Source organism: Amycolatopsis sp. NPDC043889 (assembly GCF_056435645.1).
In genome coordinates, this window is record NZ_JBWKEC010000029.1 from 56,716 (window position 1) to 104,252 (window position 47,537).

Consider the following 47,537-nt stretch of genomic DNA (forward strand, 5'->3'; position numbering starts at 1 on the left):
GCCGGCGAAGGCGGGCGGCCCGGCGTCGAGGTCACCGTGCGGTCCGACGCCGAGGGGCTGCTGCTGCGGGTCGCCGACACCGGCCCCGGCGTGGAAGACGTCGAGGACGTCTTCCGGCGCGGCTGGTCCACCAAACCGGAGGACGGCCACGGGCTCGGACTGGCACTGGTGGGTCAGGCGGTGCGACGGCACAGTGGGACGATCGACGTCGGCCGCGACGAGGGCGCGGTGTTCACCGTGTGTTTGCCGCTGAAGGAGCCGACACGATGATCAAGGTGCTGGTCGTCGAGGACGAACCGGTGGCCGCCGACGCGCACCGCGTGTACGTCGAGCGGATGCCCGGCTTCACCGTGTCCGGCGTCGTCCACTCCGGCGGAGACGCCCTGCGGTTCTGCGAACGCGAACCGGTCGATCTGGTGCTGCTGGACTTCTATCTCCCGGACACGCACGGTCTCGCCGTCTGCCGGTCGCTGCGCGCGGCCGGGCTCCCGATCGACGTCATCGCGGTGACCTCGGCGCGGGATCTGGCGCTGGTGAAGGCCGCCGTGTCGGTCGGCGTGGTGCAGTACCTGCTGAAACCGTTCACTTTCGCCTCGCTGCGGGAGAAACTCGAGCGCTACGCCGAGTTCCACGGCGCATCGGGTGAGGTGACCGGGCAGGCCGAGATCGACCGCGCGCTCGGCACCCTGCGCACCACCGAGCGGCAAGTCCTGCCGAAGGGGATGAGCGCGCAGACCCTGGAGGCGATCACCGAAGTCCTCGCCTCGGCCGCGGACGGCCTCTCCGCCGGAGCGGCCGCGACCGCGATCGGCGCCTCCCGCGTCACCGCACGCCGTTACCTCGAATACCTCGCCGACAACGGCCTCGCCCAGCGTGAGCCCCGCTACGGCCAGGTCGGCCGCCCCGAGGTCTGGTACAAACCGAAAACCGTATAACGTCCTATACGTCGACTCGCGGGCTGCCTTGGGCATCGTGAAGATCGGCGAACTCGCGCGGAAGACCGGGGTCAGCGTCCGGGCGCTGCGCTATTACGAGGAAGAGGGCTTGATCAGCCCAGGCGGGAAGGCAACGGCTACCGCGACTTCTGCGAAGGCTCGGTCGAGGCGGTCCTGCAGATCCGCGAAGTCCTCCCGTACCTCGACGGACGAGGGGAAGTCCGGCCGAAGGAGCCGTGCGAGTACATGATCGGCGAGGTCGCGCGGCAGTGGGAAGTGCTCGATCGCCGGATCGCGCTCATGACCAGCAATCGCGACGCCCTCGACGCGTACCTCCGCGACTTGACCCTCACGCAAATGTGAGGGATTTAGCGTGCGGACATGACTTCGATGCGCGCGCTGCGACAGAGCTCCTCGAACGGTCCCGAAGACCTTCACTTGATCACCGACGCACCCGTTCCGGCGAGATCCTGCTGAAGGTCACCGCCGCGGGGGAGGGGGTGACCGCGCCTGTCATCGGCGACCACGTCGTCGGGACCGGTGTCGGGGCCTTCGCCGAGTACATGGTCATGTCCGCGGCCGGCGCGGTCCCGGTACGCGAAGGCTGGTCGGACGACCAGGCGATCGGGCTGATCCTGAACTGGGTCACGGCGCTCGCCGCGCTCAAGCCGCTGGGCAGGCTGGCCGCCGGTGAGACCGTGCGGGTGGACGCGGCGGCAGGCGGGGTCGGTCAGGCCGCGGTCCGGCTGGCCAAGCATTACGGGGCGACCGTCATCGGTGCCGCGTCGCCGGACAAGCACGACTCGGTCCGGGCGCTGGGCGCCGACCGCGTGGTCGGTTACGGCGAGGAGACGGGGGAGGTGGATCTCGTGCTCGAATCGGTCGGCGGACCACGTTCGCCGCCGGTCTCGCCGCCGCCAAGCGGGTCACCGGACGCGTCGTGGTCTACGGCGTCGCCGGGGACGAGGTCGCGATCACGAACCGGGACTTGAACTTCCGGCATCAGATCCACGTGATCGGACTGCATCTCGGCGTCCTGATCGAGCACGCGCTCGCGAACCTCGAAGCGCGAGCGACTTCGGGCAAGCTCGTGCTGCGGCCCTGAACGAGGGTGACCGAACATAGTCGTATGCGAACACGTGCATGTCAATAGAGCGAAAGTGTTGGTAAATCACCAGCTGGTAGAAGCGACGAAAGTTGGTGCCAAGCCTCGGCCGGGACTCCTAAATTCACGAACCATTCCGTTGTCCTCACAAGGAGTGGGTCCATGGCAAGGAAGTTCTTCGTCTCCGCGTCGGTGAGCTTGGCGCTGCTGGCCGTCCCGGTCACCGCCGGTCAGGCCACGGCGGCGGTTCAGCCTGCTCAGCAGACCGCGGCGGCGACCACGGTCTACTACGACGCCTCGGGAGCGCCCAGCTTCCGCGCCGCCATCCAGGCGGGCGTGGCGAACTGGAACAACTCGGTGTCGAACGTGAAGCTGCAGGAGAGCTCGTCGGGCGCCACCCTGCGCTACACCGAAGGCAACGACCCCTCGGGTTCGTACGCCGAGACCGACGGCCACGGCCGCGGCACGATCTTCATCGACTACACGCAGGCGCGGGAGTACGACCAGACGCGGATCGCCGCGCACGAGACCGGCCACGCGCTCGGCCTGCCGGACAACTACCAGGGTCCGTGCTCCGAGCTGATGTCCGGCGGCGGCCCCGGCCCGTCCTGCACCAACGCGAAGCCGAACGCCCAGGAGGTCTCGCGGGTGAACTCGCTGTGGGCCAACGGGCTCGTCGCGGCGGGCGCCATGCAGCGCATCTACAACTGACGCTCGTAAGTCCGTGAAGGCCTCCTTCCCTACGCTCAAGGTAGGGAAGGAGGCCTTCACGGACGTCCCTTGAACTCGTAGGCGCCCGCATCGACCCGCGCGCCGGCGAAGACCGGGTTGCCGTCGACGTCGTCGTTGCCGCCCGGCGTCACGACGGTCATGTGGTCGTTGTCGACGAGGTCGTTCTGCGTGACCTCGGTGCCCTCGGCCGACGGCGCGATGTACACGCCCGCGCCGGCACCCGTGATCAGGTTCGACAGCACCTTGTTGCGGTCACCGGACACCTTCACTCCGGCCCAGGAGCAGCGTCCCGCGTCGGCCGCGACGCCGATCTGCAGGTCCTTCACCACGGTGTCGTTCCCGGGAAGATCGACACACGCCTCGGCGTTGCCCTTGACGACCGGCCGCGCCCCGGTGCCATACGCGCCGATCGTGACACCCGAACTCTTGACGGTGAGGCCGCCGGACCAGGCACCTCCGCGACGCAACAGAACGGTGTCGCCCGCCGCGAACGTGGTGGCGGAGACCTTCGCCAGTGACTTCCACGGGGTCTGCTGCGAAGTGCCGCTCGCGGTGTCACTACCGGAGACCTGGTCGACGTAGTAGGTCTTCGAGGCGGCTTCGGCCGTCGTGAACCCGGTGCACGCGACGGCGGCGAGCACGGCCACGGAAAGCAGTTTCCAGGACATCCCGCGGACGGTAATCACCTGGCGCACAAGGGTCGTACAAAATCCTCGGCGCCTCTAGCATGATCCGATGCGCCGGGCGTCGAGGATTCTCGTACCGGCCGCGTTGCTGTTCAGCGCCGTGGTGGCGAGCAGCGGGATCGCGTCCGCGCCGCCGCCGGTGGCTCCCGTCGCCGGTCTGAACGAGCTCTGGAACGACTACGGCGACCAGGGCGGCCACTGGACCGGCGGGGATCGCACGGTGTCGGTGCCGCTGCCCGACGGCCGTACCGCGTGGCTGTTCTCGGACACGTTCCTCGGCACGGTGAACCCCGACCACAGCCGCCCCCGGGACAGCCCGATCGCCCGCAACACCCTGGTCGTCCAGCGTCCGGACGGCACGCTGGGGGAGACGCTGCACGGCGGAACCGCGGACGAGCCGGAGGCATTGATCGGGCTCGCGGGTTCGGGTGAGCACTACTGGGTCGGCGACGGAGTCGTCGAGGACGATGTCCTGCGGGTGCTCTACAACCGGTACGAGACAACGGGGCCAGGCGGCCTCGATTTCCGGAGCACCGGGACGTCGCTGGCCACGTTCCGGTTGCCCGCGCTGACGCCGTCCGAGCTGCTGGTGATCCCGGTGAGCGAGAAGGTCGCGTGGGGATCGGAGCTGCTCGAAGACGGCGGGTACACCTACCTCTACGGTGCCGAACAAGGCCATCTCCGGCTCGCCAGGGTGCCTGTCGGGAGCCTTCGCGGACCTTGGCAGTTCTGGACCGGCGCCGGTTGGTCGTCCCACGAGGAGCACTCGGTCCGGATGCTGTCCGGGATCGGGACGGCGTTCTCAGTGACCCGTGTCGGCGGCGAGTACGTGCTGATCACCATGGACACCAGCCCCGGCTTCAGCCCGGTGATGCTCGCCTACACCGCGAGTTCGCCGACTGGCCCGTTCCGCGATCCCGTCGTTCTCCACCGGGCACCCGAAGCCGGCGACCGGCGCATCGTCTACGACGCGACAGCGCATCCGCAGCTGAGCCGTCCCGGGAAGCTCACGGTGTCGTACAACGTGAACAGCCTCGACCACGGCGACAACTTCGAGGACGCGCGGATCTACCGGCCGCGGTTCGTCGAGGTCGCCTGGCCGCCGGTACTACGCTTCATCGGGTGATCGAGATACTCGACGATCTGGACGTCCTCACCCGGCCGGATGTCGATCCGCGCGGCCTGAGCCTCGCCGGTGTCCGTTATGGGGCGAAGGCCGCCGATACCGTCGCCCGCGACAGCGTCATCGAGGTCACGCTCTCGCCGATCGTCCACCGCGTGATCGCCGGAAGCGGCCGGGCCACGGAGTACTACGGCGCGGAGGGGGAGCCCCTCTCGCGTGAAGAGGTGGTCGAGAGCGTCGTCGAAACCGAGGGAATCGTTCACTTTTCCGGCAAGTTCAGCTGCCGGATCGTCGACGGGATGGTCTCCGGGTTCGCGTTGTACGGTGCCGGGCGTGGTCTCCTCGCCCACTTCGGGTACCTGCGCTCCCGTGACGAGTTCCTCGAAGTGTTCGGCACGCCCGATCTCGCCGAGGAGAGCTTTGATTGTGGCGAGCTGATGGGATACCGGCATCGCTACCGGGCTGCCGAGAAGCAGGTCTTCTGGGACAGCTGGGACGAGCACGTGGGCTGGTTGAACATCGGCGACTTCGATTCTCGCTGATCACTCGAGCGCGCGGCCTCCCGGCGCTTCGATGGTCAGGGGAACCGACGTGTCACCGGTGAGCTGGTTCAGCCGGGTCATGGTCCGGTCCAGTTGCTCCGCCAGCCGCGGGATCGTGCTCGACGGGAGATAGGCCTCCGCGCCGGCGTCGAGAAGACGGCGCACCGGGCCCTCATACTTGACCCCGAGCTCAGCGTCTTCGATCTCCGTGATCACGATCCGCGCCTTCGGGTACAGCGCACGGAAGTTGCCGATCAACTGCGGGCTGCCCGGCGGGACCAGCAGGACGTCGACGCTCGGGGGAGCCGAGCGCAAGTCCAGGACGAGGTAGCCGGGGCCGAGCCGCTCGGACAGCGAATCCCTGGCCGCCGCCGACAGCTTCATAGCGGTTGCCACGACCGTGATGCCGTCGGAGTCCGCCGAACGCACCGGTTCTTCGCGGACAGCGCCGGAAATCGTTCCGATCGTCTCGCCGTTCCGCGTGATGAGCACGTCCTCGCCAGGGCGGAGGATGTCGATGAGTGCTACGAGTTCTTCAGGAAGCTGGGTGGCGTCGACCCACCGTGCGGACTGATCACTCATCACCCCATGATGGCCCGCTTCCCTGCACCTGCCGCAAGGAAGGGGACCCTCATACACTTCGGGTGCGCGGACCGTGTGGATTTCGGGACGTCAGATGCCCCGAAATCCACACGGTCACCGAGAGGACCGGCGTGCCCCGACCGGAATGCCGCGGCCGTGAGTGGCGATCCGGGGCCAGGGCCAAGAGCGCCTCAAATACCTACTGGATTTGGCTGGGCTTATCGTTGGGTCAGGTGCACCAGCGACCACAGCAGGCACAGCGGCCGCGCGTGAAGGCCCCTTCCCTCGGCTGAGCCGAGGGGAGGGGCCTTCGCGCTTAATGCGGGCGCCGAGCCCACGTGCTTACCGCTGCCGCGGCCGCCCGGGAACTCCAGGCCGCGTCTGCCAGGGATGCGGCCCGTCGAGCGGCCGGTACTCGACGCCCAGCGCGTCCAGTCGCGGCAGGTGGTGGTCCCGCAAACGCGGCAGGAACTCCGTGTAGTCCCGCCCGTCCGGATCGCTCCACGCCACCTCCGCGAAGGCGCACAGGCGCGGGAAGGTGACGTAATCCACCCGCCGCGCGGTGTCGAGATGCTCCGACCACACCTGCGCCTGCGCGCCGAGGATCGACTTCCCCTCGGGAAAATCGGCGGGCACCGGCTCGTAGCCGTAGAAGCTCTCCAGCGTGCTCAGGTACCCGACGGGGATCGGTTCATCGGGGTGGTCGGACTGCCGGTGGTCCAGGTACACGTGCTCCTCGGGGCACATGACGACGTCGTGGCCCGCGGCCGCCGCGCGGGCACCGGCCGCCTCGCTCTGCCACGAGCCGATGACCATCGGCGGCAGGTCGCCCGCTTCGAGCACCTCGTCCCAGCCGAGCGGACGACGCCCCCGATCGACCAGGTGCTGCGCGATCTCACGGACGAACCGGCCGTGTTCCTCGGTCGCGCCGGGTACTTCGTCACCGCCGAGCGCGATGACCTCGGACGGGAAGATCTCCAGCACGTGGTCGAAGACCCGCTTGAAGAAGTCCACAGTGGACTTCTCCGTGTTCAGCAGCGACGTGCTGATACCCCAGCTCGTCCACACCTCCCACGGCTCGCCGGTTTCCGGGCCGAGCTCGGGGTACGCGGTGATCGCGGCCCTGGCGTGGCCGGGGATGTCGACCTCCGGGACCACGGTCACCGAACGCGCCGCGGCGTACGCGACGATCTCGCGGAGATCGTCGGCCGAGTAGAACCCGCCGTGCGGACGCCCGTCCCGTTCCGGACCGTCGTGCCGCCCGACCATGGACGACTTCCGCCAGCCGCCGACCTCGGTCAGCCTGGGGAACTCGGGGATCTCGATCCGCCAACCCTGATCGTCGGTCAGGTGCAGGTTGAGCACGTTGAGCTTGTGCGCGGCGATCAGGTCGATGAACCGCAGCACCTCGGCCTTGGTCCGGAAGTGCCTTGCCACGTCCAGTAAACAGCCGCGCCAGCCGAACCGCGGGTGGTCGGTGACCACGCCGCACGGGATCGTCTGCTGTCCACTGTGGATCGGCGCGGCCCGGAACGCGTCCGGCCCGATCAGCTGCCGGAGCGTCTGGCGGCCGTAGAACTCGCCTGCCGCGTCGGCCGCGTGCAGTGTCACGCCGGACGGATCGATCTCCAGCCGATAGCCCTCGGCGGGCAGCAGATCGGCACGGCGCACGTCCACTTCGGACGGTACTGGGCAGTGTCCCGGCAAGGGTTCCACCGAGACGGGACGGGGGAGCAAGGTTTCGAAGCCAGGCATGTCAGCCCTTCACCGCGCCGCCCATGACGGACACGAGTCGTCGTTGCACGAGTATGAAGAACACCAGCACCGGGATGGTCATCAACGTCGAACCCGCCATCACCGCGCCCCAGTCGGTGTCCTCCGGTTTGAAGAACACCAGGATCGCCAGCGGGAGCGTCTGGTTCTCGGTGTTGGAGATGATGAACGTCTTCGCGAACAGGAAGTCGTTCCAGGCGTGGATGAACGCCAGTACGCTGATCGCCACCAGGCCGGGCGCCACCAGCGGGAAGAGGATCTGCCAGGTGAACCGCATCCGGCTCGCTCCGTCGATCTTCGACGCTTCTTCCAGCTCCTGCGGCACCGCGGCGACGAAGCCGCGCAGCATCCAGATCGCGAACGGCAGGCTGAACGCCAGGTGCACCAGGATCAGCGAGCCGAGGTGGTTGGTGCCGAACGCCGGCGCGACGTCGCCGACCGACCGCATCAGGAAGAACAGCGGGATGGTCAGCGCCTCCACCGGCACCATCTGCGCTACCAGCACCATCACCAGCAGCACGGTCCTGCCCTTGAAGTTGAACCGCGTCAGCGCGACCGCCGAGAGGAACGAGAGCAGCAGCGACAACGCCACCACCACGACGGCCACGATCACGCTGTTCAGGAAGAACATCGCGAAACCCTCGCCGCTGAGCACCCGTTCGAAATGCTCCAGGGTCGGCGTGAGCGTCCAGGGCCGGGGGTTCTCCGCCTGGATCTGCCCGGTGGGCTTGAACGCCGAAAGCACCATCCAGTACACCGGGAACGCGACCATCCCGGCGATCACCACGCAGACGATCTCGGCGATCAGCCTGCCGGGCCTGCGCACCCGGCGGCCCGTCGTCACACCCATCCCGCGCTCCGGCGTTGCGACCGGACGTACAACCCGGTGATGGACAGCAGCAGCAAGGTCATCACGACTCCGAGCGCCGCGCCGAGACCGTATTCCTGTCCGGCGAAGGCCTGTTGATAGGCGAAGACGTTGAGCACGAGGTTGCGCCCGGCCACGCCGCCGCCGTTGGTCATCACGTAGATCTGGGTGAAGATCTTGAAGTCCCAGATGATCGACTGGATGGTGGCGATGGTCAGCAGCGGCCGCACCATCGGCAGCGTGATCGACCACGTGGTGCGCCAGGTCGACGCGCCGTCGAGGTACGCGGCCTCGATGACCTCCTCCGGCACCCCCTTGAGCCCCGCGTACATCGTCACCATGACGAACGGGAACGAGCACCAGATGACCTCGGCCGCCACCAGCCCGAACGTGCTGTAGGTGTCGAACGTCCAGGAGTGGTTCGCCATCCCGGTGAACCCGATGCCCGAGAGCACCTCGTTCACCAGGCCGAAGTCCGCGTCGAACAGGAACAGCCAGACGTACGAGCCCGCCATCGCCGGCGTCGCCCACGCGGCGAGCGCCGCCAGGAACAGCGGGACACGCGCCCACGCGCGGACCCGGGTCGCCAGCACGGCGAGTCCCGTCCCGAGCGCGAGGCTGCCGACGACGCAGACCGCCGTGAAGCCGAGGGTCTTGGCCAGCACCTCCCAGAACTGGAGGTTCTCCAGCAATTCGACGTAGTTGCCGAAGCCGAGGAACACCAGCGGGGCATTGCCGACCGCCTGCGGCTGGCCGTAGTCGTAGAACGAGATCAGGACGAGCTGGTAGATCGGGTACACCAGCATCGCCAGCAGCAAGATGCCACCGGGCGCCAGGTAGAGCAGGGCCGCCCGCCCGTCCCGGCGACGGCGGGGTGACCGCCGTGCCGGGACGGCCGGAGCCGTGGTGCGGGGGATTTCTTTCGTGACCACTTAGCCGAACGCCTTGTTCATCTCGGCGGCCGCGGCGGTGAGCGCCGCCGCGGGGTCCTTGCCACCGGTCGCGATCTGCTGGATCGCGGTGGGCAGGACGTTCTGCGCGTCGATCTTCGACCACGCCGCGGTGGCGGGGACGAACTTCGTGCCCGCGGTGAGCGTGTCGACGAACGGCTTGACCGACGGGTCGCTCGCGGCGACCTTCTGCTGGACGCTGCCGAGCGTGGGCAGGTTGCCCATGGCGACGTACATCTTCTCCTGGTACTTCGCGCCACCGAGGAGCTGGGTGAATTCGACCGCGAGGCTCTTGCGCTTGGTCGCGTTGAACACGCCCAGCAGGTTGCCGCCCGCGAACGCCGGGGCGATCTTGCCCGCCTCGGTACCCGGGATCGGGATGATCGCGTACTTGCCCTTCACCTGGCCGGCCTCGACGGCCTTGCGGTTGAAGTCACCACCGATGGACATCCCGGCCTTGCCACCGGCGAACGCCGTGATGCTCTGCGTGCCGGTGAGGTTGGCGCACTGCTCGGGCGGGCAGATGTCCGCCTTCAGCAGGTTCGCGTACGCCGCGACCCCGGCCTTGGCCTGCTCGGAGTCCACCGTGGACTTCCACTTGCCGCCGTCCTGCTTGGCGATCTCGCCACCGTGTGCCCACAGGAACGGCAGCATCGCGTAGGTGTACTTGCCGCCGACGGAGATGCCGTACAGCTCCGGCTTCCTGGCGCGGATCGTCTTCGCGGTCTCGGTCAGCTCCGCCAGCGTCGCCGGCGGCTTGAGGCCGAGTTCGGCGAAGAGGTCCGTGCGGTAGTACAACGCGCGGATACCGGTGAACCACGGAAGGCCGTAGGTCTTGCCGCCGGACTTCGCGGTCTCCAGGACCGCGGGCAGGATGTCGGCCCCTTCCTTCCACGACGAGAGATCGCCGGTCAGGTCGGCCAGCGCGCCGGTGGCGGCGTAGCTGGACACGTCGGTGTTGCCGAACTCGGCGACGTCCGGCGCGCTCGCCGGATCGTTGAAGGCGCCCGAGAACTTGTCCGCACGGCCCTCCACCGGAATCCACTGGACGTCGACCTCGACGCCCGAATGCGCCGCCTTGAACTCGGTGATCGCCTCCTTGACCGCCGCCTCCTTGGGCGCGCGGTTGGCCTCGTCGAACAGCCAGACGCGGATCGTGCCGGTCTTCTCGTCACCGCCGCTCGCGGCGGGGGTGTTCTGGGCCGGCGCGCAGCCCGCCACGAGGCCGACGGTCGCGAGGCCCGCGATGAGGACGCGAGTTCTCATGGGTTCTTCTCCTTAGGCGAATAAGACGGAATTGACCTGGGGGAGCGCCAGTTTCCCGGCGACGGCCCCCGGAAGACCGGTACCGGGATCGCGCGGCAGCCAGCTGAGCGTGCCGGACTTGTCGCTCGAGACGTAGAACCAGCGCTCGGTCGGGTCGAGCGTGATGTGGCGCGGGTAGACACCGCCGACGGGTGCGTTGTTCAGCAGCCTCAAGGACTTCCCGTCCTCACTGACGCCGAACGACGCGATCGTGTCGGAACCGCGCACGGAGGCGTAGACGAACTTCCCGTCCTTGGACGTGGTGATCTCGCCCGGGTACTGCTCGCCGGGGGTGCCCGCCGGAACGGCCGGGACGACCTGTCCGGCGGTGAGTTTCCCGGTGACCGGGTTCCACGCCGCGACGGTCACCTCGGCACGGAGCTCGCCGAGGATGTACGCGTACTTGCCGTTCGGGTGGAATGCCAGATGCCGGGGCCCGGCACCGGACGGGAGCTTCAGCTGCTGGTTCAGCCTGAGTTTCCCGGTCGTGGTGTCGAGTTTGTAGACGTAGACCGAATCCGCGCCGAGATCGACCGCGAGCACCCACTTGCCGGTGGGGTCGTTGACGACCTGGTGCGCGTGCGCCTGGCGCTCGGCGCCCTTGTGCTGGGCCAGATCGACGACGTCGCCGAGCTTCCCGCCCGCGAGGATCGGGAGGACGACGACGCTGCCGCTGCTGTAGTTCGCGGCCAGCACGTACTTCTGGCTCGAGTGGACGCTCAGATGGGTCGGGTGCTGGCCCTTGGCCGACTTCTTGTTGAGCAGCTTGGGCTTCGCCGGATCGGCCAGGCTGAACGAGGAGATCTGGCCGTTCTCGTCCTCGTTGGTCACGTAGAGAGTCTTGCGGTCGGCGCTGATGTCGAACCAGGAAGCGTTGCTGACTCCCGGAATCGTCCGGTCGATGACGAGCGCGTTGCTCGCCGCGTCCCGGTGAGCGACATCGAGCCCGTGCCCGGAACTGGTGTAGCTGCTGACGTAGATGGCCCCGGTTCCCTTCGGTCCGCAGGATTGTTCGGAGGCGTTCGCGAGGTGGGAACCGAGAACGGTGGTGAGTCCAGCCGCTCCGACGGCGCCGAGGAAGGTGCGTCGATCCAGTCCGGTCATCGTGATCTCTCCCAGTCGTCAGGTGGTTTAAACCACTGCCATGAGCAATGCTGCCACGCCGAAACCGGAAACGGAAAGGACGGTTTCCAGGACGGTCCAGGTTTTCAGGGTCTCTGGCACGGTCATGTTGAAGTACCGCGAGATGATCCAGAAACCGCCGTCGTTCACGTGCGAGGCGATGATCGAACCCGCCGAAATCGCGACGACCAGCAGCGCGAGCTGTATCTGCGAATAGCCCAGCGTCGCCACCGTCGGTGCGACGATGCCGCTCGTGGTCACGATCGCGACCGTCGCCGAACCCTGCGCGATGCGCATTCCGCAACTGATCACGTACGCCGCCAGGATGACCGGGAGACCGGCGTTGTCGAGGGAACCCGCGACGGCCTTGCCGATCCCCGTCGCGGCCAGCACGGCGCCGAAGAACGCGCCCGCGCCGACCACGAGCAGGATCATCGCGACCGGGCGCAGCGACTTCGCCGAAAGCTCGCTCAAATCCTTGCCCGTCAAGCCTCGGCGCAGGCCCAGCAGCCACGACGCCAGCAGTACCGAAATCGTCAGCGCGACCGCCGGGGTGCCGACGAACGCGGCGACACCGGCGGGCGCGGAGTTCTTGGGAAGCCAGATGCTGCCGAACGTCCCGGCGAGGATCAGGACCAGCGGGACGGCGATGATCGCCAGCACCAGTCCCAGCGACGGCGGATTCGCTTCCTTCTCGCCTTCTTCCTCGGCGACCAGGAATTCCGCGGGAACCCGCACGTCGACGCGCTTGCCGATCCACGTCGAATACAGCACACCACCGACCAGGAACGCGGGGATACCGCACACCAGGCCCATCAGGATGATCCAGCCGAGTTCCACGTGCAGCAGACCGGCCGCGGCCACCGGGCCGGGGTGCGGCGGGAGGAACGCGTGCGTGATCGAAAGTCCGGCGAGCAACGGCAGTGCGTACAGCACGAGCGAGCGGCCGCCCTGTTTGGCGGCGACGTAGACCAGCGGCGCCAGCACGAAGATGCCGATGTCGAAGAAGACCGGGATACCGAAGACGAAGCCCGCGAGACCCATCGCCAGCGGGGCCCGCTTCTCACCGATGGCCCGCAGCAGCGCGCCGGTGAGCACCTTCGCCCCGCCCGATCGCTCCAAAATGGACCCGAGGATGGTGCCGAGTCCGATGATCGCGGCGATATGGCCGAGGATCCCGCCGAAACCCTTTTCCAGCAGGGAATCCGACGCCTTCTGCGCGGAGCCGACGATCTGGACGACCGGCAGGCCCGCGGCCAGCGCGGTCAGCAGGCCGACCACGATCAGCGCGATGAAGGGCTCGAGTTTGACTTTGATGATGAGGAACAACAACACCGCGATGGAGACGGCGGCGAGGGTCAGGAGACCTCCCGTCGTGTGTTGGAGCCAGTCGATCATCGGGCACTCCCGGGGTTCCGCAGTGAATGGCCGGCGAGGGCGCCGGTCGGTTGACCATCGTCGATGGCGGCGACACCGTTGACGAAGACATAGGGGATACCGGCGGCCTGCTGCCGCGGCTCGTCGAACGTGGCGGTGTCGGCGACGGTTTCCGGGTCGAACAGCACGAGGTCCGCGGCGTAGCCGGCGCGGACGAGACCCCGGTCGGTCAGCCGCAGGCGGTCCGCCGCGCGGCCGGTGAGGTGGGCGACGCATTCGGCGAGGTCGAGGACGCCGAGTTCGCGGACGTAGCGCGCGAGGTAACGCGGGAACGTGCCCCAGGCGCGGGGATGCGGCCGCGCGCCGACGAGCAGCCCGTCGCTGCCGCCGGTGTGCGTGCGGTGGCGCATGATCGCCTGGACGTTCTCCTCGTGCCCGACGTGCATCAGGCAGGACGTTCCGAGCTTCTCCGAGATCAGGACGTCGAAGTACAGCTCCGCGGCCGGCCTGCCTGCTCGCTGCGCCGACGCGGCGACGGAATGCCCGACGAGGTGGGCGTTCTCGTCCCGGCGGACACCGTTGATCTCGATGGCCTCCCAGTCGATCGGCACCCCGTGGGCGCCGTCGGATCCGGTCTCCTCGATCTCGGCGCGGATCCGCTCGCGGGTGTCCACATCGGACAGCCGGGCCAGCGTGGCGTCGAGCCCGCCTTCGGTGGCCCAGCTCGGCAACAGCGCGGAAAGGTACGTGGCGCCGGGAAGGTAGGGATAGGTGTCGAGGGTGATGTCGCAGCCGTCGTCGAGCGCCCGGTCGAGCAGCTCCAGCAGATCCGGCGCCTTGCCCTTGTTCACGGAGAAGTTCATCGTGGCGTGCGCGAGGTGCAGCGGGCAGCCCGAACGGCGGGAGACGTCGACCATCTCGCCGAACGCCTCGAGCGCGCCCTTGCCGTAGCTGCGATGGTGCGGGCTGTAGAAGCCACCGCGCTCGCCGACGACCTGGCACAGCTCGACGAGTTCTTCGGTGGTCGCGTACATGCCCGGCGTGTAGGTGAGCCCGGACGACATGCCCATCGCGCCCTCGGCCAGCCCGGTCGCGATGAGTTCCTTCATCGCGTTCATCTCGGCTTCGGACGCGGGCCGGTCCTCCCAGCCGACGGTGAGCATGCGGACGGTGCCCTGCGGCACGAGGTACGCCGCGTTGACCGCGACCCCCGCGTCGAGGCGGTCGAGGTACTCGCCGACGGAACGCCAGTTCCAGTTGAAGCCCGCCGGATCGTCGTTCCAGCCGGCGAGCTGCTGGCGCAGCGCCGCGAGGACGTCGTCGTTCACCGGCGCGTAGGAGAGCCCGTCCTGCCCGAGCACCTCGGTCGTGACGCCCTGGGAGAGCTTCGCGAGGTGATCCGGATTGGCGAGCAGCTGAAGGTCGGAATGCGAATGCATGTCGATGAACCCGGGCGCGAGCACGAGTCCTTCGGCGTCGATGGTGCGGCGGCCCGCGAGCGAGCCGGGTTCGGCGACACTGGCGATCCGGCCGTCGGTGATGCCCACGTCGTGCCTGGTGAGCGGATCCCCGGTGCCGTCGGCGACCAGTGCGGAGCGGACAACGATGTCCATGGCGATTCTTCCTCTGCGGCGGTGGAGGACGGATCAGAAATTGTTGGCGTAGCTGAAGATCGACCTGTATAGGTGACCGAACGTGTGAACCCGCTGTGTCGCTTCACGCGCGGGTTCACCAGCGGACACTCAGAAATGGGTGCGGACGAAATCGAGCACGGTCTCGCCGTCGGGGCCGACGACCGGGATCAGGGGCCATTTGTCGAAAACGGTGCACGGATGCGACAGGCCGAGGGCGATCCAGTCGCCGACCTCGACCGGCGACGACGCGGGCAGGGTGAGAAAGGCGTGCTGGTCGTTCATCTTCTGGATGGAGTGACCTTCGAGTGCGGACGTCTGCCCGTCGCCCTTGCGGATCAGGCGCGGCTCGGGCATGCCCTCGTCGAACGAGGCGTCCCGTTTGCCGATGGTCAGCAGCGCGAGTTCGTCCGTCGGCTTCGACGTGACCTGCGCCCAGGCGCGCAGCGCGGGACGGAACGAGGCGACGCCGTCGATGCGCGGCTGCTCGCCCAATGGCGAGATCACCCGGTAGAAGCCGTCGTCGTGGGTCACATAGGCGCCGCTGCGCAGGATCGGCAGGACGTCCAGGCCGCCCCAGTCCTTGGTGAGCTCGTCGGCGACGCGGTCGAAGTACGCGCTGCCGCCGCCGGTGACGATGATCCGGCCGGCCTCGTCGAGCAGGCCCTTGGCGTGGAAGGCGAAGACGAGTTCCCGCAGACCATCCACATAGGAGCTGATCAGCTGGAGCGACTTTTCGTCGGTGTGGTGGGAAAGCGCGCCTTCGTAGCCGCCGGATCCGCGCAACCGCAGAGCCGGGCTCGCGTGCGCGGCTTCGGCGACGGCGAGAGCGGTCTCGGTGTCGCGGACACCCGTGCGGCCGCCCTCGGCGCCGAGTTCGACCAGGACGTCCACCTTGCGGCGAGCGCCGCGCAGGGCTTCGGTCATCAGCTCGACACCGCGGACCGAGTCGACCCAGCAGACGAACTCGAAGTCGTCGTCGGCGTCGAGTTCGGCGGCGAGCCACTTCAGGCCCGAGGGGTCGAGCAGCTGGTTCGCCAGCAGGATCCGGGAAACGCCGAATGCGCGGTAGATCCTGAGGTGGCCGGCGTTCGCGCAGGTGATGCCCCACGAGCCGTGCTTCAGCTGCCGCTCGAACAGTTGCGGCGCCATCGTCGTCTTGCCGTGCGGGGCCAGCGCGACCCCACGTTCGGCGCACCAGCCCGCCATCGTGCGGAGGTTGTGTTCGACGGCCTCTTCGTCGAGAACGACGAACGGGCCGAGAAAGCCGTCGTCGAACAGCTTGGCGCCGCGGGCGGCGGCCTCGCCGATCGTGAGACCGGACAGCGAGGGCGCGACCGAGCGGAAGCGCCAGTCGACGCGCTCCTCCCGGACGGCCGCGACCGCGGCGGAATCGATGGTGCCGGCTTCGAACATGAGGTTCACCTCGGTTGCGTATGTTGCAACGGACGTTGCGCATATTGCGTGGGATAGGTGTAGCATCCGGTCCGCTAGAGGTCAACGGGGTGACGACGAGGAGACGCGGAAGTGACAGGTGAGCCTTGGCCGCCCGGGAATCTTTTGATCTTTCGGGGTCGCGCCTTGTCGGCCGGAGGCCCCGCTATCGCGATGGCGGGGCGCTTTTCGGTCGCGAGGCGGCATGATTCCGCGAGGCGCGCCCTGGCAGCGGGATGGCGGTCGGCGCGATGAAGAGCACTGACGTGTTGTGCATCGGGGAGTCGATGGCCTTGTTCGTGCCGGCCGAACCCGGGCCGCCCGACGAGGTACGTAAGTGGGTGCGAAGCATCGGAGGCGCCGAATCGAACGTCGCCTGCCACCTCCCGGCGCTGGGTTTCACCAGCGCGTGGGTGAGCGCCGTCGGCGACGATCCGTTCGGCCGCGCGCTGGTGCGTGAGATCGGCGAAGCGGGGGTGGACGTCAGCGGGGTCGTGGTCGACCGGACACGCCCGACCGGGCTCTACATCAAGGAAAGCGGTGCTGACGGCAGCCCCGTGCGCTATTACCGCAAGGGCTCGGCCGCGTCCGGAATGGACGCCGGATTGCTGGGGAAACTCGATCTCGACCGGGTGCGCGTGATCCACCTGTCCGGGATCACGCCCGCCCTGTCGGACGGTTGTCTCGATCTGGTGCGGGCGCTGATGGAACGACCGCGGGGCGACACGCTGGCGTCGTTCGACGTGAACTTCCGGCCCGCGCTGTGGACCGGACGCGACCCGTCGGTGCTGGCCGGACTGGCCGCGCGCGCCGACATCGTGCTGGCCGGCGAGGACGAGGCCGAGCGGGTGTGGGGGACCGGCGACCCGGCGCGGCTGCGCGCCGCCGTGCCCGGACCGAAGACGCTGGTCGTCAAGCATGGGGCACGCGGCGTGACCTTGATCGACGGCGACGAAGCACCGCTGTTCTCGCCCGCGCTCCAGGTCGACGTCGTGGAGCCGGTCGGCGCCGGTGACGCCTTCGCGGCCGGTTTCCTCGCCGCGACCCTGCGCGGCGACGACCCCGCGACCCGGCTGCGACGCGGTCATCTGCAGGCCGCGGCCACCCTGCTGACCCACGACGACGTGGGCCGGCCGCTGCCCGCGTCCGTCGTCGAAACGCTCCTCGGGGCGGATGAGGCAGCATGGGCGGCGGCCAAGCTGACGGACAAGGGAGTGGTGGGCGGATGAGCCAGAGCCTGGACAGGGCGCTCACGCTGCTGAGCGGGCTCGCCCGTGAGCCGAAGACACTGGACCAGCTCGCCGAGGAGATCGGCGTGCACAAGTCGACCGTGCTGCGCCTGCTGCGCACCCTGGAGGCGCACCACTTCGTGCGCCGGGAGGGGCAGCGGTACTACCGGCTGGGCAGTGCGCTCTTCGACCTCGCACAACAGGCGCTGGAGGATCGCGACGTCCGCCGCACCGCGCAATCCGCGCTCGCCGGGCTCAACGCGCGCACCGGGCACACCGTGCACCTCGCGTCCTATGAGGACGGAGAGGTCGTCTACATCGACAAGTTCGAGGGCAGGCATTCGGTGCGGATGTACTCCCGCATCGGGAAACGCGCGCCCCTGCACTGCACCGCCGTCGGCAAGGTGCTCGTCGCGGCGATGACGCCGGAGAAGCAGGCGGACGTGGTGTCGAGGATCGACTTCTTCGTCCGGACACCGAACACGATCACCACCCCTGAGGCCTACATGAAGGAACTCGCGCTCGTCGCCGACCGCGGCTACGCGGTGGACAACGCCGAGCACGAGGACTTCATCCACTGCGTCGCCGCGCCGGTCCGCGGTCCGGGCGGCGTGGTGCTCGCCGCCGCGTCCGTGTCGGTGCCGAAGGTACTGCTGGACTACGACGGCCTGATGGGGCTCGTGCCCGAGCTGATCGCCGCCGCCGAAGAAGCTTCCGTCCACAGTGGATGGACGGGGAACCGAAAGGGGAAGTTGGAATGAGCAAGACCGCGATCAGCACTGAGAACGCGCCGAAGCCGGTGGCCGCGTTCTCGCAGGCGGTCCGCAAGGGCAACATCCTGCAGGTGGCCGGCCAGGTCGCCTTCGACCCGGCCACCGGCGCCATCGTCGGCGAGACCGTCGGTGAGCAGACCGAGCAGACCTTCAAGAACATCGAGGCGGTGCTCGAGGCCGCCGGTTCGAGCCTGGCCGACGCGATGATGGTGCGCGTGTACCTGACCGACGTCGACCACTTCGGCGCGTTCAACGAGGTCTACAACAAGCTGATCGGCGAAGCGCCGCACCCGGCCCGCACCACCGTGTACGTCGGCCTGCCCGCCGGGCTGCTGGTGGAGATCGACGTCCTGGCCGTGACGGACTGACCCCGCGCCTCGTGAGTGGTAAGGACGGTTCTAACCGTCCTTGCCACTCACGAGGGGACCTGGGCCAGCCTTAACGTGCCGTTGCCGGCGTTCTGGGGTCCGTGAAGGCCTCCTTCCTTACCTTGAGCGTAGGGAAGGAGGCCTTCACGGACCCGCGATCGACCGGCAGTCACCTCCGGTAGGTACGCAAGACACCGTTGGCTCTAACCGTCCTTACCACTCACGAGGTCACAGGACGCTCGTGTAGCCGTTCAGCGCGGGCTGCCCGCCCAGATGCGCGAAGAGCACATTCGACTCCCGCGCGATCTCCCCGCGCGAGACGAGATCGATCAGCCCCGCCATGGACTTGCCCTCGTACACCGGATCCGTGAGCACTCCCTCCAACCGGGCCAGCGTCCGGATCGCGTCCAGTGTGGACTCGTCCGGGAGGCCGTAGATCCCGGCGTGGTAGCGCTCGTCCAGCTCGACCTCCTCGATCTCGCCGGCACCGATCAGTTCCGCGGTCGCCCTGGCGATGCGAGTGATCTGATCGCGTGTCTCGGCCGGTTTCGCCGACCCGTCGATGCCGAGGATCCGGCGCGGCTTACCGGAAAGCGCGGCCCCGGCGACCATCCCGGCCTGCGTGCTGCCGGTCACCGAGCAGACGATCACCGTGTCGAAGAAGACGCCGAGTTCCGCCTCCTGCGCTTCGAGTTCGACGATCCACTTCGCGAAACCGAGCCCGCCGAGACGGTGGTCCGAGCCGCCGGCCGGGATCGCGTACGGCTTCCCGCCGCCGGCTTCGATTTCCTTGACCGCGTTCTCCCAGCTCTCCTTGAAGCCGACGCCGAACCCGGCCTCGACCATCCGGATGTCCGCGCCGAGGATGCGCGAGAGCTGGATGTTGCCGACTTTGTCGTACATCGGGTCGTTCCAGTCGACCCAGCTCTCCTGCACCAGTACGGCCTTGAGCCCGGCCCGCGCGGCGGCCGCGGCGACCTGGCGGGTGTGGTTCGACTGCACGCCGCCGATCGAGATCAGCGTGTCCGCGCCCGAGGCCAGCGCGTCGGCGACCAGGTATTCGAGCTTCCGGGTCTTGTTGCCGCCGAACGCGATCCCGGAGTTGACGTCCTCGCGTTTCGCCCAGACCTTCGCCCCGCCGAGATGAGCGGTGAGCCGCTCCAGCGGATGGACGGGGGAGGGGCCGAACAGCAGTGGGTAGCGCGGGAAATCGGCGAGGGTCATGGCGTCTCCAGAAGGTCTTCGAGTTCGGTCCAGATGGTGGCGGTGATCGCGCAGGCCGCGTCGACGTCGCCCGCTTCGATGGCGTCGGCCAGTTCCGCGTGGCGCTGGACCGACCGGTGGGCGGGCAGGGAACCGAAGCGGGCGTACTCGAGACGGCGCAGCAGGGGTGTGTAGCGAGCCAGCGTCGCGGCGATCGCCCGGTTGCGCGCGGCGGCCACCGGGACGTCGTGGAGTTCGTCGTCGGCGGCGATCGCGGCCGCGATGTCCCCGGCGGCGATCGCGTCGGCGAACCGGGCGTTGGCCACGCGCATCGCCGCGACCTCCACCGGTCCCATCCGGGGTGCACCCGCCCGGACGGCGAACTCGTGCAGCGCCCGGACGAGCTCCAGTGCGTCACGGACGTCGTCGGGAACGAACCTCGCGACGCGCGTGTAGCTCTGTGGCTTCGACTCGACGAGACCGTCCTCGACGAGCCGCAGCAGCGCTTGGCGCACCGGGGCCCGGGAAAGCCCCAGCTGATCGGCGAGGTCGCCGTCGCGCAGGTTCGTCCCCGGCGGCAGCGTCCCGTCGATGATCGCCCGCCGGATGCTCTCGTAGGCCTCGTCCCGGAGGAGGGACCTCGGTACTTTCGCCAACCCACTCACATCTGAAATGTTAGTTGGCATCGGCCGGTTCGGAAAAGGGGCCGATGCCATGAAAGGTCCTTTCCTTGCGAAATTTGCAAGGAAAGGACCTTTCATGGCACGCCAGAGGGGGCGGGAAGACCTAGTAGACCGGCCCCGTGTACTTCTCGCCCGGTCCCTGACCGGGAGCGTCGGGCACGGCCGAAGCTTCGCGGAACGCCTTCTGCAGCGACTGCAGGCCGTCGCGCAACGGGCCCGCGTGCAGGCCGAGGTACTCTGCCGAAGCGGTGACCAGCCCGGCGAGGGCGGTGATCAGGCGGCGGGCCTCGTCGAGGTCGCGGTGCGGTGAGCTGGCCGGGTCCTCGTCCGCGAGGCCGAGGCGTTCGGCGCCGGCGGAGAGCAGCATGACGGCCGCCCTGCTGATCACCTCGACGCTCGGGATGTCCTCCAGGTCGCGGACGTCCGGGGAATACGGGGGCTGCTGAACGGGTTCATCTGACACGTCTGGTACCCTTCCACGAGCGACCAGCCCCCGAGCGATCGGGGGCGGCAAGTGGAGCCCCGCTCCCACCCGTGTCACCGCCGCAACACCAGGTGTCCGGGTCCGGTCTCGCCAAGACGATTTCGGGCGTCGAGGCGGTGTGTTCGGTTCTGGAGATCGAACACGATCGGAAAAAGAGTGGGCCCCGCGTACCGCACGGTACCGGGGCCTTAGGTATGTGGGCACCAGGTCGAAACGGTAGAAGAATTTACCTCGAACCAGGGAGGCCCCATCAGCGCCGAGACACGCATCAACGACCGAATCCGGGTACCGGAGGTCCGCCTCGTCGGGCCGGCCGGTGAACAGGTCGGCATCGTCCGGATCGAAGATGCGCTGCGGCTGGCACAGGAGAACGATCTCGATCTCGTCGAGGTCGCCCCGCAGGCACGCCCGCCCGTATGCAAGCTCATGGACTTCGGCAAGTTCAAGTACGAGAGCGCGCAGAAGGCCCGCGAGTCCCGCCGCAACCAGCAGCTCACCGTCATCAAAGAGCAGAAGCTGCGGCCGAAGATCGACCAGCACGACTACGAGACCAAGAAGGGTCACGTGTCGCGCTTCCTTGCGGCAGGCAACAAGGTAAAGGTCACGATCATGTTCCGCGGTCGCGAGCAGTCCCGGCCGGAACTCGGGTTCCGCCTGCTGCAGAAGCTCGCCGACGAGGTGACCGAGCTCGGCTTCGTCGAGTCGTCGCCGAAGCAGGACGGTCGCAACATGATCATGGTGTTGGCCCCGCACAAGAACGTGAAGCCGCAGAAGGCCGCGAAGGCAGCCAAGGACGAGTCGTCCGAGCCGCCCGCCGACGCGTAGCGCCGACCAGCACATGTCAGCGGCACACCGGGCAACACCGGTGTGCCGCCGCACGGAAGAGGACAACGTAATGCCGAAGATGAAGACGCACAGCGGGACGTCCAAGCGTGTCCGCGTCACGGGTTCGGGCAAGCTGCGCCGCCAGAAGGCCGGCCGCCGCCACCTGATGGAGAAGAAGTCCAACAGGCTCACCCGTCGCCTCGAAGGCACGACCGAGATCGCCAAGAACGACGTCGGCCGCGTCAAGCGCCTTCTCGGCCGCTGACACCCCGCACTTTTGTAAACGCCGGGCGCGCCAGCGCGCCCCCAGATCGACAGGATGGACCCAGTGGCACGCGTCAAGAGGGCTGTCAACGCCCAGAAGAAGCGTCGCGCGACTCTCGAGCTCGCCAGCGGCTACCGCGGCCAGCGTTCGCGGCTGTACCGCAAGGCGAAGGAGCAGACGCTTCACTCGCTGAACTACGCCTACCGGGACCGTCGTGCCCGCAAGGGTGACTTCCGCCAGCTGTGGATCACCCGGATCAACGCGGCGGCCCGCGCCAACGGCGTGACCTACAACCGGTTCATCCAGGGCCTCAAGGCCGCTGGTGTCGAGGTCGACCGCAAGATCCTCGCGGACCTCGCCGTCAACGACGCCGCCGCGTTCACCGCGCTGGCCGAGCTGGCCAAGGCGAACGTGAACACCGAAGAGAAGAAGTCGGCCTGACCGGCGACAGCGCTCTTCACCGACCCGGGGCTGCTCCGTTCACCGAACGGACGCCCCGGGTCGTTGCTGCGCGCAAGCTCACCCGCCGGGCCGAGCGCGAGAAGACCGGCCGGTTCCTGGCCGAAGGCGCGAACGCGGTCGAAGCCGCGCTCGAACACGGCGGCACGGTGTACGAGCTGTTCGTGACCGAACGCGCCGCCGCGCAGCACGAGCGCCTGCTCGCCGCCGCGCGTGAGGCGGGCGTCTCCGTCTCGCCGATCACCGATCGCGCGGCCGACGGATTGTCCGAGACCGTGACGCCGCAAGGCATCGTCGCGGTCTGCGCGCTCGTCGACCGTCCACAAGAGACCGTCCTGAAGCCGGGCGCGAAGCTCGTCGTCGTCCTCGTCGACGTCGCGGACCCCGGTAACGCGGGCACCGTGATCCGGGTCGCGGACGCCGCGGGCGCCGACGCGGTCGTCCTCGCCGGGGACAGCGTCGACCCGCACAACGGCAAATGCGTCCGCGCGGCCGCCGGCAGCCTGTTCCACCCCGCCATCACGCGGATCCGGGACGTCGACGCGGCCTTGAAGGCCTGCTCCGCCGCCGGACTCCGCACCTTCGGCGCACACGGCTACGCCGACACCGAGCTCGATCAGGTGACCTTCGACGAGCCCACCGCGTGGGTCTTCGGCAACGAGGCGCACGGACTGCCACGGGCGGTCCTGAAGACGGTCGATCTCGCGGTGAAGATCCCGATGTACGGCCGGGCGGAGAGCCTCAACCTCGCGACGGCCGCCGCGATCTGCGTGTACACGAATGCGATGGCTTCGCGGGCCGCCACCACGTAGAGTCGCGGGCGTCACGCCGTCGCATCACGACACAAGGGAGCTCTCATGGAACGCAGTGTTCGTTCCAGCACCTTGTTTACGGCGTAGAGCGCGGATTTCGCACGTCCGAGTGACGGTGTGCCCAGCCCGAGGGTGATCGGGGGCCGCCGTTCGCTGTCCCATAGAATTCAGCAGCTGCTAAACCCATGTGTGCGCTCGCGTGCACCGGACCAGTCCCAGCGGACGCCGAGGAGTTATGTCCGAAGCCAACGACAAGCAGGACCCCCAGGCGGGAACGCTCGCGCCGGAAACGTTGACGGCCGCCGTCAAACAGGCCGAGACCGATTTCGCGGCCGCGGCGGATCTCGACGCGCTGGCCGCGGTCAAACCCGCCCACCTCGGGGACCAGTCTCCGCTGCTGCTCGCCCGCCGCGAGATCGGCGCCCTGCCGAAGCAGGAGAAGGCCGAGGCCGGCAAGCGGGTCAACGAAGCGCGCCAGGGCATCCAGGCCGCGTTCGACGCGCGCCGAGCCGTGCTCCAAGCAGAACGTGACGAAAAGGTGCTCCGTGAGGAGGCCGTCGACGTCACGCTCCCGTGGGACCGCGTGCCCCGGGGCGCCCGGCACCCGATCGCGACCCTGTCGGATCGGATCGCCGACGCGTTCATCGCGATGGGCTACGAGATCGCCGAAGGCCCGGAACTCGAAGCCGAGTGGTTCAACTTCGACGCGCTGAACTTCGGCAAGGACCACCCCGCGCGCCAGCTGCAGGACACGTTCTACCTCGGCGAGGAGGACTCCGGCCTGGTGCTGCGGACGCACACCTCGCCGGTGCAGGCCCGCACGCTGCTGCACCGTGACCTGCCCGTGTACGTCGTCTGCCCCGGCCGCACCTACCGGACCGACGAGCTCGACGCCACGCACACCCCGGTGTTCTCGCAGGTCGAAGGGCTCGCGGTGGACAAGGGCCTGACGATGGCGCACCTCAAGGGCACCCTCGACGCCTTTGCCCGCGCGATGTTCGGCGGTACCTCGAAGACCCGCCTGCGCCCGCACTTCTTCCCGTTCACCGAGCCGTCGGCCGAGGTCGACGTCTGGTTCGAGGAGAAGAAGGGCGGACCCGGCTGGGTCGAGTGGGGTGGCTGCGGCATGGTCAACCCCAACGTCCTGCGTGCCTGCGGCGTCGATCCCGAGGTCTACTCGGGCTTCGCCTTCGGCATGGGTATCGAGCGCACCCTGCAGTTCCGCAACGGAATCCCGGACATGCGCGACATGGTGGAGGGCGACATCAGGTTCACCCTGCCCTTCGGAACGGAGGCCTGAGTGAAGGTCCCAGCCAGCTGGCTGACCGAACACCTCGACGTCGACGAGGAGGTCACGGCCCAGGATCTGGCCGACGCCTTCGTGCGCATCGGCATCGAGGTCGACGACGTCCGGAAACTCGAACCGGTCACCGGCCCGCTCGTGGTCGGCCGCGTCGCCGAGATCGAGGAGCTCACCGAGTTCAAGAAGCCGGTCCGCTTCTGCCGGGTCGACGTCGGCGAATCGGGTGACGACACCGACAAGCCCGACGAGAACCTCGACGATGACGAGGACGACGACGAAGGTCCTTTCGAGGACGAAGGCCCCACGGGGATCAAGACCCGCGGAATCATCTGCGGCGCCTCGAACTTCGCCGAGGGCGACCTGGTCGTCGTCGCGCTGCCCGGCACCGTGCTGCCCGGTGGGTTCGAGATCGGCGCGCGCAAGACCTACGGCCGCCTCAGCGACGGCATGATCTGCTCCGCGAGCGAACTCGGCATCGGTGACGACCACTCCGGCATCCTGGTGCTGCCGCCGAGCACGGCCAGCCCCGGCGAGGACGCGAACAAGCTGCTCGGCCTCGACGACACCGTCCTCGAGGTGACGCCGACCCCGGACCGCGGGTACACCCTGTCGGTCCGCGGCCTGGCTCGCGAGCTGTCGAACGCGCTCGACGTCCCCTTCGGCGACCCGGCGTCCATCGAGGTCCCCGAGGCCGAGAGCGATGTCTGGCCGGTGCACCTCGAAGACACCGAGGGCTGCAAGCGGTTTGTGCTGCGCCGGGTCAAGAACCTCGACGCGACCGCGCCGACGCCGTGGTGGATGCGCCGCCGCCTGATGCTGTCGGGTATCCGCTCGATCTCGCTCGCGGTCGACGTGACCAACTACGTCATGCTCGAACTCGGGCACCCGCTGCACGCGTACGACACCGGGTCGGTCAAGGGCGACCTGGTGGTGCGAAAGGGCAAGCCGGGCGAGAAGCTGACCACTTTGGACGATGTCGAGCGTGCGATCGACACTGACGACGTGGTGATCGCGGACGACACAGGGATCATCGGGCTCGCCGGCACGATGGGTGGCGCGTCGACCGAGATCACGCCGGAGAGCACCGACGTGCTGCTCGAGGCGGCGCACTGGGATCCGTCGTCGATCAGCCGCACGGCCCGCCGTCACAAGCTGTTCTCCGAGGCGGCCAAGCGGTTCGAACGCTACACCGACCCGCAGCTGTGCGCGGTGGCCGTCGAGCTCGCCGCACGCCTGCTGCGTCAGTACGGCGAGGGCTCGATCCTGCCCGGCCGCACCGACGAGGGCGGCGTCGAGCCGAACCCGCCGGTGACCATGCCGATCAGCCTGCCCGACCAGGTGGCTGGGGTGCGTTACGAGCGCGGCGTCACGGTCAAACGGCTCTCGCAGATCGGCTGCAAGGTCAACGTGGGCACGGCCGAGGACGGCACCGCGTTGGTGACCGCCGTCCCGCCGAGCTGGCGCGGTGACCTGGTGCAGCCCGCCGACCTGGTCGAGGAGGTGCTCCGGCTGGAGGGCTACGACAGCATCCCGTCGGTGCTGCCAGACGCTCCGGCGGGCCGGGGCCTCACCGACACGCAGCGCCGCCGTCGTTCGGTCGCGCGTGCGCTGGCGGAGAACGGCTACGTCGAGGTGCTGCCCTTCCCGTTCATCTCGGACTCGGTCTGGGACGCGTTCGGGCTGCCCGAGGACGACGTCCGCCGCAGCACCGTGAAGGTCCGCAACCCGCTGGAGGCGGATAAGGACCGGATGGCGAGCACCTTGCTGCCGGGGCTGCTGGATACCTTGCAGCGCAACATCTCCCGTGGTTTCAAGGATGTCTCGCTGTTCCACATCGGACAGGTCGTGCTGCCCGGGCCGAACCCGATCCCGATGCCTTCGCTCGGGGTGGACCGGCGCCCGACCGACGAGGAGCTCGCGGTGCTGGAGGCGGCGGTCCCGCCGCAGCCGCTGCACGTCGCCGTCGTGCTCGCGGGCCAGCGTGCCCGTGCCGGCTGGTGGGGTGCGGGCGAGCAGGCGAACTGGGCCGACGCGGTGCAGGCCGCGCGGCTGGTCGCGCAGGCCGCCGGTGTCGAGCTGACCACCGCCGCCGCGGACCAGCCGCCGTGGCACCCCGGGCGCTGCGCGCAGCTGCGGGTGGGCCAGTGGCCCGTCGGCTACGCCGGTGAGCTGCACCCGAAGGTCGTCGAGGCGCTCGGGCTGCCGCCGCGCACCGTCGCGATGGAACTCGACCTGGACGCGATCCCGATCCCGGACGGCCGTCCGGCGCCGCGGATCTCGGCGTACCCGCCGGTGCTGCTCGACGTCGCCCTCGTCGCCGAGGCGAGCGTCCCGTCAGCCGACCTGGCCGAGGCGCTGCGCGAAGGCGCGGGCGAACTGCTCGAGGACATCACGCTGTTCGACTCGTACCAGGGTGAGCAGCTGGGCGAGGGCAAGCGTTCGGTGGCGTACAAGCTGCGGTTCCGTGCCGCGGACCGCACGCTGACCGTCGACGAGGCCACCAAGGCCCGCGACGCCGCCGTCGCGGTCGCGGGTGAACGTTTCGGCGCGAGCCTGCGGGCCTGACCCGAAAGTCCCGTGAAGGCCCCCTTCCATGCCTGATTCCATCAGCAGAGGGAAGGGGGCCTTCACGCGCTTCAGGTGTGGCAAAGTGAGGACTTGTGTCACGTCCAGACGGTCGGTCCAGTATCCAAGACATCGCCCGCGCCCGGCTGAGCGACGGTTTCGTCGGCAGGGTCGGGGAACGCGAGGACTTCCGGAGCAATCTGGGGCTGCCCGGAAGCGACCGGCGCCGCCGGTATCTGTACTCGGTGCACGGTCTCGCCGGGGTCGGCAAGTCCTTCCTGCTCGACCAGCTTCGCGGTATCGCCGAGGAAACCCGCGCCGCCGTCGGCTTCGCGGACGACCGGCAACAGGATCTGCCCGCGACACTGGTCAAACTGGCGAAGGACCTCGCTCGCGCCGGGCACGAGATGCGCCGGTTCGAGAAACGCCACGAGTCCTACCTCAAGGCCAGGGAACGGCTCCACAACGATCCGCAGGCTCCGGCGGCAGGCCGCGAGCTCGTGACGAAGACCGTGGTCAAGGCCGGCCTCGGCGTGGCGAAGACCCTGCCCGGCGGAAGCATCGCCGCCGACGCGATCGACGCGGACGCGACGGCGAAACAGCTGGAGCAGTTGCAGGTCTACCTCGCGGCGAAGTTCAAGCGGAAGGCCGATGTCCAGCTGCTCCTGGAACCGGCGGAAGAGCTGACCAAACCGTTCGTCGAAGATCTCTGGCGTATTCCGGAGACCCGGCAGATCGCGCTGTTCTTCGACACCTTCGAACGGACGGCGCCGGTACTGGAGACCTGGCTGCTCGACCTGTTCGGAGGACTGTACGGCGATCTCCCGCAGAACCTGGTGTTCACGGTCGCGGGCCAGTTCCCGCTGGACGAGGCGAAATGGAACCGGCACGCGCCGCTGGTGCGCGAGATCGAACTCCGGCCGTTCACCGAGCCGGAGGCGCGCCGCCTGCTCGCCGAGCACGGGATCGCCGACGAAAAGGTCGTCGAGATCGTGCTGCGGCTGACCGACGGCCTGCCCGTTCTCGTCGCCATGCTGGCTCGCGGGAACCCCGCCGAAGCGGACGCGGTCGGCGATCCCAGCGACGACGCGGTCAAGCGGTTCCTGCACTGGGTTCCCGAAAAGGCCAGAAAGGACATCGCCGCCACGGCGTCGTTGCCCCGCTTCCTGGACGAGGACGTCATCGGCGTGCTGACCGGGAAGGAAAGCGCGGGGGAGATCTTCCGCTGGCTGCGGGAACTGCCGTTCGTCGGGCGCCGTGAGCTCCCGGTGCGCTATCACCCGGTGGTCCGCGGCCCGATGGTGCGCATGGAACGCGGCCGTTCACCCGGCGAGTTCGCCGAACGTCACCGCAGGCTCAGCGAGTACTACGAAGGCCGGTGCGCCGAACTCGGCTTCAGCCGCCACCGCGATGCGTGGAACGACGAGCGCTGGCAGAAGCGAAAGCTCGAACAGACCTACCACCGGCTCTGCGGCGACCCGGCCGAGGCGCTGCCGGACGCGCTGCTCGGCGCCGCCGAGATGATCACCACCGGCACCGCTTCCGCCCGCGTTTGGGCGCGCATGATGGAGCAGGCGGGTGCCGACGCGGACGCGCCAGCGGTCCTGGGCTGGGGGCAGCGCCTGGCCGCCGCGGTCGGCGACGGTGAGATCCCGGTGCTCGACCTGCTCGCCGGTGCGGGCGAACTCGACGCGGCCCGGCTTTCCACCGTGCTCCGGCGCCGCGCGTGGGCCTACGAAGGGCAAGACGACGTCGCCGCGGCGAAGCGGGACTTCGACCGGGCTGTCGATCTGAACCCCGCCGATCCCTATGCGTGGAGCGATCGGGGCAACCTGTTCCACAACGAGGGCGACTGGGAACGGGCACTTTCGGACCTGGACCGGGCGATCGAACTCGATCCGACCTACGCCTACTCGTGGCGTGGGCGCGGTTCGGCCAGGGCCGAGCTCGGCGACCTCGAGGGTGCGATGGCCGACCTCGACGAGGCCGTTCGCCTCCAGCCCGATCACCGGTGGGCCTACACCATCCGGAGCGAGGTGTATTTCAAGCGCGGTGACGTCCGGAAGGCGATCGACGAGATCGACATCGCGATCAGGCTCGATCCCGACTACGCCTGGGCCGTCCACTACCGCGCCACGCTGTTCGCGGAGCTCGGCGACAAAGAAGAGGCGCTCGCCTGCCACCGCGCTGCCGCCGCCCTCCGCTCGAAGGACGTGTTCTACCTGACCGAACTCGCGTCGTTCCTCGAGCAGACCGGAGACGAGGACGCGGCGACGGCGGCCTTCGACACGATCGTCGCGGCGGACCCGGGCAGCGCCAGTGCCCATGCGATGCGGGCGGCGTTCCACCACCGCGGCAAGCGGCACCGGCTCGCCATCGACGGCTTCACCACCGCGCTCCGGATCGACCCGGACTACGAGTGGGCGTACTACATGCGCGGGCGGGCATACGACGACCTGGAAGATCGCACGGCGGCGCTCGCCGACTACGAGCGCGCCATCGAACTGGCCCCCGAAGACGCCGAGAATCACCTCCAGCGAGGAATAGTGCTCAGCCGCCTGGGAAGGAATGGCGAAGCGCTGGAGGCTTTGAGCCGCGCGATCGAACTCGAACCCGGTAACGTGCCGGCGTACGCCCGGCGCGCGATGACGCACCGGAGGTCCGGCGATCATCCGGCCGCTCTCGCCGACATCGACGTCGCGGTCGAGGCGAGCCCGGAGATGGCCTTCTTCCACACCACCCGGGGGGACATCCTCAGAGGTCTCGACCGGCACGAGGAAGCCCGCGCCGCGTTGGACGAGGGGGTCCGGCTGGGACAGGACGAGGGATACGCCTTCTATCGGCGTGCCCACCACCGCCTCCTCTTCGGCGATTTCGAGGGCGCTTTGTCCGATGTGGACAGCGCGCTGGCCGCCGGTGACGACGAGACCGGCGCCCTGCGCGCGGACATCCACCGTCAGGCGGGTGAGTACGGCGAAGCCATCCGGGAGCTGCGCGAACTGGTCGTCTCGGATCCCGATGACGCCGATCACCGCGAGAACCTCGGGGAGGCTTTGCTGTTCGCGGGGGAGACGGACGAGGCGATGGAGATCCTGCGTCCGCTAGCGCCGGAGTCCGTGTGGGCTCGCAATCTCCTCGCGATCGCCTGGCTGAAGGCTGGAAGAACTGAGGAAGCTCACCAGTCCTTCGCCGCCGGCCTCGACGAAGCAGTCAAGCGGAACGCGGCAGAAGACCTCGGCTGGGAGGACCGGGTTCAGCCGCTCTTCTATCTCCTCGCCCTCGGACGTCACGCCGACGCGACACGTGAACTCAGGGCATTGCTGGAGAAGGAACCGCCCCGCGAGACGCGACTCATCCTGCTCCGCGACCTGAAAGACCTTCGAGAGCTGATGCCCGAACTCGGCGGAGAGATCGAGGAACTCATCGCCCTCGTTCCCCGGCCGGTGCTCACTCGCCCAGGTGCTTGAGCGCCTCCTTCCTGGACAGCGTGGACAGCGCCGGATGCGCGGTGACGAAGGCACGCACCCAGTCCGGCTCGGTCTTCGCGTACTCGCGCAGGGCCCAGCCGATCCCTTTGCGCAGGAAGAAGTCCTTGTCGTCGATGTTGGCTTCGACCGAGCGGGTGAGCAGGTCGGTGTCCGTTCCGCCCTTGGCGCCGATCTGGCAGATGACCGATGTGCGGCGACGCCACCTGTCCTCGTCGTAGGCCCAGGTCAGCATCAGCGTGGTCACCGTATCCGGCTCCGCCCGCAGGATCGGCCCGACCCGGCGGATCGCGACTTCGTCCACGTAGTCCCACCAGGCGCCCGTCACGATCATCTCCTCGTACAGGCCGAGCAGATCGCCGTCCTGCCAGCGGGCGTAGGCACGGTGACCGGACAGGGCGATCGCCGCATAGCGCTCTTCACGGAATTCCGCTTCACGCCACAAGGTGAGAACTGCCGTCGAGAAACTCACTCGATCGGGTAGCGGATGTTCGGCGTAAACCCGCTTCAGCAAGGCCGTCCGAGGCGGGGACGCCACCCCGAGGAACGGCATCTCCGACTTCATGTACGCCCGCATCGACGGAGCCTTTTCCGGGTCGGCCAGTCCGGCCAAACCGTTGCGAACCGCCGAAACCAGGCTTTTCACCTCGTCCACGCGTTCTCCTTTCCCCAGTGGGCGCCGCGAGCGTACGACAGGGGACCGACAAGACGGATATGCCCGGATCGGACCCGTTCTCAGACCGGATACCGACTAAAGAGGGATGGCGGTCAACGTGTCGGTCAGCGAGATTGAAGCCGGTTCTCGGTAGCTTCGGCCCGACCGGGTCGAACGCGGACGAAAAGGAACACAGTGAAGAAATTCGTTGCCGCCCTGGCGGTCGCGGGGATCGGCGTCGGCACCATGGCGCTCGCTCCCTCCGCCACGGCCGCCTCGGCGTCGGACTTCGATCCGAAGCCCATCTCCTGGGGAGCCTGTACCCGCCCGAGCCTGGTCAAGGCCGGCGCGGAATGCGGTTTCCTCGAGGTCCCGTTGGACTACGCGAAGCCCGGCGGGGAGAAGATCTCGATCGCCGTCTCGCGCGTGAAGCACAAGGCCGCCAAGTCGCAGGGGGTCATGCTGGTCAACCCGGGCGGACCCGGCGGCTCCGGCCTCGGCCTCTCGACCCTCGGCAGGACCGTCCCCAAGAAGGCCGGTGAGGAGTATGACTGGATCGGCTTCGACCCGCGCGGCGTGGGAGAGAGCAAGCCGTCCCTGACCTGCGACGGGAACTACGCCTCCTACAACCGCCCGCAGTACGTGCCGACCACGCGCGCCATCGAGACCGCGTGGCGTGAGAAGGCGAAGGGCTACGCGAAGGCGTGCGCCAAGAACGGCGCGATCCTCGACCACATCAAGACCATCGATGTGGCGAAGGACGTCGACAGCCTGCGCAAGGCGCTGGGCGAGAAGCAGATCAACTACTACGGCTTCTCCTACGGCACCTACCTCGGGCAGGTCTACAGCACACTGTTCCCGCAGAACGTGCGGCGGATGGTGTTCGACGGCACCGTCGACCCCCGCGACGTCTGGTACAAGGCGAACCTGAACCAGGACATCGCCTTCGACAAGAACATCAAGATCTACTTCGGCTGGCTCGCGAAGTACGACGACGTCTACCACCTCGGCAAGACCGCGGCCGCGGTCGAGAAGCTGTGGTACGCCGAGCAGAAGAAGCTGTACGACAAGCCCGCGGGAGGCGTCATCGGCGGGTCCGAGTGGACGGACATCTTCCTGCAGGCGGGCTACTACGTGTTCGGCTGGGAAGACATCGCGAACGCGTTCGCCGGCTGGGTGCACAAGGGTGACTGGCAGACCCTGAAGGGCCTGTACGACGACTCCAACCCGCCGGGCCAGGACAACGGCTACGCGGTGTACGCGGCCGTGCAGTGCACCGACGTGGCGTGGCCGCAGAGCTGGCCCCGCTGGAAGTTCGACAACTGGGTCACGCACTTCCGGGCGCCGTTCGAAACCTGGGGCAACGCCTGGTTCAACGCGCCGTGCCTCGACTGGCCCGCCAAACCGGGCAAGCCGGTGGAGATCGACGGGAGCAAGGTCCCCGGCATCCTGCTGGTCAACGAGGAGAACGACGCCGCGACGCCGTACCCCGGCAGCCTCGAGGTCCGCAAGCGCTACCCGAACTCCAGCCTGATCAGCGCTCCGGGCGGCACGACGCACTCGGGCTCGCTGTCCGGTGTGTCCTGTGTGGACGACAAGATCGCGGACTACCTGCTGACCGGAAAGCTGCCGGTGCGCAAGCCGGGCAACGGTTCGGACGTGCAGTGCTCCCCGGTCCCGGCGCCGGTTCCCGCCGGTGCTTCCGCGGCCGCCAAGTCCGACCTTCCGTCCTCGGTCACCGAAGTGAAGAAGGAGGCGCTGGCTCAGGCGCTGCCTTTCTGAGTTTCTCGCTGGAAACGCCCCGGTCCGGATTTCCTGGACCGGGGCGTTTTCTGTGACGAGAAGGTCGAACGCTTCGTGTCGCGTTCGTGGGCGGGCCGGTGTCGCGAAAGCCACAGTGACGTCTGGTGTCTCGAAAGTGGCTTTCGCGACATGGCCGTTGAGGTTTGGGGCGTTTGGTCGCTTCAGGGTGTGGGTGGCGGATCGGGAGCCGGTCAGGTTCCCAATGCCGCATTGGAAGCGCTCAGTGTCCCCAATGCGACATTGGGGACACTGAGCTGCGGCCCCGGCGTGTGTCCGCTAGCAGTGACTCGTCATCCGCATGCTGTGGATGCGGTCGAAGAACGCGGCGTCGAACGACCCCTCGGCGAACCACCAGTGCCACACGTTCTTGACGGTGCCCTTGACGAACTTGGTGTCACCGCCGTGATGGATGGGCCCGAGGACGATGCCGTTGCTGTCCAGGGTGTTCACCCACATCAGCCACGCGTCGTTGCTGTCGCTGCTGACGATCGTCGCTTCGAACGAAGCGCTGCCGTTGCGTCTGAGCGTCCATTTCGCGTTGTCCATCGTGCAGTCGCCTGCCTGGATACGACCCCAGGTGAACCAGCAGGAATCCGCTCCGGTGCAGGTGGCCTGCGCGGTGGCGGACGCCGTCGTCCCGGCCGAGGCGGGCGTGACGAAGACGGCCCCGATCGTGAACACGAGCATTGTCACGAAAAGCGCCATCCGACGTGCTTTGGTTTTCATGTTTCCTCCCCGAAAATCGTCGATCCGTGCCGGCCGGTCATCCGTCGTGAAAGAACCGGTGAGCAACGCTAAATCGCGGGTGAGCGCGGTCTGGATCACTTAGGTGCGGCAACAGGGGTGGCCGATAGTGCGTGAGCGGCACCCTCGCGGTCCGGAAAGCGATGAAAGTTCCGGTCACGCACCGAGTCCCCTCACCGCGCCGGAAAACTGTCGGCGCCGCCCGTTAGCGTCCCCGGCATGACCATCGTCGAAGAGCACCGGACCGAGATCCGCGTGCAGGACACCGTTTATCGCATCGAGGTCGCCGCCCGTGAGGGTGGCGGCGCGGCCGGGGAAGACCGCTGGGTGACCGTCATGGTCGGCGGAGCCGGACCGCAAGAAGAGCCTGTCGCCGAAGGCAGGCTCGATATGGACGCCGAAGCCGTACCGGCCTTGGCGACCGTCCTTTCCGACACCCTCCTGGCGTTCGCCGGGCGGGGCAACGCCAGGAACGGCCGCCGAAGATCGGCGGACCGCCCCGCCCAGCAGGGCTCGCCGTGGTCCGACGAGCTGGACGCGGAACTGGAAAGCCGTTGGCTGGCCGGGGAAAGCGTCGAGGAGATCGCACGGCGGTTCGAGCGGACACCGGGCGGGATCCGGGCCCGGTTGCCCAGGGTCGGTTGCGACCCGGAGCGCCGGGGCGCGTATCTCCCGATCCCGCCGAGCAGGCGAGAGGGAGGTGAACCCGGCTGAACCAGTGCGGTCGCGAGGGCGGGCAAGTCCTCGCGGCCGCCGTCAGTCCACTGTGGACTTCGTTCCGCGCCGAGCCCTGGCCGCCATCTCCCTGAGATGATCGATCAGTTCCGGCGGTTCGTGCACGGTGAATTCGCAGCCGAGCCCGAGGATGCGGAACGCGAGCCAGTCCAGGGTGTCCGTGCCCGCGTGGAAAACGCAGCTCTCGTCGTCGATCGGTTCCAGCTCGCCGGATCCCTCGCCGATCGCGGGGGAGACCTGGCCGATCGGCGCGTGCAGGGTCACGCGTGCGCTGTAGGTGGGAAGGAGGCTGTACATCTTGTCGGTGACATAGGCCGCCACATCCTTCGCGGGTGGCTGTCTCGGCGTCGCCCGGCCACCGGTCGCCCGCGGTTCCGAGATCCGGTCCGCGCGGAAGATCCGCCAGTCGTCCCGGTCGAGGTCGTAGCCGAGCAGGTACCACCGGCGTCCGGCGGAGACGAGCCGATGCGGTTCCACATGCCGCCGGGATTCGGTTCCGTCGCCGGTGCGATAGGTGAACCGGGTCCGTTCGGTGTTGGCGATCGCGCCCGCGAAGACCGTGAGGTGTTCCGGGTCCACCGCGGACCCGGTGCCCGGGATCGGCACGGTCGCGGCGCCCAGCGCGCCGACCCGATACCGCAGCCGCGACGGCAGCACCTGCTCGAGTTTGGCCAGCGCCCGCACCGAAGACTCCTCGATTCCCGAGATCGCCTGCCCGGCGGCACTCCGGAGACCGACCGCGATCGCGACGGCCTCCTCGTCGTCGAGCAGCAGCGGCGGCATCGCCGTACCGGCGGCCAGCCGGTAACCGCCTTCGGAACCTCGCGACGCTTCGACGGGGTAACCGAGCTCACGCAAGCGGTCGATGTCGCGCCGGATGGTCCGCGGACTGACCTCCAGCCGGTCGGCGAGCTCGCTGCCAGGCCACTCGCGTGGGGTTTGCAGGAGTGACAGCAGGCTCAGCAGCCGGGCGGGCGTGTCGGTCATGCGGTCAAGGATGCCCGTACTAAGTGGTCACCATCGGAAGTCCTCCGGGGGTCTCGACGGCCCAGCTTCCCGCTGGACGCACGGCCGCGAGGCCCGAGTACAACTCAGTACGAGGACCTCGCGGCCGCACGCCCAGCGGAAACCTGGATCCGCCGAATACCCCCGAAGGACTTCCGATGGCAACCACTGAGTCCCGAATCGGGTGAGCCACACGACTTTGTTTGATTGAACTTGCATGGGAGTGCATAATCATGCGTATGACGGTGAAGATCGCGGTGGCCGGAGCCAGCGGGTACGCGGGAGGCGAACTCCTGCGCCTGCTGCTGACCCATCCCGAAGTCCAGATCGGCGCGCTCACCGCGGCCAGCTCCGCGGGGACGCCGCTCATCCAGCACCAGCCGCACCTCGCGCCCTTGGCGGACCGTGTCCTGCTGGAGACGACCCCGGAGACCCTGGCCGGGCACGACGTCGTCTTCCTCGCCCTGCCACACGGCCATTCCGGCGCCATCGCCGCGCGGCTGGGCCCGGACGTCCTGGTGATCGACCTCGGCGCGGACCATCGCCTCTCGGACGCGGCAGACTGGCAGCGCTGGTACGGCGGCGACCACGCGGGGCAATGGCCGTACGGGCTCCCCGAACTCCCCGGTGCCCGCGAGCGCCTCGCCGGGACCAAACGCATCGCGGTCCCCGGCTGCTTCCCGACCGGCGGTTCGATCGCGTTCGCCCCGGCGCTCGCCGCGGGCCTGGTCGAGCCGGAGGTCAACGTCGTCGCCGTCACCGGGACCTCGGGCGCGGGCAAGAGCCTGAAGCCGAACCTCCTCGGTTCGGAGGTGATGGGTTCGGCCGCCGCGTACGGCGTCGGCGGTGCCCACCGCCACACCCCCGAATTCGCGCAGAACCTTTCCGCGGTCTCGGGTGAGCGGGTCAAGGTGTCCTTCACTCCCGTGCTGGCCCCGATGCCGCGCGGGATCCTCACCACCGCGAGCGCTCCGCTGAAGACCGAACTGGACGCCGATGGCGCCCGCGAGGTCTACGAAAAGGCGTACGCCACCGAGCCGTTCGTCCAGCTGCTGCCCGCGGGCCAGTGGCCGTCCTCGGCTTCGGTCGTCGGCTCGAACAACGTCCAGCTGCAGGTCACCGTCGACGCCGACACCCGGCGCCTGATCGTGGTCGCGGCCATCGACAACCTGACCAAGGGCACCGCGGGAGGTGCCGTCCAGTCGATGAACATCGCACTGGGCCTCCCGGAAACCACCGGACTACCGACCGTAGGAGTCGCTCCGTGACCGTCACCCAGCCGAAGGGATTCCGTGCCGCGGGCGTCGCCGCCGGAATCAAGGCCGAGGGCAAGCTCGACCTCACGCTCGTCGTCAACGACGGGCCGCTGCAGGTCGCGGCCGGCGTGTTCACGCGCAACGTGATCAAGGCCGCGCCCGTCCTGTGGTCGCAAGAGGTGCTCAAGCAGCAGCGCCTCAAGGCCGTCGTCCTCAACTCCGGCGGCGCGAACGCCGCCACCGGCCCCGGCGGTTTCCAGGACACCCACAAGACCGCGGAGAAGGTCGCCGAACTCCTCGAAGCGGGCGCGATCGAGGTCGCGGTCTGCTCGACCGGGCTGATCGGCGAACGGCTGCCGATGGACGCGCTGCTTTCCGGCGTGGACACCGCCTTCGCCGGCCTCGGCACCGGTACCGACGCCGATCTCGCCGCCGCCACCGCGATCATGACCACCGACACCAAGCCGAAGCAGGCCGCCGCGAAGCACGACAGCGGCTGGAGCGTCGGCGGGTTCGCCAAGGGGGCGGGCATGCTCGCCCCGAACCTCGCGACGATGCTCTCCGTCCTCACCACCGACGCGGTCGTCACGCCGGAAGTCCTGGACAAGGCCCTGCGCGCCGCCACCGGCGTGACCTTCGACAGGCTCGATGTCGACGGCGGTACTTCCACCAACGACACGGTGCTCGTCCTCGCGTCCGGCGCCAGCGGCGTCGAGCCGACCGAGGCCGAACTGACCGAGCTCCTCACCGCGGTCAGTCTCGACCTCGTGCTGCAGCTGCGCGCGGACTCCGAAGGCGCGACCAAGTACGTCGACGTCACGGTCACCGGTGCGGCGAACGAGGCCGACGCCATCGCCGTCGGCCGCACGATCGCGGAGGACAACCTGGTCAAGACCGCGCTGTTCGGTTCGGACCCGAACTGGGGCCGCATCGCCATGGCGCTGGGCCGGGTACCCGCGAAGATCGACCCGGAGAAGGTCGCCATCGCGATCAACGGCGTCACCCTGTTCGCCGACGGCACGCCCGCGGCGGACCGCTCCGAGGCCGACCTCTCGGGCCGGGACATCCAGATCGTCGTCGACCTCGGTCTCGGCGAAAACGGGGCGACGATCTACACGACCGACCTCTCGCACGCGTACGTCGAAGAGAACAGCGCGTACTCGTCATGAGCCCTTCCGAATCCACCGTCCCCGCGGACGAGCGGCTCGCGACCGCCGCCGAGAAGGCTTCGATCCTCATCGAGGCCCTGCCCTGGCTGCAGCGATTCCACGGCGCCACCGTCGTGGTCAAGTACGGCGGCAACGCCATGATCGACGAGAGCCTCAAGCAGGCCTTCGCCGAGGACATGGTCTTCCTGCGCATGGCCGGCCTGCGTCCGGTGGTGGTGCACGGCGGCGGCCCGCAGATCACCGCGATGCTCAACCGGCTCGGCGTCGAGGGCGAGTTCAAGGGCGGCCTGCGTGTCACCACGCCCGAGACGATGGACATCGTCCGCATGGTGCTGACCGGTCAGGTCAGCCGCGAACTGGTCGGCCTGATCAACGCGCACGGCCCGTACGCGGTCGGCATCTCCGGTGAGGACGCGCGGCTGTTCACCGCCGAGCGCAAACAGGCCACTGTGGACGGTGTACCGGTCGACATCGGGCTCGTCGGCGAGGTTTCCGAGGTCAACCCGGACGCGGTGCTCGACATCGTCAACGCGGGCCGGATCCCGGTGGTGTCCACCGTGGCCCCGGACGTCGACGGCATCGTGCACAACATCAACGCCGACACCGCCGCCGGTGCGCTGGCCGCCGCTCTCGGCGCGGAGAAACTCGTCGTGCTCACCGACGTCGAGGGCCTGTACGCCAACTGGCCGGACCGCGGTTCGCTGGTCGACCGGATCCGCGTGGACCGTCTCGAAACCCTGCTGCCCGGCCTCGCCAGCGGCATGATCCCGAAGATGGAGGCCTGCGTGCGCGCCATCCGCGGCGGCGTCCGTCGTGCGCACGTGATCGACGGCCGCATCGCCCATTCGGTCCTGCTGGAGGTCTTCACCTCCCGCGGCATCGGTACCATGGTCTTCCCCGAAACGGAGCTTCCGTGACCACGTACAAGTCCAATGTAGACGGCCAGGAGCACTGGAAGTCGTCCCTCATGGACAACTACGGCACCCCGGCGCTGGCCCTGGTCCGCGGCGAGGGGGCGAAGGTCTGGGACGCCGACGGCAAACCGTACGTCGACCTGCTGGGCGGGATCGCGGTCAACGCGCTCGGCCACGCGCACCCCGCCGTGGTCGCCGCGGTCACCGAACAGGTCGCGAAACTCGGGCACACCTCGAACCTCTACGTGAATCCGGTCGCCGTCGAACTGGCCGAAACCCTCCTGGACGTCGCCGGCCTGTCCGGCAACGCGAAGGTGCTGTTCGTCAACTCCGGCGCGGAGGCCAACGAAGCCGCGCTGAAGATCAGCAGGCTCACCGGCCGGACCAAGATCGTCGCCTGCGAGGGGGCCTTCCATGGGCGCACCATGGGCGCGCTCTCGCTGACCGGTCAGCCGTCGAAGCGGGACGCGTTCGCGCCGCTGGTCCCGGGCGTCACCCACGTTCCCTACGGTGACGTCGACGCGCTTCGCGCCGCGGTGGACACCGAAACCGCGGCGGTGTTCCTCGAGCCGATCCTCGGGGAGGCAGGCGTCGTCCCGGCGCCGGACGGCTACCTCCAGGCGGCGCGGGAGATCACCAAGGCGACCGGGACCCTGCTGGTCCTCGACGAGGTACAGACCGGCATCGGCCGCACCGGCGCGTGGTTCGCCTTCCAGCACACCGGCATCGTCCCGGACGTCGTCACGCTGGCCAAGGGACTCGGCGGCGGGCTGCCGATCGGCGCGGTCATCGGCGTCGGCGAGGCAGGCGAGCTGATGAAGCCAGGTCAGCACGGGACCACCTTCGGCGGCAACCCGATCTGCTGCGCCGCCGGGCTCGCCGTGCTCAGGACCATCGCCAAGGACAACCTGAACGATCACGTTTCCGCACTGGGCAAGGACATCGCGTCCCGTGTGGAGGAGCTCGGCCACCCGCTGGTGTCCGGGGTCCGCGGTGCGGGGCTGCTGCTCGGCATCGCGTTGCGCGAACCGGTCTCGGCGACGGTCGCCAAGGCCGCGCAGGACGCGGGATACCTGGTCAACCCGATCGCACCCGACACCATCCGGCTGGCACCGCCGCTCATCCTGAGCGCCGAAGAGGCCGCGGGATTCCTCGAAGCCCTTCCCGGGGCGCTCGATTCCACCACCACCTAGAACAGAGACGAAACGCATGCTCCGCAACTTCCTTCGTGACGACGATCTCAGCCCCGCCGAACAGGCCGAGATCCTGGATCTCGCCGACCAGCTGAAGGCCGAGCCGCTCAGCTCCCGCGCGCTGGAGGGCAAGTCCGTCGCGGCGATCTTCGAAAAGAACTCCACCCGGACCCGGTTCTCCTTCGAGGTGGGCATCGCCCAGCTCGGCGGGAACCCGGTCATCGTCGACGGCCGCTCCATGCAGCTCGGCCGCGAAGAGACCATCGAGGACACCTCACGGGTGCTCTCGCGGTATCTGGACGCGATCGTGTGGCGGACGTTCGCCCAGAAGCGCATCGACGCGATGGCGTCGGCGGCGAGCATCCCGGTGATCAACGCGCTCACCGACGAGTTCCACCCGTGCCAGGTGCTCACCGACCTGATGACCATCCGCGAGCGCAAGGGCAAGCTCGCCGGGCTCACCCTGGTGTACCTCGGCGACGGCGCCAACAACATGGCGCATTCGCTGCTGCTGGGCGGGACCACGGCCGGGATGCACGTCCGCGTCGTCTCGCCGGAGGGCTTCCAGCCGGATCAGCAGGTCATGCTCGACGCGAAGCACCGGTCGTCGGAGACCGGCGGCAGCACCACGGTCTTCACCGATCCGTACGCCGCGGTCGAAGGCGCGGACGTCGTCGTCACCGACACCTGGACCTCCATGGGCCAGGAGAACGACGGACTCGACCGGGTCGGCCCGTTCCGTGAGCTGCAGGTCAACGCCGCGCTGATGCGCCGCGCCGCGGACGAGGCGATCGTGCTGCACTGCCTGCCCGCGCACCGCGGCTGGGAGATCACCGACGAGGTCATCGACGGACCGGCCAGCGCGGTCTGGGACGAGGCCGAAAACCGTCTCCACGCCCAAAAGGCGCTGCTGGTGTGGCTGATGGACGAGAAGCGACGATGACCGGCAGCAGGGTCACCCGGCAGGCACGGATCACCGAACTCGTGTCCACGATGGCCATCCGCAGCCAGACGGAGCTCGCGAAGCTCCTGGCGGCGGAAGGTATCGAAGTCACGCAGGCGACGCTTTCGCGGGACCTCGACGAACTGGGCGCGGTCAAGCTCCGGGGTGCGGATTCCGGCGCGCCGGTGTATGTCATTCCCGAGGACGGCAGCCCGGTACGCGGGGTGCAGGGTGGCACGTCGAGGCTTTCGCGGTTGCTCGCCGAACTGCTCGTTTCGGCGGACTCGTCGGGCAACCTGACGGTGCTGCGCACCCCGCCGGGCGCGGCGCAGTTCCTGGCCAGCGCCATCGACAGGGCGGCGCTGGAGGAGGTCGTCGGTTCCATCGCCGGCGATGACACGGTCGCGGTGATCGCGAGGGAACCGTTGTCCGGCAAAGACCTGGCCGAGCGCTTCATGGCGCTGGCCCGACGGTCATCCACAGTGGACGGTGGTGAGGAGACCGAAGGTGACGCCTGACGGGTTCGCCTTCCCGGACGACCCGGAGAAGCTGGTCATCACCTTCGACGAGGGTGTGCCGGTGGCCATCGACGGGGAGACCGTGACGCTGCTGGAAGCCTTCCAGCAGCTGAACCGCCGTGTCGGCGCCTTCGGGCTCAGAGGACGCGAGATCTACGAGGGACCGGCCGCGGTAACGCTGGTCACCGCGCACGAGGAACTGCAAAAGGTCAGTACCGGGCGGGTGTCCGGCGAGGTGCGGCTGGTCCTGCACCGCGGCAACGCGGTCGTGAACTCCGCGCGCGACGAGCGCGCGCTGTACGACTTCACCACAGGCGCTACCTTCGACCGGTCAGTCGCCTGAAGAGAACCAAGGAATCCGAGGAGTGTTGTGAGCGGGAATGAGCAGCCGGTGCAGCTGTGGGGCGGCCGGTTCGCCAGCGGGCCGGCGGAGGCAATGGCGGCGCTGAGCGCGTCGACCCATTTCGACTGGCGGCTGGCGCCGTACGACATCGCCGGGTCGCGGGCCCACGCGCGAGTGCTGCGGAAGGCGGGGCTGCTCACCGACGACGAGCTGACCGGCATGCTCGCCGCGCTGGACACCCTCGCGCAGGACGTCGAGTCGGGCGCGTTCACCCCGACCGTCGCCGACGAAGACGTCCACACCGCGCTCGAACGCGGTCTGCTGGAGCGGGCGGGCACCGAACTCGGTGGCAAGCTGCGGGCGGGCCGTTCGCGCAACGACCAGGTCGCGACGCTGTTCCGGATGTGGCTGCGGGACGCCGCCCGGCGGGTGGTCGCCGGCACGCTCGGCGTCGTGGACGCGCTGGTTTCGCAGGCGAAGAGGCACCCGGACGCGATCCTTCCCGGACGCACGCATCTGCAGCACGCCCAGCCAGTCCTGCTGGCGCACCACCTGCTCGCGCACGGTCAGTCGCTGCTGCGCGACGTCACCCGGCTGCGTGACTGGGACGCTCGCACCGCCGAGTCGCCCTATGGCTCCGGCGCGCTCGCGGGTTCCTCGCTCGGTCTCGACCCGGAGGCAGTCGCCGAGGAGCTGGGCTTCGTCACCAGCGTCGAGAACTCCATCGACGGCACGGCCTCGCGGGACTTCGTCGCCGAGTTCGCCTTCGACGTCGCGATGCTCGCGGTCAACCTGTCCAGGATCGCCGAAGAGGTGATCATCTGGAACACCGCCGAATTCGGCTACGTCACCCTCGACGACGCCTGGGCGACCGGCAGTTCGATCATGCCGCAGAAGAAGAATCCGGACGTCGCCGAGCTGACCCGCGGCAAGGCCGGGCGGCTCATCGGCAACCTGACCGGCCTGCTCGCGACGCTCAAGGCGCAGCCGCTCGCGTACAACCGTGACCTGCAGGAGGACAAGGAGCCGGTCTTCGACTCCGTCGAGCAGCTGGAACTGCTGTTCCCGGCGATCGCGGGCATGCTCGAGACGCTGACCTTCCACACCGACCGGCTCGCCGAACTGGCGCCCGCCGGGTTCACCCTCGCCACGGACATCGCCGAATGGCTGGTGCGCCAGGGCGTTCCGTTCCGTGTCGCGCACGAAGCGGCGGGGGAGAGCGTCCGCGTCGCCGAGGCCCGTGGTGTCGGCCTGGACGAACTGACCGACGAAGAGTTCGAGAAGATCAACCCGGCACTGACGCCCGCCGTGCGCGAGGTGCTGACCGTCGAGGGCTCGGTGAGCTCACGCAACGCCCGCGGCGGTACCGCTCCAGAGCGGGTCGCCGAGCAGCGGGACCGGCTGGTCGCGCGGGTCGCCGAACACCGCGCCTGGCTGAGCTGACCTCTCGCGTGAAAGCCCCCTCACTCGGCTCAGCCGCGTGAAGGGGGCCTTCACGCGCTTCAAGATCGCTTCGCGCTCTTCCGGAGCTTCGCGCGCACCGCGCGGGTGGCGACCGGTCCGAGCCCTTCGAGGACGTCGACCAGGACAGCCAGCTGTCCCAGCGCGCTCAACGCCTGCTCGGCGCCGTCCGGATCGACCGACTCGAACAGTGTGAGACCGAGGAACCCGGCGGAGACGGCGTGAGCGAGTCCTTCGGTTTCCGCCAGTTCGAGCACCGGCGAACCGGCCAGCACGCGGTCCAGGGTCCCTTGGACTTCGCGGACCCATTTGTCCAGCGCCTGCCGCGTCGCCTCGGCCAGCCGTCCGCCGCCCTGCGCGCCGGCGAGTGCCTGGGCGAGGACCGTCATGTTCCCCTCGGCGCGTTCCTCCGCGTGGATGACCCGGCCCAGGTCCAGCAGTTCGCCGAGCGTGGTCACTTCGGCGAACCGGTCACGGAAGTGGGCGACGCGGCTTTCGGTCGCCGTCACGCAGGCCTGCGCGATCAGCTCCTCGACACTGCCGAAGTGGTAGAAGATCAGCGCCTGGTTGGTACCCGCCGCGGTGGCGACGGTCCTGGCCGAAACGGCGGTGATCCCGCTGGTGCGGATCGTCTCCAGCGCTCCGTCGATCAACCGCTGTTTCGTGCTGGGCCCGTTCATCAGTCCAGGACCTTCTCACGCAGGGGCTTCACCGCGCCGCTCACCCCCGGCCGCAGATCGACGAACCGTGCCTCGAAAGCGCCCCGGTAGCCGAACAGCGGCCCGAACCGCCGGTTCGTCACCTGGATCTCGATGCGGAAGAGTCCGCTCTCCGCGTCGAACCACTCGTCGACCTCGGCCACACCGACGACGGATCGCGGCACCACACACCGAAGCGGGCCCTCGCGGATCCGGAACTCCTCCGACCGGATGCGGAAGCCACCGTCCGGTCGCACCGTCAGGTCGAGATCGACGGCGAGGTGCTGATGCGTCCCCAAGTAGTCGACGATCTTCCCTCGCTCGGTGCTGTAGATCATCTGAGCGTCGAACCGGCGTCGCCGTTCCGGCAGTTCGAAGGTGCGGGCGAACGACACCGTCTCCCTGCCGAGCGAGTCGACGTACGGATAGTTCTCGATGGTGAAAGGGACGTTGCGGCCACGTTCCGGGAACAGGATGTGCCTCGACGCGCCGAGCCGGAGGAACGGCGTGGTGAACGCGGCGCCGCGCCAGATCTCGTCCATCACGCCGATGCCGATCATCCCGACGCCGTTCTCCGTGCTCAGCGACAGCCGTTCACGCATTCGCGGATGCAACGACTCGAAGTCGGTGCCCAGCGCTTCTCGGAAGATCATGCCTGCTCCAGGGTGTCGAGGATGCGGGGCGTGACGCCGTCCTTGCCCGGCCGCGGGCTCCGGCGGCAGCGCCCCGCCGAGGGCGAGAGCAACGGGAGCTGTTCCGGCGGCCCGCCCGTCTCGAGCCACAGACGGAGCCTGTCGAACGACCAGGCCGTCATCCAGCCGAAGAGCGGCCGGAACAGCAGATCGGCGAACCTGCCGAAGACACCCCATCGAGTGGTGTAGTCGAAGCCGGTGACGAACCGGACACCGCCGTCGACCGGGGTGTAGCGCCAGTAGCCCGAACCGGACCTGATGAGCGACAGTGGGTCCGCGGAGGCGAACCGCAACGCGGACGTCCGGCCGCCGTCCGGCCGCGTGCTCTCCCCGGCGTGTGTCCCGGTCCCGCTGACGACGAACCCCAGGAACTCGGTCGTGTACCGAAACCGTCCCGGCGAGCCCGCGACCGGTTCGATCCGCGCGAAGCGGAGATCCCACCGTGCGTGCAGACGCGGATCCTGCGTGTACCGCCACAGCGTGTCCAGGTCCGTCCGGATCACCGTTTCGACGTAAAGCGCTCTTCGGCTCATGGAGCCCCCTCCAGTATTGAGCGACCGCTCAAACCACTGTAAAGCATGTTTGAGCGACCGCTCAATACTCGGTCCGGTTAAGGTCGGCCTGGGAGAACGCGACGTAAGGGGAGTGCGGCACGTGGAAACCGGCAGACAGTTCACCCGGCGCGAGCTGGCGCTGGATCCGGTGGAGCTGTCCACACTCCTGCTCGGCGCGGTGATCGAAGCGACCGGTCCCGACGGCACGGTCGCCGTCCGCCTGGTGGAGGTCGAGGCCTACCGAGGGCTCGACGACCCCGCGTCGCACTGTTATCGCGGCAAGACGCCGCGCAACGCGGTCATGTGGGGACCGGCGGGGCACTTGTACGTGTACTTCGTCTACGGCATGCACTTCTGCGCGAACGTCGTCGGTACCGAAGACGGGCAGCCGGGCGCCGTGCTGCTGCGTGCCGGGGAGGTGGTGTCGGGTGCGGATATCGCCAGGGCGCGCAGGCCGTCGGCACGCGGCAACGGCGAACTCGCGAAAGGCCCGGCCATCCTCACCTCGGTGCTCGGCATCGACCGTGCCGAGAACGGCGTCGACCTGACCGACCCGGCGTCACCCGTCCGGCTGTTCTCCGGAGAGCGCGTTCCCGGAGCGGACATCCGTACCGGGCCGCGCGTCGGTGTCGCGATGGCGATGGACACGCCGTGGCGGTTCTGGATCGACGGATCGCCCGCCGTCTCCACCTACCGCCGTGGCGGCAAGCGACGGGCGGCCGCCCCCGGCCGATAGTCGGTTGACCTGGTGCGGGAGGATCTACAGGCGTGAGCGAGCACATCCTTGACGAGTTGACCTGGCGCGGCCTGATCGCGCAATCCACCGACATCGACGCACTGCGGCGAGACCTCGACCAAGGACCTCTCACGCTCTATTGCGGATTCGACCCGACCGCGCCCAGCCTGCACGCCGGCAACCTGGTCCCGCTGCTGATGCTCTCGCGCTTCCAGCGCGCCGGCCACCGGCCGATCGTGCTGGCTGGTGTCGCGACCGGGATGATCGGCGACCCGCGCGACACCGGTGAGCGCACGCTCAACACGCTGGACACCGTCGCCGAGTGGGCGGACCGGATCCGCGGGCAGCTGGAGCGCTTCGTCGACTTCGACGACTCGCCGACCGGCGCGGTCATCGAGAACAACCTGAACTGGACCGGCAAGCAGACCGTGGTCGAGTTCCTGCGCGACGTCGGCAAGCACTTCCCGGTCAACATGATGCTGAACCGCGAGACGGTGAAGCGCCGCCTCGAGGCCGACGGCATGTCCTACACCGAGTTCAGCTACCTGCTGCTGCAGTCGCAGGACTACCTGCATCTGTACCGCGAGTACGGCTGCAAGCTGCAGATCGGCGGCTCCGACCAGTGGGGCAACCTCGTCGGCGGCGTCGACCTGATCCGCCGGACGGACGGTGGCCACACGCACGCGCTGACCGCGCCGCTGGTCACCGACACCGAAGGACGCAAGTTCGGCAAATCCACCGGCGGCGGCAGTGTGTGGCTCGACCCGGAGATGACCTCGCCGTACGCCTGGTTCCAGTACTTCGTGAACGTCGCCGACGCCGACGTCATCCGCTACCTGCGGATGTTCTCCTTCCTCGGGCAGGAGGAGATCGCGGCCCTGGCCGAGGACACCGAGCAGCGTCCCCACCTGCGGTCCGCGCAGCGGAAGCTGGCGGAGGACTTCACGACCCTGGTGCACGGTGAAGAGGCGACCCGCCAGGTCATCGCCGCGAGCCAGGCGCTATTCGGCAGGGGAGAGCTGCGTGAGCTCGACTCGGCGACTCTCGACGCCGCGATGGCCGAGGTGCCCAACGGCAAGGTCGACCCGAACGGAGAGTCGACCATCGTCGACCTGCTGATCGCCGCCGGGCTCGTCGACAGCAAGGGCGCCGCGCGCCGCACCGTCAAGGAAGGCGGCGCGTACGTCAACAACACGAAGATCGCCGACGAGGAGTGGAAGCCGTCCGCGGACGACGCTCTGCACGGCCGCTGGCTCGTGGTCCGCAAGGGCAAGCGCAACGTCGCCGGCGTGCGCGTCGGGGGCTGATCGCGGCCCCGGCCCGAAACAGGGCCCCTGACCTGCGGAAACGCAGTTAAGGTACCCCCCTGTTTCGGGCCCTTCCGGGGCGTGTAAAGTTCTCCAAGTCGCCAGGGAGACCGGGCGGCCGACCGGGACACGAACCAAGCTCTCGCTCAGTGCGATTGAGTGGGTGTCTCACCAAAAACTGCTAGGAATGAC

General features: G+C 68.6%; 48 protein-coding genes (1 of these 48 running past the window's edge). 29 read left to right on the forward strand and 19 right to left on the reverse strand.

The annotated features are described in order from the left end of the window. The 5 genes from AC0685_RS34740 to AC0685_RS34760 form a co-directional block, all read left to right on the forward strand. Nucleotides 1-270, forward strand: the 3' portion of a protein-coding gene (locus AC0685_RS34740) for an ATP-binding protein (protein WP_478229368.1). Its footprint begins 1,335 nt before the window's first position; the window shows 270 of its 1,605 coding nt (coding positions 1,336-1,605); its start codon lies off the left edge, out of view; its stop codon occupies nt 268-270. Then, nucleotides 267-935: a response regulator gene (locus tag AC0685_RS34745; protein ID WP_340688341.1), complete on the forward strand. Its 669-nt coding sequence runs from the start codon at nt 267-269 to the stop codon at nt 933-935. The genes AC0685_RS34740 and AC0685_RS34745 overlap by 4 nt, the downstream gene beginning before the upstream one ends. Before the next feature lie 37 nt (nt 936-972). Continuing rightward, nucleotides 973-1,185, forward strand: coding sequence for a MerR family DNA-binding transcriptional regulator (locus AC0685_RS34750; protein ID WP_478229369.1), 213 nt, complete (start codon nt 973-975; stop codon nt 1,183-1,185). Between the two features lie 250 nt (nt 1,186-1,435). Then, nucleotides 1,436-1,927 (forward strand): zinc-binding dehydrogenase, encoded by a 492-nt coding sequence (locus AC0685_RS34755; RefSeq protein ID WP_478229370.1) that lies wholly within the window; start codon nt 1,436-1,438, stop codon nt 1,925-1,927. 275 nt (nt 1,928-2,202) lie between these two features. Further along, on the forward strand, nt 2,203-2,751 hold the full coding sequence (locus AC0685_RS34760) for a snapalysin family zinc-dependent metalloprotease (protein WP_340688345.1): 549 nt from the start codon (nt 2,203-2,205) through the stop codon (nt 2,749-2,751). Between the two features lie 56 nt (nt 2,752-2,807). Here AC0685_RS34760 and AC0685_RS34765 read toward each other — a convergent pair whose 3' ends face one another. Continuing rightward, a complete protein-coding gene (locus AC0685_RS34765; RefSeq protein ID WP_478229371.1) occupies nt 2,808-3,440 on the reverse strand; it encodes a hypothetical protein in 633 nt (210 codons plus the stop codon). A gap of 67 nt (nt 3,441-3,507) precedes the next feature. Here AC0685_RS34765 and AC0685_RS34770 point away from each other — a divergent pair, with 67 nt between their 5' ends. Further along, nucleotides 3,508-4,584, forward strand: a complete 1,077-nt coding sequence (locus AC0685_RS34770; RefSeq protein ID WP_478229372.1) for a DUF5005 domain-containing protein — start codon at nt 3,508-3,510, stop codon at nt 4,582-4,584. Next, a complete protein-coding gene (locus tag AC0685_RS34775; RefSeq protein WP_478229373.1) occupies nt 4,581-5,123 on the forward strand; it encodes a hypothetical protein in 543 nt (180 codons plus the stop codon). The genes AC0685_RS34770 and AC0685_RS34775 overlap by 4 nt, the downstream gene beginning before the upstream one ends. On the opposite strand, the gene AC0685_RS34780 is transcribed toward AC0685_RS34775, so the two are convergent. The 9 genes from AC0685_RS34780 to AC0685_RS34820 form a co-directional block, all read right to left on the reverse strand. Further along, nucleotides 5,124-5,705, reverse strand: coding sequence for a hypothetical protein (locus tag AC0685_RS34780; protein ID WP_478229374.1), 582 nt, complete (start codon nt 5,703-5,705; stop codon nt 5,124-5,126). A 342-nt stretch (nt 5,706-6,047) separates the two neighbouring features. Next, nucleotides 6,048-7,460, reverse strand: coding sequence for a beta-N-acetylhexosaminidase (locus AC0685_RS34785; protein ID WP_478229375.1), 1,413 nt, complete (start codon nt 7,458-7,460; stop codon nt 6,048-6,050). Nucleotide 7,461: 1 nt separating this feature from the next. Next, a complete protein-coding gene (locus AC0685_RS34790; protein WP_016335410.1) occupies nt 7,462-8,328 on the reverse strand; it encodes a carbohydrate ABC transporter permease in 867 nt (288 codons plus the stop codon). Then, complete coding sequence (locus AC0685_RS34795; RefSeq protein ID WP_016335409.1) at nt 8,319-9,278, reverse strand: carbohydrate ABC transporter permease; 960 nt, start codon at nt 9,276-9,278, stop codon at nt 8,319-8,321. The genes AC0685_RS34790 and AC0685_RS34795 overlap by 10 nt, the downstream gene beginning before the upstream one ends. Further along, nucleotides 9,279-10,562, reverse strand: a complete 1,284-nt coding sequence (locus AC0685_RS34800; RefSeq protein WP_478229376.1) for an extracellular solute-binding protein — start codon at nt 10,560-10,562, stop codon at nt 9,279-9,281. 12 nt (nt 10,563-10,574) lie between these two features. Beyond that, nucleotides 10,575-11,705: a lactonase family protein gene (locus AC0685_RS34805; RefSeq protein WP_478229377.1), complete on the reverse strand. Its 1,131-nt coding sequence runs from the start codon at nt 11,703-11,705 to the stop codon at nt 10,575-10,577. A 27-nt stretch (nt 11,706-11,732) separates the two neighbouring features. Further along, entirely contained in the window at nt 11,733-13,121 is a 1,389-nt protein-coding gene (locus tag AC0685_RS34810) for a GntP family permease (RefSeq protein WP_478229378.1), read from the reverse strand. Then, nucleotides 13,118-14,713, reverse strand: coding sequence for an N-acyl-D-amino-acid deacylase family protein (locus tag AC0685_RS34815; protein ID WP_478229379.1), 1,596 nt, complete (start codon nt 14,711-14,713; stop codon nt 13,118-13,120). Before AC0685_RS34815 ends, AC0685_RS34810 begins: the two co-directional genes overlap by 4 nt. 129 nt (nt 14,714-14,842) lie before the next feature. Then, nucleotides 14,843-16,147: an amino acid deaminase gene (locus AC0685_RS34820; protein ID WP_478229380.1), complete on the reverse strand. Its 1,305-nt coding sequence runs from the start codon at nt 16,145-16,147 to the stop codon at nt 14,843-14,845. A gap of 269 nt (nt 16,148-16,416) precedes the next feature. On the opposite strand from AC0685_RS34820, the gene AC0685_RS34825 reads away from it, so the two are divergent. The 3 genes from AC0685_RS34825 to AC0685_RS34835 are packed head-to-tail and all read left to right on the forward strand — an operon-like array spanning nt 16,417 to nt 18,535. Next, nucleotides 16,417-17,394: a sugar kinase gene (locus AC0685_RS34825; RefSeq protein ID WP_478229381.1), complete on the forward strand. Its 978-nt coding sequence runs from the start codon at nt 16,417-16,419 to the stop codon at nt 17,392-17,394. Continuing rightward, nucleotides 17,391-18,155 carry an IclR family transcriptional regulator gene (locus AC0685_RS34830; RefSeq protein WP_340688357.1) on the forward strand — a complete coding sequence of 255 codons (765 nt, stop codon included), beginning with the start codon at nt 17,391-17,393 and terminating at the stop codon, nt 18,153-18,155. The genes AC0685_RS34825 and AC0685_RS34830 overlap by 4 nt, the downstream gene beginning before the upstream one ends. Further along, a complete protein-coding gene (locus AC0685_RS34835; protein WP_034321592.1) occupies nt 18,152-18,535 on the forward strand; it encodes a RidA family protein in 384 nt (127 codons plus the stop codon). The genes AC0685_RS34830 and AC0685_RS34835 overlap by 4 nt, the downstream gene beginning before the upstream one ends. A 228-nt stretch (nt 18,536-18,763) precedes the next feature. Here the strand turns inward: AC0685_RS34835 and AC0685_RS34840 are convergent, their stop codons facing one another. The 3 genes from AC0685_RS34840 to AC0685_RS34850 all read right to left on the reverse strand — a co-directional run bounded on the left by AC0685_RS34840 (nt 18,764) and on the right by AC0685_RS34850 (nt 20,884). Then, entirely contained in the window at nt 18,764-19,759 is a 996-nt protein-coding gene (locus AC0685_RS34840) for a 1-aminocyclopropane-1-carboxylate deaminase (RefSeq protein WP_478229382.1), read from the reverse strand. Next, nucleotides 19,756-20,394, reverse strand: coding sequence for a GntR family transcriptional regulator (locus AC0685_RS34845; RefSeq protein WP_478229403.1), 639 nt, complete (start codon nt 20,392-20,394; stop codon nt 19,756-19,758). Before AC0685_RS34845 ends, AC0685_RS34840 begins: the two co-directional genes overlap by 4 nt. A gap of 130 nt (nt 20,395-20,524) precedes the next feature. Continuing rightward, entirely contained in the window at nt 20,525-20,884 is a 360-nt protein-coding gene (locus tag AC0685_RS34850) for a DUF1844 domain-containing protein (RefSeq protein ID WP_005163289.1), read from the reverse strand. Nucleotides 20,885-21,154: 270 nt separating this feature from the next. Between AC0685_RS34850 and infC the strand changes: the two genes are divergently transcribed. The 7 genes from infC (at nt 21,155) to AC0685_RS34885 (ending at nt 30,601) form a co-directional block, all read left to right on the forward strand. Beyond that, entirely contained in the window at nt 21,155-21,730 is a 576-nt protein-coding gene (infC, locus tag AC0685_RS34855) for a translation initiation factor IF-3 (protein WP_125789870.1), read from the forward strand. A gap of 70 nt (nt 21,731-21,800) precedes the next feature. After that, the gene (gene rpmI / locus AC0685_RS34860) at nt 21,801-21,995 is read left to right on the forward strand and encodes a 50S ribosomal protein L35 (RefSeq protein WP_007028043.1); all 195 of its coding nucleotides are present in this window, start codon (nt 21,801-21,803) and stop codon (nt 21,993-21,995) included. A 63-nt stretch (nt 21,996-22,058) separates the two neighbouring features. Then, on the forward strand, nt 22,059-22,436 hold the full coding sequence (gene rplT, locus AC0685_RS34865) for a 50S ribosomal protein L20 (protein ID WP_005163284.1): 378 nt from the start codon (nt 22,059-22,061) through the stop codon (nt 22,434-22,436). Next, nucleotides 22,433-23,266 (forward strand): TrmH family RNA methyltransferase, encoded by an 834-nt coding sequence (locus AC0685_RS34870; RefSeq protein WP_478229404.1) that lies wholly within the window; start codon nt 22,433-22,435, stop codon nt 23,264-23,266. The genes rplT and AC0685_RS34870 overlap by 4 nt, the downstream gene beginning before the upstream one ends. Nucleotides 23,267-23,501: 235 nt before the next feature. Next, nucleotides 23,502-24,566 carry a phenylalanine--tRNA ligase subunit alpha gene (pheS, locus tag AC0685_RS34875; protein WP_034321604.1) on the forward strand — a complete coding sequence of 355 codons (1,065 nt, stop codon included), beginning with the start codon at nt 23,502-23,504 and terminating at the stop codon, nt 24,564-24,566. Continuing rightward, nucleotides 24,567-27,134 (forward strand): phenylalanine--tRNA ligase subunit beta, encoded by a 2,568-nt coding sequence (gene pheT, locus AC0685_RS34880; RefSeq protein WP_478229383.1) that lies wholly within the window; start codon nt 24,567-24,569, stop codon nt 27,132-27,134. 95 nt (nt 27,135-27,229) lie between these two features. Next, on the forward strand, nt 27,230-30,601 hold the full coding sequence (locus tag AC0685_RS34885; protein ID WP_478229384.1) for a tetratricopeptide repeat protein: 3,372 nt from the start codon (nt 27,230-27,232) through the stop codon (nt 30,599-30,601). Here the strand turns inward: AC0685_RS34885 and AC0685_RS34890 are convergent. Beyond that, nucleotides 30,582-31,274, reverse strand: coding sequence for a DNA alkylation repair protein (locus AC0685_RS34890; protein ID WP_340688364.1), 693 nt, complete (start codon nt 31,272-31,274; stop codon nt 30,582-30,584). The genes AC0685_RS34885 and AC0685_RS34890 overlap by 20 nt on opposite strands. A 195-nt stretch (nt 31,275-31,469) precedes the next feature. On the opposite strand from AC0685_RS34890, the gene AC0685_RS34895 reads away from it, so the two are divergent. Beyond that, nucleotides 31,470-33,056, forward strand: a complete 1,587-nt coding sequence (locus tag AC0685_RS34895; protein ID WP_478229385.1) for an alpha/beta hydrolase — start codon at nt 31,470-31,472, stop codon at nt 33,054-33,056. A 297-nt stretch (nt 33,057-33,353) separates the two neighbouring features. Here AC0685_RS34895 and AC0685_RS34900 read toward each other — a convergent pair whose 3' ends face one another. Further along, a complete protein-coding gene (locus AC0685_RS34900; RefSeq protein WP_478229386.1) occupies nt 33,354-33,902 on the reverse strand; it encodes a DUF6294 family protein in 549 nt (182 codons plus the stop codon). A gap of 138 nt (nt 33,903-34,040) precedes the next feature. Here AC0685_RS34900 and AC0685_RS34905 point away from each other — a divergent pair, with 138 nt between their 5' ends. Then, nucleotides 34,041-34,535, forward strand: a complete 495-nt coding sequence (locus AC0685_RS34905; RefSeq protein ID WP_478229387.1) for a helix-turn-helix domain containing protein — start codon at nt 34,041-34,043, stop codon at nt 34,533-34,535. A gap of 42 nt (nt 34,536-34,577) precedes the next feature. Here the strand turns inward: AC0685_RS34905 and AC0685_RS34910 are convergent, their stop codons facing one another. After that, nucleotides 34,578-35,543: a helix-turn-helix transcriptional regulator gene (locus tag AC0685_RS34910; protein WP_478229388.1), complete on the reverse strand. Its 966-nt coding sequence runs from the start codon at nt 35,541-35,543 to the stop codon at nt 34,578-34,580. A gap of 257 nt (nt 35,544-35,800) precedes the next feature. On the opposite strand from AC0685_RS34910, the gene argC reads away from it, so the two are divergent. From argC to argH, 8 genes are read left to right on the forward strand one after another with little or no spacing between them, the layout of a single operon-like run. Next, nucleotides 35,801-36,829, forward strand: coding sequence for an N-acetyl-gamma-glutamyl-phosphate reductase (gene argC, locus AC0685_RS34915; RefSeq protein WP_478229389.1), 1,029 nt, complete (start codon nt 35,801-35,803; stop codon nt 36,827-36,829). Further along, nucleotides 36,826-37,986 (forward strand): bifunctional glutamate N-acetyltransferase/amino-acid acetyltransferase ArgJ, encoded by a 1,161-nt coding sequence (gene argJ, locus AC0685_RS34920; RefSeq protein WP_478229390.1) that lies wholly within the window; start codon nt 36,826-36,828, stop codon nt 37,984-37,986. The genes argC and argJ overlap by 4 nt, the downstream gene beginning before the upstream one ends. Beyond that, nucleotides 37,983-38,903, forward strand: coding sequence for an acetylglutamate kinase (gene argB, locus AC0685_RS34925; protein WP_340688371.1), 921 nt, complete (start codon nt 37,983-37,985; stop codon nt 38,901-38,903). Before argJ ends, argB begins: the two co-directional genes overlap by 4 nt. Beyond that, nucleotides 38,900-40,093 (forward strand): acetylornithine transaminase, encoded by a 1,194-nt coding sequence (locus AC0685_RS34930; protein WP_478229391.1) that lies wholly within the window; start codon nt 38,900-38,902, stop codon nt 40,091-40,093. The genes argB and AC0685_RS34930 overlap by 4 nt, the downstream gene beginning before the upstream one ends. Nucleotides 40,094-40,109: 16 nt before the next feature. Then, nucleotides 40,110-41,036 carry an ornithine carbamoyltransferase gene (gene argF / locus AC0685_RS34935; RefSeq protein WP_478229392.1) on the forward strand — a complete coding sequence of 309 codons (927 nt, stop codon included), beginning with the start codon at nt 40,110-40,112 and terminating at the stop codon, nt 41,034-41,036. After that, a complete protein-coding gene (locus AC0685_RS34940; RefSeq protein ID WP_340688373.1) occupies nt 41,033-41,554 on the forward strand; it encodes an arginine repressor in 522 nt (173 codons plus the stop codon). Before argF ends, AC0685_RS34940 begins: the two co-directional genes overlap by 4 nt. Beyond that, nucleotides 41,544-41,897 (forward strand): argininosuccinate synthase, encoded by a 354-nt coding sequence (locus tag AC0685_RS34945; RefSeq protein WP_478229393.1) that lies wholly within the window; start codon nt 41,544-41,546, stop codon nt 41,895-41,897. Before AC0685_RS34940 ends, AC0685_RS34945 begins: the two co-directional genes overlap by 11 nt. A 27-nt stretch (nt 41,898-41,924) precedes the next feature. Continuing rightward, on the forward strand, nt 41,925-43,340 hold the full coding sequence (gene argH / locus AC0685_RS34950) for an argininosuccinate lyase (RefSeq protein ID WP_478229394.1): 1,416 nt from the start codon (nt 41,925-41,927) through the stop codon (nt 43,338-43,340). A gap of 59 nt (nt 43,341-43,399) precedes the next feature. Here argH and AC0685_RS34955 read toward each other — a convergent pair whose 3' ends face one another. From AC0685_RS34955 to AC0685_RS34965, 3 genes are read right to left on the reverse strand one after another with little or no spacing between them, the layout of a single operon-like run. Continuing rightward, nucleotides 43,400-44,038: a TetR/AcrR family transcriptional regulator gene (locus tag AC0685_RS34955; protein WP_478229395.1), complete on the reverse strand. Its 639-nt coding sequence runs from the start codon at nt 44,036-44,038 to the stop codon at nt 43,400-43,402. Next, on the reverse strand, nt 44,038-44,709 hold the full coding sequence (locus tag AC0685_RS34960) for a DUF4166 domain-containing protein (RefSeq protein WP_478229396.1): 672 nt from the start codon (nt 44,707-44,709) through the stop codon (nt 44,038-44,040). Before AC0685_RS34960 ends, AC0685_RS34955 begins: the two co-directional genes overlap by 1 nt. Continuing rightward, on the reverse strand, nt 44,706-45,281 hold the full coding sequence (locus tag AC0685_RS34965) for an SRPBCC family protein (RefSeq protein ID WP_478229397.1): 576 nt from the start codon (nt 45,279-45,281) through the stop codon (nt 44,706-44,708). Before AC0685_RS34965 ends, AC0685_RS34960 begins: the two co-directional genes overlap by 4 nt. Before the next feature lie 121 nt (nt 45,282-45,402). Here AC0685_RS34965 and AC0685_RS34970 point away from each other — a divergent pair, with 121 nt between their 5' ends. Then, nucleotides 45,403-46,038: a DNA-3-methyladenine glycosylase gene (locus AC0685_RS34970; protein WP_478229398.1), complete on the forward strand. Its 636-nt coding sequence runs from the start codon at nt 45,403-45,405 to the stop codon at nt 46,036-46,038. Between the two features lie 32 nt (nt 46,039-46,070). Further along, a complete protein-coding gene (gene tyrS, locus AC0685_RS34975) occupies nt 46,071-47,345 on the forward strand; it encodes a tyrosine--tRNA ligase (protein ID WP_125682428.1) in 1,275 nt (424 codons plus the stop codon). The last annotated feature ends 192 nt before the right edge of the window (nt 47,346-47,537 follow it).

What these genes read in the sequence shown, in the direction of transcription:
- AC0685_RS34745 (WP_340688341.1), top strand. Translation starts at nt 267, where the DNA reads ATGATCAAGGTGCTGGTCGTCGAGGACGAACCGGTGGCCGCCGACGCG.
- AC0685_RS34760 (WP_340688345.1), top strand. Translation starts at nt 2,203, where the DNA reads ATGGCAAGGAAGTTCTTCGTCTCCGCGTCGGTGAGCTTGGCGCTGCTG.
- AC0685_RS34765 (WP_478229371.1), bottom strand. Translation starts at nt 3,440, where the DNA reads ATGTCCTGGAAACTGCTTTCCGTGGCCGTGCTCGCCGCCGTCGCGTGC.
- AC0685_RS34770 (WP_478229372.1), top strand. Translation starts at nt 3,508, where the DNA reads ATGCGCCGGGCGTCGAGGATTCTCGTACCGGCCGCGTTGCTGTTCAGC.
- AC0685_RS34780 (WP_478229374.1), bottom strand. Translation starts at nt 5,705, where the DNA reads ATGAGTGATCAGTCCGCACGGTGGGTCGACGCCACCCAGCTTCCTGAA.
- AC0685_RS34785 (WP_478229375.1), bottom strand. Translation starts at nt 7,460, where the DNA reads ATGCCTGGCTTCGAAACCTTGCTCCCCCGTCCCGTCTCGGTGGAACCC.
- AC0685_RS34790 (WP_016335410.1), bottom strand. Translation starts at nt 8,328, where the DNA reads ATGGGTGTGACGACGGGCCGCCGGGTGCGCAGGCCCGGCAGGCTGATC.
- AC0685_RS34800 (WP_478229376.1), bottom strand. Translation starts at nt 10,562, where the DNA reads ATGAGAACTCGCGTCCTCATCGCGGGCCTCGCGACCGTCGGCCTCGTG.
- AC0685_RS34805 (WP_478229377.1), bottom strand. Translation starts at nt 11,705, where the DNA reads ATGACCGGACTGGATCGACGCACCTTCCTCGGCGCCGTCGGAGCGGCT.
- AC0685_RS34810 (WP_478229378.1), bottom strand. Translation starts at nt 13,121, where the DNA reads ATGATCGACTGGCTCCAACACACGACGGGAGGTCTCCTGACCCTCGCC.
- AC0685_RS34815 (WP_478229379.1), bottom strand. Translation starts at nt 14,713, where the DNA reads ATGGACATCGTTGTCCGCTCCGCACTGGTCGCCGACGGCACCGGGGAT.
- AC0685_RS34820 (WP_478229380.1), bottom strand. Translation starts at nt 16,147, where the DNA reads ATGTTCGAAGCCGGCACCATCGATTCCGCCGCGGTCGCGGCCGTCCGG.
- AC0685_RS34825 (WP_478229381.1), top strand. Translation starts at nt 16,417, where the DNA reads ATGAAGAGCACTGACGTGTTGTGCATCGGGGAGTCGATGGCCTTGTTC.
- AC0685_RS34830 (WP_340688357.1), top strand. Translation starts at nt 17,391, where the DNA reads ATGAGCCAGAGCCTGGACAGGGCGCTCACGCTGCTGAGCGGGCTCGCC.
- AC0685_RS34835 (WP_034321592.1), top strand. Translation starts at nt 18,152, where the DNA reads ATGAGCAAGACCGCGATCAGCACTGAGAACGCGCCGAAGCCGGTGGCC.
- AC0685_RS34840 (WP_478229382.1), bottom strand. Translation starts at nt 19,759, where the DNA reads ATGACCCTCGCCGATTTCCCGCGCTACCCACTGCTGTTCGGCCCCTCC.
- rpmI (WP_007028043.1), top strand. Translation starts at nt 21,801, where the DNA reads ATGCCGAAGATGAAGACGCACAGCGGGACGTCCAAGCGTGTCCGCGTC.
- pheS (WP_034321604.1), top strand. Translation starts at nt 23,502, where the DNA reads ATGTCCGAAGCCAACGACAAGCAGGACCCCCAGGCGGGAACGCTCGCG.
- AC0685_RS34905 (WP_478229387.1), top strand. Translation starts at nt 34,041, where the DNA reads ATGACCATCGTCGAAGAGCACCGGACCGAGATCCGCGTGCAGGACACC.
- AC0685_RS34910 (WP_478229388.1), bottom strand. Translation starts at nt 35,543, where the DNA reads ATGACCGACACGCCCGCCCGGCTGCTGAGCCTGCTGTCACTCCTGCAA.
- argC (WP_478229389.1), top strand. Translation starts at nt 35,801, where the DNA reads ATGACGGTGAAGATCGCGGTGGCCGGAGCCAGCGGGTACGCGGGAGGC.
- argB (WP_340688371.1), top strand. Translation starts at nt 37,983, where the DNA reads ATGAGCCCTTCCGAATCCACCGTCCCCGCGGACGAGCGGCTCGCGACC.
- argF (WP_478229392.1), top strand. Translation starts at nt 40,110, where the DNA reads ATGCTCCGCAACTTCCTTCGTGACGACGATCTCAGCCCCGCCGAACAG.
- AC0685_RS34940 (WP_340688373.1), top strand. Translation starts at nt 41,033, where the DNA reads ATGACCGGCAGCAGGGTCACCCGGCAGGCACGGATCACCGAACTCGTG.
- AC0685_RS34955 (WP_478229395.1), bottom strand. Translation starts at nt 44,038, where the DNA reads ATGAACGGGCCCAGCACGAAACAGCGGTTGATCGACGGAGCGCTGGAG.
- AC0685_RS34960 (WP_478229396.1), bottom strand. Translation starts at nt 44,709, where the DNA reads ATGATCTTCCGAGAAGCGCTGGGCACCGACTTCGAGTCGTTGCATCCG.
- AC0685_RS34965 (WP_478229397.1), bottom strand. Translation starts at nt 45,281, where the DNA reads ATGAGCCGAAGAGCGCTTTACGTCGAAACGGTGATCCGGACGGACCTG.